The following is a 57671-nucleotide window of genomic DNA, read 5'->3' as shown; positions in this document are numbered from 1 at the left end:
AGGGCGGTGGGAAAGCGCACCCCCTCTTCGTCGGCGAAGGCCAGAACCTCGACCGAGAACGGCAGTTCAATCCCCTCTTCTGCCAGTTTTTCTAGGGCCAGCAGCGGCAGCACCACGCCCATGATGCCGTCAAATGCACCGCCTTGGCGCACCGAGTCCTGATGCGACCCCATCAGAAGCGTAAGCGCCCCCGGCGGCCCCGCACGGCGGCCGATCAGGGTACCGGCATCATCCAGCGTCACCGCAAGGCCCGCCGCCCGCATCCGCGCCTCCAACAGGTCCAGCGCCGCGCGATGCTGCGGCGTGAACGGCAGGCGGGTCACCCCCCGCCCCGGCTCGGAACAGGCGGCAAGATCCGCCAACAGGGCCTCGGCCCGCTTTCCCCAGTCAGTCAAGCACCCGCTCCCTGTCGGTCATAACCGGCACCTGCCGCGCCCAGTCCGCGTATTCGCCGGTGGTGGCCTTGCCATGTAACTCCTGCAAGGCGCCGATCGGATCCTCGGGGTGGTGGTCGATCCGCAGGGTCAGCGGCGGCCTGTCGGGGTGCAGCACGAGAAGCGCGGCAGAGAGCAGGCCACGGAAATCACCACCCGCGTCACGCGCGGCGGACAGGGCGGTCAGCAGACGTTGCGCGAAATCGCGATCCGAACCGGCGAAAGAAGTCGTCATGGCGCCAAGAACGGTTTCGTTTCCAAGCATGTTCCCGGTGGCAATCCCGTCCTCGAAGGTCAGCGCGCCCTTGACGTCCTGGTTGCTGGCGCCAGTGAAGCTGGCGGCGGCGCCGGACAGATCCATCGCGGCAAGTTGTCGATAGGCACGCCCCCGGTCGGGAGCGGTGACCTCGGCCACCGCCCGCTCGGGGCCCGCCCCGTCACGCATGCGCTGCAAGACCTCCTCTCCCCAGAAGGTCGAGGGGGCGGCACCCTGGCTGGCGGACATGCCGGCACGCAGGTCCCCGCGCAGCACCCAGCCGCCGACACAAAGACTTCCGGTTGCGGCGGCGCCTCCGATGGCGCCGGTTGCGGGGTCGCGTGCGAGAATCGAAAACGTCATGCCTCACCTTAATCGGACTTCGTCGAATTATCATGATAAATTGACGATTGCAATTTATCATGATAAATAAGCCCGCAGAATATCAACAGGGAGAACATGAGATGACGCTATTTTCCTGGACCCGCAGGGGCCTGATGGCCGCCGTCGGGGCAGCCCTTGTCGCGGGCGGCCTTGGCGGACCTGCGACCGCGCAGACCCCGCCCGGCGTTCTGATCGTCGGCCAGATCGCAGAGCCGAAGTCGCTGGACCCGGCGGCGGTGACAGCGGTCAACGACTTTCGCATTCTGGTGAATGTTTACGAGGGCTTGACCCGCTACAAGTCTGGTACGCTGGAGGTCGAACCGGCCCTGGCGACCAGTTGGGAGATCAGCGAGGACGGCACCCAATACACCTTTACCCTGCGCGAGGGTGTGACCTTTCACGATGGCACGCCGCTCAACGCCGAGGCGGTGAAGTTCAACTTTGACCGGATGCTGGACGAATCGCACCCCTATCACGACACCGGGCCGTTCCCGCTGTCGTTCTTCTTTGGCGCGGTGACGGCGACCGAGGTTGTCGATGACATGACCGTCAGGTTCACCCTGAACGCGCCTTACGCGCCCTTCCTGTCCAATCTCGCCTATCCCACCGGCCTGATCGTCTCGCCCGCCGCGGTTGCCGCGCATGGCAAGGAGTTCGGCCGCAATCCCTCGGGCACCGGGCCGTTCAAATTCGCCGAATGGCGCTCGAACGAGGCGGTCGTGGTGGAGCGCAATGACGCCTATTGGGGCGATCCGGCAGGCACCCAGGCCGTGGTGTTCCGTCCGATCACCGATGCCAATACCCGCGTGGCCGAGATGCTGGCCGGAGGGATCGACATGATGGTCGAGGTGCCGCCCACCTCGCTGGGCCAGTTCCAGGGCGATGGCTTCAGCGTGGCCGAGCAGGCGGGTCCGCATGTGTGGTTCCTGATCCTGAACGCCAAGGAAGGCCCGTTTGCCGACAAGCGGGTCCGTCAGGCCGCCAATTACGCGATCAACAAGGAAGCGATCGTGAACGACGTGCTCGAAGGCACCGCGACCGTGGCCGCCGGGCCGACGCCGCCCGCCTTTGCCTGGGCCTATAACGAGGCGCTCGACCCCTATCCCTATGACCCGGAAAAGGCCAAGGCGCTGATCGCCGAGGCGGGGGCCGAGGGAGCGGAACTGACCTTCTATGTCACCGAAGGCGGCTCGGGGATGCTTGATCCGGTGCCGATGGGGACCGCCATTCAGGCCGATCTCGAAGCGGTCGGGTTCGACGTCAAGATCGAGACCTACGAGTGGAACACATTCCTGGGCGAAGTAAACCCGGGTCTGGAAGGCAAGGCGGACATGGCCGAAATGGCCTGGATGACCAACGATCCCGACACCCTGCCCTATCTGGCGCTGCGGTCCGAGGCCTGGCCCGACAAGGGCGGCTTCAACTCGGGCTATTACGCCAATCCGAAAGTGGATGAACTGCTGGAAGCGGCGCGCACCGCGACCGATCAGGCAGAGCGCGCCCGGCTCTACCGCGAGATGCAGACCATCGTTCAGGAAGATGCACCCTGGGTCTTTGTCGCCAACTGGAAACAGAACGCGGTGACCAATGACCGGGTCACGAATTTCGGTCTGGAACCGTCCTTCCTGTTGCACCTGCAAGGCGTCGTGAAAAACTGACGCAATCTGCTCCGGGCGCCACGCACGCCCGGAGCGCGCCGCCGGAATTTTGCAAAAATTCCGGCCCGGAAAAATTCAATTTTTCCGATCCGTTTTCCGTGCCGGAAAACGGCATGATGAAAGAGCGGGGACGCGGATGGGCGGCTATATTCTGAAACGACTGATCTCGGCCCTCCCGGTTCTGCTGGGCATTACGATCATCGTGTTTCTGATCATGTCGCTGATCCCCGGCGATCCGGCGACCGCGATCCTGGGCTCTTACGCGACCCCTGAGAATGTCGAAAAGCTGAACCGGGACCTCGGTTTGGACAAGCCCATGGTACAGCGGTATTTCATCTGGCTCGGCAACATGCTGACCGGGGATTTCGGACGCTCCTTCTCGCTCAACCGGCCCGTGCTCGACGAGGTGGTCGAGCGGTTCAATGCCACGCTGATTCTGGCCGGGACCTCGTTTGTCCTGTGCTCGGTCCTGGGCATTCTGGCCGGTGTCGTCTCGGCCGCCCGTCAATACGGGCTGGCCGACAAGGCAATCACCTTCGTGGTTCTGATCGGCATCTCGGTGCCGTCCTTCTTTCTGGGCATGATGATGATCCTTCTCTTCGCGGTAAACCTGCGCTGGCTGCCGGTCAGCGGCATGTACGCGATCTATGGCGGCGGTGACCTGCCCGACCTGGTAAACCACCTGATCATGCCCGCGCTGGCGCTGGCCGCTGTCGCCACCGGTGTGATCGCGCGGTTGTCGCGTTCGGCCATGCTCGAGGTCTTGCGGCAGGATTTCATCCGCACCGCCCGCGCCAAGGGCGTGCCCGAACGGCGGGTGATCATGGGACATGCGCTGCGCGCCGCGATGGTTTCCATCATCCCGGTTCTGGGTATCCAGGCCGGGTTCGTCCTGTCGGGCGCCGTCTATATCGAGATCGTGTTCCAATGGCCCGGTGTGGGTCGCATGCTGGTCGATGCGATCCTCAAGCGCGACCTCTTGCTGGTGCAGGGCGGTGTCGTCTTCGTCGCCGCCTGCTACGTGCTGTTCAACATTGCGGTCGACGTGGCGCAGAGCCTGCTGGACCCGAGGATCAAGACATGAGCGCGTTTCTCAAGCTTCTGTTCCGCAACCGGCTGGCGGCCATGGGTGCGGTGGTGCTGGTGGCGATCTTGTTCCTGGTGCTGATCACGCCGATCCTGCCCTTGCAGGACCCGGATGTGACCGCCACCGCCGACCGGTTCAAACGCCCCTTTACCGACGGCCACCTGCTGGGCACCGACCATCTGGGCCGCGACCTTCTCAGCCGCCTGCTGCATGGCACCCGGCTCAGCCTTGCCGTGGGCATCGCGGCGGCGCTGATCGCGGCCACCATCGGATCGGCCATCGGAATCATCGCGGGCTATTTCGGCGGGCGCACCGACAATATCATCATGCGTGGCGTCGATATGCTGATGGCTTTTCCCTATATCCTGCTGGCGCTTGCCATCGTCGCCGCCCTTGGCCCCGGGCTGATGAACGCGCTGATCGCGGTGGCGGCCGTCAATGTCCCTTTCTTCGCGCGCAACATCCGGGGCATTACCGTGGGCCTCGCAGGTCGCGAGTTCATAGATGCCGCCCGGCTGGCAGGTATGGGCCATGCAAGGATCATACTCACGGAGCTTCTGCCCAATGTCCTGCCGGTCATCATCATCGCCATGTCCACCACCGTGGGCTGGATGATCCTGGAGACCGCCGGGCTCAGCTTTCTCGGGCTGGGTTCGCAACCGCCGCAGGCCGATCTGGGCTCGATGCTGGGCGAGGCGCGCTCGGCGATGATCTCGCATCCGCATACCTCGATCGTGCCGGGAGTGATGATCTTTCTCATCGTCATGTCCGTCAACCTGCTGGGCGACGGGGTGCGCGACGCGCTGGACCCGCGGCTGCGGTCAGGCGCGCTCAGCCGCCCGCGCGCCACCACTCTGGTGGATCGCAAGGGTGACATCCCCGCCGCCACCGACGACCTGCTGGCCATTCAGAACCTGCAAACCGAGTTCCACGTGGGCAAACGCATCTATCGCGCCGTGGGCGGCGTGTCGCTGGCAGTGAAGCCTGGCGAGTGCCTGGGTGTGATCGGCGAAAGTGGTTCGGGCAAGTCGGTTACGGCTTTGTCCGTCATGGGGCTGGTCGCCTCGCCCCCCGGTGTGATCACCGGCGGCGCGGTGCGGTTTCAGGGCGAGGATCTGATTGGCGCGCCCTATGAAGCCCTGAGGCAAAAGCGCGGCGACCGGGTCGCCTATATCTTTCAGGATCCGCTCTCCACCCTGCATCCGCTGTACCGGATCGGACAGCAGCTGGCCGAGGCGATCCAGTCGCATCACCGGATATCGAAGGCCGACGCACGCGCCCGCGCCATCCAGCTCTTGAAGGATGTGCGCATCCCCAATGCCGAGGCGCGGGTGGACAACTACCCGCACGAGATGTCGGGCGGCATGCGCCAGCGGGTAGGGATCGCCATGGCGCTGGCCAACGAACCGGATGTGATCATCGCCGATGAACCCACCACCGCGCTCGATGTGACCGTGCAGGCGCAGATCCTGTCGCTGCTGGATGATCTGCGCCGCGACCGGGGGCTGGCGATCGTGTTCATCACCCATGATTTCGGTGTCGTCGCGCAGCTCTGCGACCGGGTTGCGGTGATGTATGCGGGCCGCATCGTCGAAGAGGGGCCGACCCGGGCCGTGCTCGACGCGCCCGCCCATCCCTATTCGAAGCGGCTGATCGCCTGCGTGCCCGAACTGGGTGGCGGGCGGCGTGAACTGGCGGCCATTCCCGGCCTGCCGCCGGTGGTCGACAACCTGCCGGCCGGCTGCGCCTTTGCCCCGCGCTGTGACAAGGCACAGGACCGCTGCCGCAATGGCGAGATCGCACTTGCCGGCACTGCATCCCGCGCGGTCCGCTGTCTCTATCCAGAGGAGGCGATCTGATGACCGCGTTGAAGGTGCACAATCTGGCCAAGACCTTCCCGCTGGGAAAGCCCCTGTTCCGCCCCGCGCCGCCCGGCGTGCGCGCGGTGCGCCCCATGAGCTTTGAGGTCGCCACCGGCGAAACCCTGGGCGTGGTGGGTGAATCCGGCTGCGGCAAATCCACCCTGGCGCGGATGCTGGTGGGGCTGCTGGACCCCACCGAGGGCCATATCGAGATCGAGGGGCGCGCGCTCGACAATGCGGACCCGGCGGTCTTTGGCAGGCTGATCCAGTATGTGTTTCAGGACCCGCAAAGTTCACTCAACCCGCGCAAGACCATTCGTCAGGTGATGGAAGCGCCTCTCAAGCGGTTGCACCGGATGCCGCGCCTCGAGCGGGACCAACGGATTCGCGAGATCTTTGCCTCGGTCAATCTGCGCGAAGAGTTCCTGGACCGCTACCCGCACGAGTTCTCGGGCGGGCAGGCGCAGCGGATCGGCATCGCGCGGGCGCTGGCCGCCAATCCGCGCATCATCATCCTGGACGAGCCGGTCTCGGCGCTGGATGTGTCGGTACAGGCGCAGGTGCTGAACCTGCTGGCCGAGCTGAAGGCCGAATTCGGATTGACCTATCTCTTCATCACGCATGACCTGGCCGTGGTCGAGGCGGTCAGCGACCGCATCATTGTGTTGTATTTCGGCGCCGTGGTCGAGATCGGCCGAGCCGAGAGCATCTTTGCAAACCCCCGCCATCCTTATACAAAACTGCTGGCGGACAGCGCGCCGGTGGTGGGCAAGCCTCTGAAGGCGCCAGAACAGAAAGGATCGGAACTGCCCGATCCGCTCAATCCACCGCCGGGATGCGCCTTTGCCGGACGTTGTCCGCGCGCCACCGAAACCTGCCGCACGACGGTGCCGGAACTGACAGAAATGGGAGAGGATCAACTTGCCGCCTGCCACCACCCCCTCGAAGGCTGAACCCAGGCTCAGCCGCCCCGTGCAGGTCGCCGAGGCGATCAAGGACTGGGTGGTCGAACAGGGGTTGCAGGCCGGCGACCGGCTGCCGGGCGAGGCCGAGTTGATCGAGCGTTTCGGGATGGCCAAGGGTACCATCCGCGAGGCGATGCGCGTGCTCGAGGCACAGGGGCTGATCAAGACCCGCACCGGGCCCGGCGGCGGCAGTTTCGTGCACGAGGTGAGCCGGCAACGCGCCAAGGCGCTGCTGGGCAATTACTTCTATTTCAAGGACCTGACCATCGGCGACATCTATCAGCTGCGCCTGACGCTGGAGCCCGAGCTTGCCGCCTCGCTGGCGGGCAAGCTGTCCGACGAGGTTCTGGAAATGCTGGAACGCAACATCGCCTCGTATTCGGAACCGGCCACCTCGCTGGACGAGGAACGCCGTCAGCATGTCGCCTCGCTGCGCTTTCACGCCATCCTGGCCGAGCAGGCGGCAAACCCGCTGCTGGGCTTCATCATCGATTTCATGGTCAACCTGCTGAGCGACCTCACGGTCTATCGCCGCCTCTACTCACCGCCCAATATCGAGCTTTGGAAGCAAGGCCGTGATCACCAGCGGCAATTGATCGAGGCATTGCGCAACGGCGAGGCCACACAGGCCAGGTCGATCATGTCGGATCACATGCAGACCGCCTGGACCCTGATGCGCCGGCAAGAGGTCGAGATGGAGAACCGGTTCATCTCGGAATAGGTCGTCCGGCGGGCCTGAACGGGTGGCCAGATGTATCATACCACGCCTTGACCGCCACCGCCGCCAGCGTGATGTCCTCGGCCCCACCCATGCCGCGATCGTCCAGCCCACCGGCCACCACCGTTACCTCGACCGTTCCAAAGGGGAGCGCCGCCGCCACCGCCTCGACATCCACCAGAGCGGGTTCGGCCACGCCGACCGTCACTTCGACCCTCATCCCCGACGGATGACCAAAGGTGTAAAACAGCGTCAGGGAACTGTGCCGGATGGCATCGGAAATGCCGCGCAGCGCCGCCTTGGTATAATCGTGCCCATGCACGTCGGCCCCCATGCCAAGTTCGCAGATCAGCGGTTTCATTGCGCCACCTCGACATCCCAGGACACGGTCACGATGGCATTGGCGATAAGCGTCGTCTGTCCCATCATCTCGACATCCAACCCGCCCTTGACGGCCTCGGCGCTGACACGGCCTACCGGCGCCTCGGCCTTGACGATTTCCAGATCGACCGCTTCAGGGCGGCCCACCCCGACGCGGATATCAACGATCATCTCGTCCAGCGGCAGATCGAACGCCGCGCCGGCGGTCAGAAAGTTGCGGTGCAGGGCATCATGCACCGCGCGGGCGGCGGCCTTGGTGTAATCCTGCCCCTTGAGATCCGTTCCCATGCCCATCTGAACGGCGAACTGGGTCTTTGGCATGATGATCTTCTCCTGTTGTTCCGTCACGATCTCTTGCTCACAACCTTTGTCCGTCGGCACCAAACAGATGCAGGCGGCGCATATCCAGACTGACGGTCTGCAAACTGTCCTCGCGCAGCGTCACCTGCCCCGGCACGCGAAGCTTGACGATCTGCCCCCCTGCCCGTGCGTTTACAATAGTGTAACCCCCCAGCGGCTCGACCGAACTGACGTGCACCTGGAACGAGGGGTTGCCCTCGGTCTCGCCCAGCCAGATATCCTCGGGGCGCACACCCAGGGTACCGGTTCCGCCCATCTGCGTCCGGCCAACGATCGTGACATCGCGCGCCAGAACCTCGCTTTGGAAATGCAGCCCGTCCTCGGAAAATGCGCCATGAAAGAAGTTCATCGGCGGTGACCCGATGACCTCGGCCACGGCAAGCGAACCGGGTTCGTCATAGACTTCGTCCGGGGTGCCGATCTGGGCAATCCTGCCATCAATAATCACCGCCACGCGGTCCGAAATGGCCATCACCTCTTCCTCGTCATGGCTGACATAGACAAAGGTCTGGTTGTTCTCGCGTTGCAGGCGCTTCAGCTCGACGCGCATCTCCTCGCGCAGGCGGGCATCGAGCGCGGCGATGGGTTCATCCAGCAGCATTGCCCGGCTCTGCGCGGCAAAGGCGCGGCCCAGCGCGATGCGCTGGCGTTCGCCCCCCGACATCTGCGCGGGATTCTTGTGCAGGATATGGCTGACGTGAAGAACCTCGGAAACAAGATCGAGCCTTTCCGATATCTCCGCCTCCGAGGCGCCGCGCTCCTTCAGCGGAAAGATGATGTTCTCGCGCCCGGTCATATGCGGGAACAGGGCAAGGTTCTGGAACACCATCGAGATGCCACGTGCGGACACGTCCAGATCCGCCGCGTCGCGCCCGGCAAGCTCGACTCGCCCCTCATCCGGTTTCAAAAGACCCAGCATCAGCTTCAGGATCGAAGTCTTGCCAGTCGATGGCGGCCCGAAAATGCCAAAGAACTCGCCCTGCTCGACCGTCAGGTCGATCGGCCCCAACGTGAATTCGGGATAGCGTTTGACCGCCTCGATTATCTTGATCGCTTCCATTTCAAACCCCTCCCAGCCTACGCCCTGTTTCGATGTCAAAGGCCATGCTCTTGTCAGACGGCAGATAGAACGGCACCTCGTCGCCGACGCTAAGCCGGTCCAGATCGTCAAAGGCGAGGAACATGGTTTCCTGCACCTGAAGGTAGGCCAGCCGCTTGGGCCCTACCCGTTCCAAAACTTCGACCTTGCCATGCATGGGGATGTCGTCGCCGTTGCGTTTCTCGCCGAAATAGATGTCTTGCGGGCGCACCCCGAACGAACCGCCATGCACGCCGGATGCTCCGGTGAAATCGGCCCGCACCTTGCCCGCCAGCGGAATTTCCGCGCCGCCATGCAGCATCAGCCGCAATTGCCCGCGTTCATCGCGCAGTTCGCCATCGACCAGGTTCATCCGGGGGCTGCCGACGAAATTCGCGACAAAGCGGTTCTGCGGATCGTTGTAGATATCCAGCGGCGCGCCGTATTGCATCAGCCTGCCCTGGTCGATGATGGCGATCTTGTCGGCCAGGCTCATCGCCTCGATCTGGTCATGGGTGACATAGATCATCGTCTGGCCGAACTCGTGCTGAAGCACCTTCAGTTCGGCCCGCATATAGGCGCGGAACCCGGCATCGAGATTGGACAGCGGTTCGTCCAGCAGAAAGATCCGCGGCTCGACAATGGCCGAGCGCCCGATCGCCAGTTTCTGCATCTCGTTCACCGAGAGGCTGGAGGCCGGTTGATCCAGCCGGTGCGCGATGCTCATCCGGTCGGCCATGGCCCGGACCCGGCGTTCGATCTCGGGTTTGGCGACCTTCTTGACCTCAAGCCCATAGGACAGGTTCCGGTAGACGCTCAGATGGGTGAAGATCGCGTAGTTCTGAAAAACGAAACCAATGTTGCGGTCCTGAATGCGCAGGCCGGACAGGTCCTGCCCGTCGAACAGGATCTGGCCCTGGCTCGGGTCTTCCAGCCCGGCGATCATGTTCATCGTGGTTGTCTTGCCGCAGCCCGACGGCCCCAACAGGGCCACGAACTCCCCCTCTTCGATGTCGATGGACAGGTCGCGCACCGCGGTGAAATCGCCGAACCGCTTGGTCACGTTTTTGATCTGGATGGATGACATGCCCTTACCCCTGTTTCCTGGCCATGTAGGCAAGACCCTTGGCGGCGATGACCGATAGAACAAACAGGATGGTCAGGCCGATTGCGGCCACGTAGGACCATTCCAGTTCGCCAAAGGTCTGTTTGTAGAGAAAGACCGAGATGGTTTCGGTCTGCACGCCCGGTCCGCCCTTGGTCATGATGAAGACAAGATCGAAGATCTTGAAACATTCGACCGCGCGCAGCACGAGCGCGATGATGATGACGGTTTTCATCCGCGGCAGGATGATCTTGACGAAGTTCTGCCAGTTCGACCCGCCCAGGAGCCGCGCCGCCAGAAGCTGGTCGGACGGTACGCCCAGCATGCCCGCCAAGAGGATCAGGAACATCAGCGGGGTCCATTGCCAGATATCGGCAATGATCACCGAGATCATCGCCCGGTTCACATCCGTCAGCCACGAGAAATCAGCCGGAAGGCCCAGATGGGCGTTGACCGGCCCGGTGCCCTGGAACAGCAGAAAGAACATCAGCCCCACCACCGCCGGGACGATCATCATCGGCGTGAGCAGGATCGAATAGAACAGCTTGCGCCCCGGAAAACTGTCGATGAACAGATAGGCCAGCGCCATACCCAGAAAGAACTGGGCCGGGACCGCGACGATCATGATCAGCGCGGTACGCCAGAGCGCACCCCAGAAGCGCGGGTCAGTGACCAGGAACCAATAGTTTTCGCCCCAGTTGAATATCTCCCAGGCACGGTACCAGGGGATGCCCTCCAGTGGCGTCCACCAGGTGATGCTCAGATACAGCTGCATGAACAGTGGGAAAACCACGATGAACAAGAGCAGCAGGAAAGTGGGCAGGATGAACCAGAAGCCCATCTTGTTGCCGTCGCGCGCCACGTGTTGCCAGTAGCCGCGCCTTTGGGCGGTGTTGGTTTGATCGGTCATTGTTTCAGTGCTCCGAAGGTCAGGCCACGCACCAGGTGTTTCTGGATCATCAGGCCGAATACGACTGGCGGAATGGCGGCGATGACGCCCAGCGCGGCCTTCATCCCGTACATCTGCCCGCCCATCGCCGAGGTCAGCGTGGCCATGTAGACCGGCAGCGTCACCCATTCCTTCTGCGTCAGGAGAAGCGCCAGCAGGTAATCGGACCAGTTCAGGATGAAGACGAAGAGCGCACAGGTCGCCAGACCCGGTTTCACGATCGGCAGGGTGATACGGTAGAACACCCGCCAATAGGAGCAGCCCGACACGCGCGCCGCATCCTCGATTTCAACCGGCACCTCCTCGAAGAAGGTCTTCATCAGCCAGAAGGCAAAGGGCAGTGTCACGATGCCATAGATCAAGGACAGCCCCCACCAGGTGTCGACCGCGCCGATAAAGGCCCACATCACCATGACGGGGATCATGACGGCCAGTGGCGGAAACAGGCGCAGTTGCAGCACCGAAAGCGGCAGCGATTGCGCCAGCCCGAACCGCACCACCGCATAAGAGGACAGCGTCCCGCAGACCACCGCCAGCAATGTGCCGCAGATCGAGGTCACAAGGCTGGCGATCAGCGGTCCGACGATGGTGCGGTCCAGGCTGACGACCAGACCTTCGGCCTCGCCATAGAAGATGAACTCGAAATTCTGCCAGGTCGGCTCTTTGGGCAACCATGTCAGGCCGGCGACGGTGGTCCATTCCGGATAGGGTTTGAAGGCCATCGTGACCATCCAGAGCAGTGGATAGAGCACGACCGCACAGGCCAGCAGGACAAGAAGGTACTTCAGCGCCAGGGCGCCGGGGGACGGTTTCATAGGATTCTCCCAGAATTTGCGCAGGGTGCCGGGGGCAAGACCTGCCGCCCCCGGCACGCCGGCGGATCAGGCCGGATCGACGATGCTGGGCCAGGTGGCCCGGCTGGCCTTGATGGCGTCGACGATACCGTTGCGTTTCTGGCGCTTGATGATCCGTTCCCACTTGGACTGTGCCGCATCCATCGCTTCGCGGGCGGATTTCTGCCCGGTAATGGCGGCCTGGATCTCTTCGTCCAGCGCGTTGTCCAACGCGGTCTGCCCGGCAAAGTTGATCGACGGGACAGAGCGCGCGATGGTCTGCGGGATCGTTTCCATCGCATAGGGGTGATAGGTCGAAGCGACCAGCGGTTCCTTGAAATTGGCCTGCTGCATCGGATCGAAATAGCCGCCCGGATTGCCCGCCATCCAGGTATAGGTGCGGGTCGAGCTGAGCCATTGCAGGAACAGATAGACCGCCTCGGGATGCTGCGACTGCGACGAGATCCAGGCCGTGATGTGGTAATACAGAACCGACCGGCGGTTCAGCTGGTCGCCAAAGCGGCGCCCCACCGGCAAGTGGCTGCCGATCATGCCCGTCGCCTTGGATTTGGCGGTGCCGTCGGCGTTGTACCCGTCACCGAACTTCACCAGGTTGGTGTAGATCGCCGTATGCGGGATCTGCAGGTTCCACATGGTGGCATAGGCCTCGGCCCAGGTGAAGGTCAGCGCATCGGGCGGGCACCATTCGAAAGAGCGCACATGCTCTTCGGCGCACTGGATGCCCAGATCGCTGTTCAGGTTCGGGTTCCCGTCCTCGTCAAAGAAATGGTAGTTCGGGAAATCCATCGAGGCAAAACGCGCATAGAAGGTGGCCAGGCCCCAGAACGGGCTCATCAGGTTGCCGTTGCCATACATCGGACCATTGCCGAAATCCTTGCCGGTGAAGAATTTCGAGATGCGATCCACCTCTTCCCATGTGTCGGGCGTCTTCAGCGCGACGCCGGTTTCGGACAGGAAGGCATCCTGTACACGCGGATCCTCGTACAGCCCTTTCAGGTAGAACCAGGTCTGGAAATCGCCGTCCAGCGAGAAGGAGTAATAGTCGCCCGCATAGGTATAAAGCAGCTTTTCCATTTCCGGCGTCGGTGTACCGCGCTCGGGGTCAGCCCAGTCGGGTTGGTACTTGGCCACGAAGTCCGAGCAGTTCACCGCCCCGCCCGACGACACCAGATCACCGGTCGAATTCCACGGGCCGGTATAGATGTCGAAGGTGCCGCCACCGGTGGTCACATCCTGCATCACCTTCTTGAAGATATCCTCGGCCGGGGCGCCGATGATGTCGATCTCGATCCCGGTCTCGCGCTCCCAGACCTCCTTGGCCGAAGGCGCGCCTTCGGGGAACGGGTTGGTGATCTGGCCGATGGCGCCATCGGTCAACAGCATCGAGATCTTGGTAGGCGCATTGCCCGCAGCCTGAAGCGCCTTGATCCCCTCGATCGCGCGGCCCTCGGACATGGTGTTGTTGTACTGGAACCTCTCCGCCCCGTCGAAACCGGTCGGCCCACCGGTCATGCCCACGGCAAAGCCATTGGCAAAGGACGGCGACGCGATGAACGACCCCAACCCGCCCAAACCTGCCGCAGCCACGGCGGCAGACGAATTTTGCAGGAATGCCCGACGCGTCGGGTGCGTCAGGCTGTGTGAATTGATTTTCATTGTGTCCTCCCTGTTCGGCATTCGGTTATTGCCAAAGGGAGTTAAGCAACGAGCGTGCCAGTTCCTGAAAAAGTCAGAAAACTACGGCACAAGCCATTGTTATTGAGAGATTATCTGCTCAGGAAGATCCTCGGCACCGACCATGCCATCATTGCTCAGCGCCAGACAGAGTTCGAACACGCTGATCATTTCGCGGATGTTTCCGGGCCAGTCATAGCTCATCAGCGCCTCTTCCGCCGCCCTGGAGAAGCGCATCGGCACCCCATCCGAAACCAGTGCGGCGATCTGGCGGATGATCCAGGGCTTGTCGGTCCGGTCCCGCAAGGCCGGAATGCCCAGAACCACGCCGTTCAGCCGATAATAGAGATCCTGCCGGAACTGCCCGGCATCCACCAGGGACTTGAGCTTGCGATGTGAGGCGGAAATCACCCGGATATCCACCGGAACCGGCTTGGTCGCGCCGACGGGCATCACCTCTTTCTCGGCCAGCACCCGCAGCAGACGCGCCTGCAACACCAGCGGCATGTCACCGATCTCGTCCAGAAACAGCGTACCGCCATTGGCCTGTTCGATCAGGCCCTTCTTGCCCTTGGCATGGGCACCGGTAAAGGAATTGGGCGCATAGCCGAACAACTCGCTTTCGATCAGGGCCTCGGGCAAGGCCGCGCAGTTGATCGCGATGAAGGGACCCTTCTTCTTGCGCGAGGCGTGCAGGGCCTTGGCCACGTATTCCTTGCCGACACCGGTCTCGCCCTCAAGGATGATGCTGATTTGCTTGTCGACGATCCTCGCCGCCTTTTCGGCAAGGCCCCGCATGACGCGGTCACCGCCATGGATCGCGGCCAGCGGTTCAGGCAAGGCGGAGCGCGACGGCGCGCGCTCTCGGCGTTGCGGCGCCTGCACATCGGCAAAAATGACCTGGCCGTCAGACAGTTCCAGCGCCTGTTCGCCCGGCGTCTCGGCCCCGATCAGGCAAGGTATATCGTTGAAATCAAATTCAAAAATTTCCTCAAACGGTTTCCCGATGAAACATTGCGGGTTCGGTTTTTCCTGTCCCTGTATCTGGCCGAACAACTTGTGCGCGCCATGGGTCAGGCCCGAAATCGTTCCATCCGGCGCCACCGAAATCGCGCAGCTGGGATCGACGCCCAGGAATTCCGAAGTGCGGTTCAGACGCAGGATCCAGTCCGAGCGGCGCGAACTCATCAGGTTGGCGAGTTCGATGCGGCGCACACAGGATTTGACGACTTCCAAAGTCAGGGCCTGGCTGTACTTCTCGGTGGGCGACATCAGCAAAGACACATCCAGCGCGCCGATCAGCGACCCGTCCGAATGGTAGATCGGCGCGGCGGTACAGCTGAGCGGCGTATGCGCCATGTCGAAATGGTCGGTCTGGTGAATGACGATCGCCTCACCCGATGTCAGGCAGGCGCCGACACCGCAGGTGCCGGCATTCTCCTCGCTCCATTCGGACCCGATGTAGAGGCCCGCGCGTTTCAACTCTCGGTCGACCTTTTCATCGCCGATGAAATCCACCGTCACGCCCTTGGCATTCACCAACAGCAGGACATAGCCCATCGAGTTGACGCGGCGATACAGGTCCTCCATCCCGAACCGCGCGATCGACATCAGATCCTCGGCTTCCTGCTGGTGCTGGCGCAGGACGTTCTCGGGGAGAATGCGCGCCTCGCCCTTGTGTTCAGGGTCGAGATTGTAGTCGTTCAGACAGCGCAGCCAGGATTGCACAACCTCGGGGTCGCGCGAGGTCTGTTTGCCTTCGGCGGCGGAAACGATTTCCTGCACATGGCGCGCAAAAGCGATTGACTGATCCATGACGGCGCCCCTCCCAAAGCGTCGGCTCTGGCACCGGCTTGCGCTGGGGCGCTGCCGGTGACAGGCCCGAAACTATCAATAAACAAAGGGCAAAGCGAGTCTTTTGAGGTCGTAGAACCGATACCGACAGGCCGCCGCCGCAGGGCAGACGGCCCAGTCGGGCGATCACCTCATAGCGCGGCGAGCACGTTGGCCGAACCGCTGACCGTCACCCCGCCCGCGTCGGGTTCGACCGCCATCCAGACCACGTCGCCATCGCGGATCACCGCCGCGTAGCGCTGCGTGCGCAGGCCCAACCCCAGTTCCGTCAGATCAAGGATCTGGCCCAACGCGCGGGTAAAACCCAGACCGCCATCGGCCACGAACTGCACCGCATCGGGCGGCTGCATCCGGTCTGCCCAGGCCTTGACCACAAAAAAGTCGCTGGTGGCAAGAATGATGATCTCGTCGACCCCGGCCGCACCAAAGGCCTGCGCGTCGCGCAGATAGCCCGGCACATGATCGTCCGAACAGGTCGGCGTGAATGCCCCCGGAACCCCAACCAGAACAACGGTTTTCCCCGCCGAGCGGGCAGCGAGATCGATCTGTCTGACCTCTCCGCCCGAAAGCTGCTGCACGGGTATCGATGGCAGTCTCGTTGCTGTTTTCATGTCTTCCTCGGCAAAGGCCAGAATATCGTCAAAGCTGATCAAAGGCGTCCAGGGCCTTTGCCGCGTAGACGGTGCCCGGCCCCCCCGACATCTCGATGGCAACCGCAAGAACCTCGATCAGCGTGTCGCGCTCGGCCCCGTGGGACTTGGCCTCGTTGACATGGTAAAGAATGCAATCCTCGCATCCCCGCGCCGCGGCGACGGCGACCGCGATCATCTCTTTCATCGCGGTCGAAACCTGGCCCTCGCGCACCGCCGTATCGCTGAGGGTCTTGAAGGCCATCATGGTTTTCTGATCGGCCTTGAACAGACCCATCAGCCGTTTGTTGGCATGTGCCAACTTCTCTTTTTGTGCACTCATTCGGAAGCCTTTCGGGAAGATTGGAGGCCCGCCCGGCATAGAGGAGTCCGGGCGGGCACGGGTGGGTCAGAGATGATCGAAGATCAACTCGTTGACCCGGGAGGCGTTTTCCATCTGGACCATGTGGCCCGTGCCCTCGACAACGGTGACGCGGGCACCGGGGATGGAGTTGGCGTGAGATTGCGGGATCACCGCGTCCTCGGCGCCCCAGATCACCTGGACCGGACCGCTGAAACCGGACAGACCCGCGGCGATCCCGGCGGCTTGCCGACCGTCGGCAAACAGGTTGCTTCTGAGCGCCTCGAGGAAGCTTTGCACCCCGTCCAGCCGTTTGTATTTCAGCAGGTCGTCGACCATGGCGCGGCTGACCAGGCTCTGATCGGCAAAGAGGTCCTTCAACACCGGTTTCAGATCGCGACGGCTGGCCGCCCCGACAAAGCCATCGATATAGCCCCTGTTGATCTCATCCCCCAGACCGGCGGAACAGATCAGGCTGAGCGATGCGACACGGCCCGGATAGTCGATCGCCACCTGCCCCGAGACCAGCCCGCCCATCGAATGGCCGACCAGATGGGCGGTTTCGATGTTCAGATGGTCCATCAGTTGCACCACCGCATCGACCATCGTGCCAAGGCCCGGATTGTCCACCGCCTTGACCGACTGTCCATGTCCCGGCAGGTCCAGCGCATGAACCGGCGCCTTTTCGGCCAGCGCGTCGATGTTGAACAGCCAGTTGTCCAGATCGCCGCCAAAGCCGTGGATCAGGATCACCGGCACGCCCTCGCCCTCGCGCGTGGTATAGCGGATGCGCCCGACGGCCAGATCGGCGAATTCATGCGCCGGGCCGGTGTCTTCATCCTCTTCCACGACCGGCATCTCGAAAGCGTCGACATAGGCGTCGACCTCGGCGTCACTGACGCTTTCGGGGGCGAGAACCCCCAATAGCGCGCGCACCGGATAGACCTCGCCCGCCTGACCCACGCGCCGCCGCAGGAGGCCGCCATCGGCGGCCTCCACGACATTTGCGATCTTGTCGGTCTCGACATCCATGATCTCGTCGCCAGGACTGATCTCGGTGCCTTCCTCGACATGCCAGGCCGCAAGGGTGCCTTCCCGCATGGAAAGACCCCATTTGGGCATGAGGATCGGCGTAATCAGATCGCTCATCCCCTCAGGCCCCCATGGTCTTGCGCACCGCCGCCGCGATCCGGTCGGGCGACGGGATGTAGAGGTCTTCGAGCGCGGGCGAAAACGGCACCGGCGCATGCGGCGCGGTGACCATTTCGATCGGAGCCTTCAGGGCCTTGAACGCATCCTGGGCCACGCTGGCCGAGACATCGGTGGCGATGGAACACCGCGGGTTGGCCTCATCTACACAGACCAGACGGCCGGTATTCTCGACGCTTTCGATCACCGTATCCATGTCGATTGGGCTGAGCGTGCGCAGGTCGATCACCTCGACGTCGATGCCTTCCTTCTTCAGCGTCTCGGCGGCGGCCAGCGAATTCGGCACCATCAGACCATAGGTCACGATGGTCACGTCGCTGCCCTCGCGGGCGATATTGGCCTCGCCGAAGGGGATGGCATAGGGCTCTTCGGGAACGTCGCATTCCGACGCGTAAAGGTTCTTGTGCTCAAGGAAGATCACCGGATCGTTGTCGCGGATCGCCTGGATCAAGAGGCCCTTGGTGTCATAGGCGTTCGACGGGCAGACGACCTTGAGACCCGGAATATGGGTGAAGATCGGGGTCAGCATCTGGCTGTGCTGGGCCGCCGCGCGGAACCCCGCACCGCACATCGCACGGATCACCACCGGCGTTTCCGCCTTGCCGCCGAACATGTAGCGGAACTTGGCCGCCTGGTTGTAGATCTGGTCCAGGCAGACGCCCATGAAGTCGATGAACATCAGTTCCGCCACAGGGCGCAGGCCGCAGGTCGCCGCACCGATGGCCGCGCCGACATAGGCACTTTCGGAAAGCGGCGTGTCGATCATCTGCTTGGGATGCTTGTGATACAGCCCCTTGGACACCCCCAGAACGCCGCCCCAGGCGTCATCCTCGCCCGCCGCACCGGCGCCGCCGACGATATCCTCGCCCATCATGATCACCGTGGGATCGCGGGTCATCTCCTGATCCAGCGCCTCGTTGATCGCGTCTTTCATGCTCAATGTACGTGCCATTTCTCTCTCCTTTCTCGTGTCAACGCGTGTCAGTAGGACACGTACACATCGGTGGTCAGTTCGGCGGGGGTGGGCAGCGGGGCGGCCTTGGCCTCGGCCACGGCGTCCTCGATCAGGGTCATGACCTCGGCGTCGATGGCGTCCATCTCGGCATCCGTCAGAACACCGGCCTCGGTCACCTTGGCGCGGAAGATCTTGAGGCAGTCGCGGTTCTTGCGGTTGTCCTCGTTCTCGCCTGGCGCGCGGTAGGTCTGGGCGTCGCCCTCGAAATGGCCGAAGAAACGGATCATCTTGCATTCCAGCAGGGTCGGCCCGCCGCCTTCGCGGGCGCGCTTCACCACCTCGCCCGCCGCTTCGTAGACTGCAAAGAAGTCGGTGCCGTCCACCGTGATGCCTGGCATGCCGAAACCGGTCGCACGGTCGACATAGCTGTCGGAGGCGACCGCATAATCGACCGAGGTTGATTCCGCATAGCCATTGTTCTCCACGACGAAGATCGCGGGCAGGTTCCAGATCGCGGCAAGGTTCATCGATTCCAGCACCGTGCCTTGGTTCGACGCGCCATCGCCGAAAAACGTGATGCCCACGCCGTCATGGCCAAGCTTCTGTGCCGCCAGCGCCGCGCCGCACACGAGCGGCGCACCGGCGCCGAGGATGCCATTCGCACCCATCATGCCCTTGGACAGGTCGGCGATATGCATCGATCCGCCCTTGCCCGCGCAGGACCCGGTCGCCTTGCCATAGATTTCGGCCATCATGCCTTTGACGTCCACGCCCTTGGCGATGCAGTGGCCATGGCCCCGGTGGGTCGAGGCGATCCGATCATGATCCTGCAGATGCATCATGATACCGACGCCTGCGGCCTCTTCGCCCGCGTAAAGGTGGACAAAGCCCGGAATGTCGCCCCGGCCGAAATCGACATGCAGGCGTTCTTCGAATTCGCGGATCGTCTTCATCCGGCGATAGGCTTCAAGAAGCCCGTCTTTTTCCAGTGGGAACGGGTTGCTCATGAGATCCTCCCTTATGGCTGAGCAGTACGCAGCGTCTCGGACGCTGCGCGGGTGAGAAGCCCGTGCCGGGCCGCGTAGGCCATGCAATCGGGCACGTTGACAGTGCGAAAGGCGTCGGTCTGGAGACGGATGCTGACATCGCAAGTCTCGCTGAAGGTCAGTTCGCGTTCGCCATCGAGCGCGAAGGACCCTGCCGACACACTGGGCAGATAGACGGTATCGGGCAGAATGCGTTCGACGCCGCCGATGCCGACCTCTTCGATCAGGCCCGGCGCGATGGGCGCTGTCAGCCGGGTCTTGGCCGTCTCCAGCGGCATCAGGCGCACGCGCCTGCCCTCGGGTGTCTGCCGGTCGAGCGGCGCCAATAGCCCGATGATCGACGACATGCCGATCCCGTCGGGCCGACCGAAGGTGACGAAAAGGTCGCGGAAATTCGCTGTTTTCCAGATTGCCCGCGCCCCGATGAAGCGCTCGGAGACCACGGCCACATCGACCAGTGCGATCTCGCGCTGCTCGTTGACGCGCACCTCCAGTCGCTTGTTATAGGAATAGGCGTATTCGCAAGGCACCTGCCCGGTGACCGCCAGCCCTACCGCCAGGCCGGTGATCGTTGGTTCGCGCAGCTCGGGGAAGGCATTGTTGGTGCCGGTCGACACCCCGGCCACCGGCGTGTTGCCACAGCGCGAGACAACGACACGGTTGGTGCCGTCGCCCCCCAGCACGACAATCGCACCAACCCCCTGATCATGCATCTGCCGCGCCGCCTCGGCGCTGTCGTCAGAGGTGCAGGTCACCGGCATGTCCAGATAGCTGACACGCGGAAACCGCAGATGCCCCAGCCGCGCTTCACGATCGATGGTCCGCATCAACTGGGTGCGGATGCCGCCGTTCTCGGGCATGATCACGACCTCTTCGACGCCGGTGGCCATAAGCCCGGTCAGCATGCGAAGCACGATATTGGCCCGGTCGTTGATCGGCAGATTGCCCGCATGGCTGACGATCCGCCGGATGTCGCGGGCCGAAACGGGGTTGGCGATGATGCCGACTTTGGTCATGGGGGCGGTCTCCTTTCGCTACTCACAAGCAACGATCGTGCCAAACCGGGCAAACAGGCTTTGACTAAGCGGGGTGAGCGGGCCAAGCTGCCCCGATCCCTTGCATCCGGAACGGAATGGCGCACGCGATGCGGCAACTGCAACGCCAGACACAGACCCAGAAACTCGCCCTGACCCAGGCGATGCGCGGTTCGCTGGCCTTGCTGGCAATGGATGCCGAAGAGGTTCTGGACACCATCCGGCGCGAGCAGAGCCGCAACGGTTTTCTGCGGGCCTCTTTGCCGACCCTGTCGACCGGCGGCGTCGGCGCGGTGCGCCCCGATATCGCCCAGCGCGACAGCGCAACCGACGATCTGCTGCGGCAGGTGTCGCTTGTTCGCCTGTCGCCCCGGCAGACCCTGTTGGCGCAGGAACTGGTGCACAGCCTCGACGATCGCGGGTTCCTGCCCGACAGCCCCGCCGAGACCGCCGGATACCTGCGGTGCAGCCTGGCCGAGCTGGACGCGCTGGTGCCGGTCCTTCAGGCGGCGGTTGAGCCTGCCGGTGTCTTTGCCTGGTCGCTTGCCGACAGCTTTCGGCTGCAACTGCTGGCCCGGAACCGGTTCGACCCGCTGATCGAACGGTTACTCGACAGGCTCGACCTGATCGCGCGTCAGGATATCGACGCCATCTGCATCGCCTGCGATGTCGATCGCGAGGACGCCATCGACATGCTCGATGACATTCGCGCCCTGAACCCGGCGCCGCTGGCCCGGCAACCCGATACCCTGCCCGCGCCGGGCGAAGCCGAGCTGATCTTTACCTGCGATAGCGACGGCCAGTGCACGGCGGCGCTGAACGAGGCGGCCCTGCCGCAGCTTCTGACCGATGACGCCCTGTTCTCAGCCACGATGGCGGTGGAAACCGATGCCGGCGCGCAAAGCTATTACCGCGACTGCTATCGCGGTGCGGCCAACATGGTGCAGGCGATGCAGAAACGGGCCAATACCCTGCTGGCCGCGGGGCAGAGCATTGCCGCGCGTCAGACCAAGTTCATCCGGACCGGACGGACGCGCGACCGGTTGCCGCTGACCATGGCCCGGCTTGCCGAAGAGGTTGGCGTCAACAAGAGCACGATCAGCCGGGCATTGGCCAATTGCGGTATCCGGACCGATCTGGGCGTGTTTCCCGCGGCGCATTTCCTCGCGCGCCCGGTCAGTGAGGACGCCCCCGACCGGACTCGCGAACAGGTTCTGCAACGGCTTCAGATTCTGATCCGGTCCGAGGACCATCGCTCGCCGCTGTCAGACGAGGAACTGGCCCGTCAACTGAGCCGGGCGCGACTGGTGGTTTCACGTAGGACCGTTGCCAAATACCGGAAAATGCTCGATATCCCCGGCGCCTATGCACGCAGGCGGGGGGCCCCGTCATGAGCGTGACTGGCCGCGCAATCTGAGCTCATGCGCAGGCAGCCAACCCATGCGCCGCCTGCCCGGCCCATCGCGCCAAAGCGCCGGGTTCGGGTGGCAACCGGGTGGCAAGCCCCCCGGCGAAATCCTCGAACGCGGCCCGGTTCAGATCGTTCAGCCCGACAAGAACCGGGATGTCCAGCGCCAGCGCCTCGGCGATCACCGCGCGAAACCCGCGCCCCTCGGCCTCGTGCTTGCCGAACTTGTTGACGATCACAAGGTCGGTCGCGGGGGTCAGCCGGGCAGTCACCCACCCCACCGCGGTTTCGAGCGCCTCGGGATCGAGCCGGCAGCCGCGCGCCGCCGCCCCGAGGTTCTGGCTGATCCGGAGCACCGGGCCATCCGGCAGGACCTTCACATCCATGTCGCAGGGCCCCGCGTCGGGCCGGTCGGTGTTGATCTGCACGGTGCCGGCCAGCCGCAGGCCCCGGCCGATCAGATCACTGGCCAGCCGGTCGAGGATCAGGTCGGTATCGCCGCGTCCCGGCGCCATCGTATAGGCGAGTTTCATGTCTCGAACCTCAGATATCACTAAACGGAAGGAATTCGACCAGCGCCCCGGCGGGCAGCCGGTCGCAATCGGCGGGCAGGAAGATCAGGCCATCGCAGGCCGGCAGGTCGCCGACGCGCCCCGAATGGGTGGCGCTGCCGAACCCGGCGACCTCGCGCCCCCCGGAATCGAACCCGGTCAGGGTGGCGGGCCGCAGCTCGCACCGGCCCGGCTTGCGACGGATGGGGTCGGCGGTGACCACGTGGCGCCGCGTGTCGCGCGCGGCACTCTCCCCGATCAGGCGACGGATCAGCGCGACGCCAAACACCTGCCATGTGACCAGCGCCGACAGCGGATTGCCCGGCAGGCCCAGCCACTTACAAGGACCAAGGCTGCCGAAAGAGACCGGCTTGCCGGGCTTGATCGCCACCCCGCTGAAATGCAGTTCGGCACCAAGCGCGTCGAGTGCAGGTTTCACGTGGTCCTCTTCGCCGACCGAGATACCCCCGGTGGTCACGATCAGATCGACCTCGGCCGCCATCGCGGCCAGACGATGCGCCAGCGCCGCACGCTGGTCGGGCGCCCGCTCGACATGGACAAGCGCGACGCCCGCGCGACCCAGTGCCGCGCCGAGCATCGGTGTATTCACGTCCCAGATCGCCGCTGCGTCGCGCGCCGCGCCGGCGTCTCTGACCTCGTCGCCAGTTACCAACAGCGCCACGCGCAGGGCGCGGCGCAATGTGACCTGACCGGCCCCGGCGGCGGCGCAGGCCGCGATCTCGCGCGGGCCCAGCCTGGTTCCTGCCCGAACGGCGATCTGGCCCGGCACCATGTCGTCACCCGCGCGGCGGATGTTGAGACCGGGGTCGGGGCGCCTCTGAAAGGTGACGGTGTCGCCGCTCAGGCACGCGTCTTCCTGACGGATCACCGCATCGGCCCCATCCGGGACCGGCGCCCCGGTAAAGATCCGCGCGGCCCCCGCCCCCCCGACCGGGGCCGGAACGGCCCCCGCCGGGATCCGGTCGCTCACCGGAAAGGTCCACGGCCCCTGCCCCGTGAAGACCCGCGTCTGCACCGCATAGCCGTCCATCGCCGAATTGTCGAAAGGCGGGGTCTGCACAGAGGCGACGACCGGTTCCGCCAGCACCCGGCCAGCGGCCCGCATCAGCGGCGCCGTTTCCGTATCCGCGACCGGGGCCGCGTGTTCCGCAATCCGTTCCAGCGCCGCGTCGATGCTGATCAGAGACGCCAGATGCCCGGGCGCGTCACAACCGCAGCCCTGTGTTTCGATCTTTCCCAAAACGGTCATTCTGCGACCTGCCTTTCAAAATGGCCCGGCCCGATCGAGCAATCGAGATTGCGCAATCGCCCGTCCTTGAGCCCATAGATCAGCCCGTGCACGCGGATACTCTCCCTGCGCCCCCAGGCTCTCTGCATGATCGGTGTTTCGGACACCCGCCGGACACCTTCGATGACGTTCAATTCGGCCAGCTTGTCCCGGCGCGCGTCGATATCGTCGCAGCGCGCCAGATCGACCGCATAGGCCCGGGCCAGCCGCCGGATCGGTTCCAGCCAGTGTTCGGCCAGCCCCTGCGCCATGTCCTCGGTCGCGGCCTTGACCCCGCCACAGCCATAGTGCCCGCACACGATGATCTCGCGCACCTTCAAGGCCTCGACCGCGAACTCCAGCGCCGAAAGCAGGTTCATGTCGCTGGAATGGACCACATTCGCGACATTGCGGTGCACGAATACCTCTCCGGGATCGAGCCCCGCGACCACATTGGCGGGAACGCGGCTGTCCGAACAGCCGATCCAGAAGAATTCCGGGGCCTGCTGCGCGGCCAGCCGGGCGAAATAGCCCGGATCCTCGGCATCTCGCGCCTGTGCCCACAGGCTGTTGCGGTCGATGAGGTCATTCAGCATCGGTTTTGTCCTTCAAACGATCGAGACCGCGTCGCTGCATCATCCGCAGCCTGAGTGTCTCGATATCGCGGGCCGTCAGGCGCAGCCGGGCAAAGGGCAGGATGATCGCGTTTTCCAGGATCAGGTGCCGGCGGGCATGGGCGGCAAACCGTGCGAACCCGCTGCGCGTTTCCTCAGAAAGCGCGCTTTCGCCCGCGCTCAATTGCTCCAGATCGGCGATCACGCACGGGGTGTCGTCATCGGCATGGCGATGGTCCGAGGTAAGCCGCGCGATTGCCCTGTCGATCTCGTCCTCGGGCTGGCAGCGGCGGAGAAGCAAGGGAAAGAGGTCCTCTTCCTCGTCCGCCAGATGCAGCGGCAGCTCGTCGCGCAGAAACTCCAGAATGGTCTCTGCCGTGCCCCTATCCGGGGCCTGAGCCCCGGCGAGTGCGTCGAGCTGCGCGCAGATCTCCCTTTCGCGCAAGTGCTCCTCGTGGATGAAATCCAGCGGGTCTTCGAGAAGCGCCGGATTGATCGGAGCGAGGCAGTTGCCTCTTTTCAACTCGCGCGAAGGGGTCTTCATTGGCCCGCCCTCCCGGCGGCTAGACCGGTCGGATATCCGCGCCGGAGATCTCGGCGGACGCGACCAGTCGGTTGACGAAAGCACGGGCCTCGCAGGCCCAGGACGCCTTCTCCATGGCGTCCGAAATCTTCTGGCGCACCGCGTCGAAGGGCAGAACGGCCCCCTCGGCCACCGCATCCATCCGGACGATGTGCCAGCCATGGCGGGTCAGCACCGGGGCACTGGTGATCTCGCCTTCGGCCAGTTTGCGCAGCACCGCCTCGAACTCCGGCACCGTGTCACCCGGACCCAATTGTCCCAGCGCACCGCCCGAGCTTCTGGAGCCGCAATCGCTGTGTTCGGCGGCAAGCTTGGCAAAGCCGCGCGGGTTGCCCGACACCTGTTCGGTCAACGCGACCGCCCGCGCCTGCGCCTGCTCGCGCGCCGCCTTGTCCTGCGGGTCGCAGGCACACAGGATATGCGACACCTCCCACAGCGGCGGGGCGCGAAAGCGCGACGGGTCACGCGCCCATTCGGCGCGCAGATCGTCCTCGGAGGGCGGCGCCACCTCCACCACGGTTTCGAGAAGGCCCCGGATCAGGGCCTCCTCGTCGGTCTCGAAACGCCCCGGCCCCACTTCGGCAGGCTCGGCCCGCAGGCCACGGCGCCGCGCCTCCTGCAACAGCAGCGTGCGCATCGCGACCGCATTCGCGGCCTTGCGCCAGGCGATGCCGGGCTTGCCCTTGGGAGCGTCGTGGTTCTGAGTCTCGGCGGCGACGGCCGCGTGTGGCACGGTCTCGCCGTTGACGACCAGATCGGGGAACAATGCGTGAGCCATCTGCCTACTCCGCCGGACGGCGCACCGAGGCACCGGCGGCTCCGGGCGCGACGACCCGGCGCGCGGGGCTTGCCGGACCGTTGCGTTCCGGCAAGGGCGCGCTGCGACGCGACCGGACGATCTGATAGCCCGGACGTTTCAGCAGATAGCGGAACGGTGCGGCAAAGCCCGAAACGATATGCACGAGGCGGGTGAAGGGGAACACCATGATGATCAGCAGCCCCAGGAACAGATGCAGCTTGAACACCAGCGCCACGCCCGCGATATAGCCCGCCGCGCCGCTGTCAAAGGTGAAGATCCCCTGCGCCCAGGACATGAACTTGACCATCTCGTGACCGTCCAGATGCCCGAGCGAGACAAAGATGGTGCCAAGCCCCAGCACCAGCTGCGCCAGCAGCATGGCCAGGATCGCGATGTCCCAGTTGCTCGAGGTCTGGCGGATGCGCGGATCGGTCCAGCGGCGGTGGAACAGCATCCCGCCACCGGCAAGCGCCATCACGCCAGCGATGCCACCGGCAACCACGGCCAGCGTCTGCTTGGCCCCGTGGCTGATCCCGAGGATGTCGAATACCCAGATCGGGGTGAGCAGGCCGACCAGGTGACCGAAGAAGATCACCAGCACGCCGACATGAAAGAGGACCGATCCGATCACCAGCTGCTTGCGGCGCAAGAGCTGCGAGGAAGAGGATTTCCAGGTGAAGGGGTCGCGCTCATAACGGGCAATGGTGCCCATGATCCCGACGCCCAGGGCGATGTAGGGAAAAATCCCGAAGAGGAAGTTGTGCATCTGTCATGCCTCCCTTATTCCGCCGCCACGTCGGGCGCGGGTGTGATCGGTTGGTCCATCCGCGCAAGAATGTCGCGCGAGATCGGGCAGCCGGCGTTCGGGTCGGGGCCAAAGCGAACCTCGCTTTCCTCCCAGACCTCGTCGAGCGCCTCCAGGTCGTTGGGGTCCACCTCGGGCTGGTCGAGAAGCTCGGCCACCGCCTCGCGGTCGGCTTTCACACCCGAGAGCTGCAAAAGAGCGGCGAACGCGGGCGCATAGGGGCTTTCCCGCCGGACAAGCCGGGCAGACAAGGCCTCGAATATGTGCGCCGCGTCCGCCAAGGTTTCCTGTACTTCTGCAAAGGGACGCATCGACAGGAATTCCAGCAGCACCGGCAGGTGATCCGGCAGTTCCGAGGTAACTGGGTCAAAGCCCCCTGCCCGGTAGGTTTCCAGCAGCGACACCATCGCGCCGCCCCGGTCCCGGCTTTCGCCATGGACATGTTCGAACAGGTTCAGCGACAGGGTACGCGACCGGTCGAAGAGCATCACATACTGCTCTTCGAGATCGTAGATGTCGCGCCCGCCCAGCGCCTCGACCAGCGGGCGAAGGTCGCGGCGGGCGGCGGCGGTCAGCCGGCTGTCGGCGGCAAGAACGCCTCCGATTTCGGGCATCGCCGTCTGCAATTCGCGTGTCGGATAGCTGAGTATCAGCGACAGCGCCTTCAACGTGCGGTCCATCACATCACCTCCGTGGGCATTTTAAGGGGTTTCTTCGACCCGCCGAACAGCGAGCCCTTGGAGACGCCGGTCGAGCATCCGTTGCCGTCGGTAAAGCCGCAGCCGCCGCGCAGATCATAGGCCTCTTCGACCTGTTCGCGATGCGTCGTCGGGATGACAAAGCGGTCCTCGTAATCGGCAAGCGCCATGATCTTGTACATGTCCTCGATCACCCGGCCCGACAGGCCGACCCGCGCGGCGATGGCCTCGTCGCGCACGCCGTCGATGGTCTTGGCGCGCATATAGGCGCGCATGGCCAGCATCCGTTCCAGCGCCTGGGCCACGGGGGCCTCGTCGCCGGCGGTCAGCATGTTGGCGAGGTATCGCAGCGGGATGCGCAGATTCTTCACATCCGGCATCGCGCCATCCATGCCGATGGCCCCGGCCTCGGCCGCGTTCTGGATCGGGCTGAGCGGCGGGATGTACCACACCATCGGCAGCGTCCGGTATTCGGGATGCAGGGGGAAGGCCACTTTCCACTCCATCGCCATTTTCCAGATCGGGCTTTCCTGCGCGGCCTTGATCCAGTCCTCGGGGATACCGTCGGCGCGGGCGGTCTCGATCACCACCGGATCGTTGGGGTCGAGGAACACGCCCAGCTGCGCATCATAGAGGTCCTGCTTGTCCGGCGCATTCGCCGCCTCTTCGATCTTGTCCGCATCGTAGAGCATCACGCCGATATAACGGATGCGCCCAACACAGGTTTCCGAACAGACGGTCGGGTTGCCGCTTTCGATCCGGGGATAGCACAGGGTGCATTTCTCGGATTTGCCGGTCGACCAGTTGTAATAGACCTTCTTGTAGGGGCAGCCCGAGACGCACATCCGCCAGCCCCGGCATTTCTCCTGGTCGATCAGGACGATGCCGTCCTCTTCGCGCTTGTAGATCGCGCCCGACGGGCACGACGCGGCACAGGCCGGGTTCAGGCAGTGTTCGCAGAGACGCGGGAGATACATCATGAATGTATTCTCGTATTCCCCGTAGATCTGCTTCTGGATACCCTCGAAGTTGTAGTCCTGGCTCCGCTTCGAGAATTCGCCACCCAGGATCTCTTCCCAGTTCGGGCCCTTCTCGATCTTCTCGATCCGCTCGCCGGTGATCTTGGAACGGGGGCGCGCCGTCGGGAACGCCTCCATCTCGGGGGCGGATTTCAGGTGGTCATAGTCGAAATCGAACGGTTCATAGTAGTCGTCGATTTCGGGCAGGTCCGGGTTGGCAAAGATATTCGCCAGGATGCGCCATTTGCCGCCCTGTTTGGGTTGCAGCTTGCCGGATTTGGTCCGCTCCCAGCCGCCGTTCCAGCGCGCCTGGTTTTCCCAGTCGGTCGGATAGCCGGTACCGGGTTTGGTCTCGACGTTGTTGAACCAAGCGTATTCGACACCGTCGCGGCTGGTCCACACGTTCTTGCAGGTGACGGAACAGGTGTGGCACCCGATACATTTGTCGAGGTTCAGCACCATGCCGATTTGCGCACGAATTCTCATTCCGCTGCCTCCTTCTGGGTGGCTTCCCGGTCGAGCCAGTCGACCTTTTTCATCTTTCTGACGACGACAAACTCGTCCCGGTTCGCCCCTACGGTGCCGTAATAGTTGAAGCCGTAGGATTGCTGGGCGTAGCCGCCGATCATGTGAGTGGGCTTGGGCACCGCGCGGGTGACCGAGTTGTGGATGCCGCCCCGTTTGCCGGTTTTCTCAGAACCAGGGGTGTTCACGATCTTTTCCTGGGCATGATACATGAAGGTCGTTCCGTCCTTCATGCGCTGGCTCACCACCGCGCGGGCCGTCAGCGCCCCGTTGGTGTTGTAAAGCTCGACCCAGTCGTTATCGACGATCCCGGCCTTCTTGGCGTCGTTCTCGGAAATCCAGATCACCGGTCCGCCCCTGTTCAGCGTCAGCATCAGCAGGTTGTCGGAATAGGTCGAGTGGATGCCCCATTTCTGGTGCGGCGTGATGAAGTTCAGCACCAGGCTGTCGCCCGCATCCTGCACGTCCTTGGTGATCGTCTTCAGATCAACCGGAGGCCGGTAGGACAGGAACCCTTCGCCAAAGGCGCGCATCCAAAGGTGATCCTGATAAAGCTGCTGGCGCCCGGTCAGGGTCCGCCACGGGATCAGCTCGTGCACGTTGGTATAGCCCGCGTTATAGCAGACCTTTTCGCTTTCCAGCCCCGACCATGTCGGCGACGAGATGATCTTGCGCGGTTGCGCGGCGATGTCGCGGAACCGGATCTTCTCGTCCTCCTTGGGCAGTGCCAGATGGGTGTGATCGCGCCCGGTGGCCTTCGACAGCGCCTCCCAGGCCTTGACCGCAACCTCGCCATTGGTTTCCGGTGCCAGCATCAGCACGACCTCGGTCGCGTCGATATCGGTGACGATCTTGGCGCAGCCCTTGGCCGGACCCTCCTCCCACACGCCGTTCAGGTCGCGCAGGTGCTGGACCTCGTGATCGGTCTTCCACGAGATGCCCTTGCCGCCATTGCCAAGTTTGTCCATCAGTGGCCCAAGCGCGGTGAACCGGTCGCCGATCGCGGTATAGTCCCGCTCGACCGCGATATAGTTCGGTGCGGTCTTGCCGGGGATCAGATCGCATTCGCCCTTTTTCCAGTCCTTGACCTGGTCCTGCGCAAGCTCGCCGGGCGTATCATGCAGGATCGGCAAGGCGACAATATCGGTCTCCTTGCCAAGGATCTCGGGCGCGACCTCCTGCACCTTGTAGGCAATGGCCTTGAAGATCTCCCAATCCGACTTGCTTTCATAAGCCGGGTCCACCGCCGCTTGCAGCGGGTGGATGAACGGGTGCATGTCCGAGGTGTTGAGGTCGTTCTTCTCGTACCAGCTGGCCGTTGGCAGCACGATGTCGGAATAGACCGCCGTCGTGCTCATGCGAAAGTCGATGGTCACCAGCAGGTCAAGCTTGCCGCGCGGACCGTCCTTGCGCCATTTGGCCTCTTTCGGCAGTTGCCGGCCCTCCTCGCCCAGATCCTTGCCCAGAACACCGTGATCGGTGCCCAGAAGGTGCTTGAGGAAATACTCGTGCCCCTTACCCGAGGAGCCCAGCAGGTTCGAGCGCCAGACGAACAGATTGCGCGGCCAGTTCTCGGGCGCGTCCGGGTCCTCGCAGGACATTTCCAGCGCGCCGGACTTGAGCTGCTCGGCCACATAGGCCGGGATCTCCTTGCCCGCCGACTTGGCAGCCTTGGCTACCTCGAGCGGGTTGGTCTTGAGCTGCGGCGCCGAGGGCAGCCAGCCCATGCGTTCGGCCCGGATATTGTAGTCGATCAGGCTGATGTCCCAATCGCCCTCGGGGGCGGTGGGCGACAGGATTTCACCCGCCGTCAGCGTCTCGTAGCGCCATTGATCGGTATGGGCATACCAGGCGCTGGTCGAGTTCATGTGGCGCGGCGGGCGGCCCCAGTCGAGCGCAAAGGCCAACGGCTGCCAGCCGGTTTGCGGACGCAGCTTCTCCTGGCCGACATAGTGCGCCCAGCCACCGCCGGACTGACCCACGCAGCCGCACATCACCAGCATGTTGATGACGCCGCGATAGTTCATGTCCATGTGGTACCAGTGGTTCATCGCGGCCCCGATGATGATCATCGACTTGCCACCCGTCTTTTCGGCTGTCTGCGCGAATTCGCGGGCGACGTGGATGATCTTGTCGGCCTTCACGCCGGTGATCTTCTCGGCCCATTTCGGGGTGCCGGGGACGTCCTCGTTGAAGTCGCTGGTCACCCATTCGCCGCCAAGACCACGATCCAGCCCGTAATTGGCGCAGAAGAGGTCAAAGACGGTGGCCACGGCCACGTCGCCCTCGGCGGTCTTGATGCGCTTGACGGGGATGTTCCTGGTCAACACGTTCGGGCGCTTGTCGCCGGTGGTAAAGGCCTCGGTCGCGTCGGCCCCGAAATAGGGGAAATCCACGCCGACCACTTCGTCATGATCCTCGTCGAGGATCAGCGACATCCGCAGCCTTGTATCGGCGCCCGCCGCCTTCTCCTCGAGGTTCCATTCGCCGTCCTCGCCCCAGCGGTAGCCGATCGAGCCGTTCGGCGCGACCAGCGCGCCCGAGGTCTCGTCAAGGGCCACGGTCTTCCACTCGGGATTGTTTTGCTCGCCCAGCTTGCCGTCCAGATCGTCGGCACGCAGGAAACGGCCCGGGATCATCCTGCCGTCCTTCTCCTCGATCTTCACCAGCATCGGGAAGTCGGAATACTTGCGGCAATATTCCTCGAAATACTCGGCCTGACGGTCGAGGTGGAATTCACGCAGGATGACATGGCCAAAGGCCATCGCCAGCGCCGCATCGGTGCCCTGTTTAACGTTCAGCCAGACATCACCGAACTTGGCGGCCTCGGAATAGTCGGGACAGATGACCGCCGACTTGGTGCCGCGATAGCGGGCCTCGGTATAGAAATGCGCGTCCGGCGTCCGGGTCTGCGGCACGTTCGAGCCCCAGAGCAGCAGGTAACCGGCATTGTACCAATCGGCCGATTCCGGCACGTCGGTCTGTTCACCCCAGGTCATGGGCGAGGCCGGCGGCAGGTCGCAATACCAGTCGTAGAAGGACATGCAGACACCGCCCATCAGCGACAGATAGCGCGAGCCGGCAGCGTAAGAGATCATCGACATGGCCGGAATGGGCGAGAAGCCGAAGATGCGGTCCGGGCCATAGGTCTTGGCGGTATAGGCATTCGCCGCCGCGGTGATCTCGGTCGCCTCGTCCCAGCTGGCGCGCACAAAGCCGCCCTTGCCGCGCGTCTCGACATACGAGGCGCGCAGCACCGGATCGTTCTGCAACCGGGTCCAGGCCTCGACCGGCGTCATCGTCTCGCGCATCTTGCGCCAGACCTTCAACAGCCGACCGCGCACCAGCGGGTTCTTTACCCTGTTGGCGCTGTAGAGATACCAGCTGTAGGACGCGCCCCGCGCACAGCCGCGCGGTTCATGGTTGGGCAGGTCGGGACGGGTGCGCGGGTAATCGGTCTGCTGGGTTTCCCAGGTCACGATCCCCGACTTGACGTAGATCTTCCACGAACACGATCCGGTGCAGTTCACCCCATGGGTGGAACGCACGACCTTGTCATGCCGCCAGCGGTTTCTGTAGGTGTCCTCCCAGTCGCGGTTTTCGCGCGTGACCTGGCCGTGGCCGTTCGAGAACTGTTCCAGTTCGTTGGACTGGAGGAAGTTCAATCTGTCGAGCAGATGGCTCATCTGTGTTATCTCCTGAGGCTGGCCGGGCGCGCGATGGCGCGCACCCGGTGGCGTTACTGGCTCAGCACGGAACCGGTGCGTTCTTGCGGCTATAGAAGATCCAGGTGATCGCGACGCAGATCACGTAGAAGATCAGGAAACCCCAGAGCGCGCCGTTGGGGGCTCCGGTCATGCTGATCGAGGTGCCGTAGAACTTGGGGATGAAGAAGGCGCCATAGGCCGCAATCGCCGAGGTGAAGGCGATGATCGCGGCACTTTCGCGCTCGGCCTGTTTCAGCGTCGCGGCCTCGTCCAGCTGCGGCATCAGGCGCGGTACTTCCTGGCGCATGATCGAGGGGATCATCTGGAAGGTCGAGGCGTTGCCGACACCGGTCAGGAAGAACAGCGCCATGAAGCAGGCGAAGAAGCCCCAGAAATTGCCGGCCGGGTTGGCCTCGGACGGCAGGAACTGAAGCACGCCCCAGACCGCCACGATCATGCCGAGGAAGGTCCAGAAGGTCACGCGGCCACCACCGAACTTGTCCGAGACCCAACCGGTCGCGGCGCGGCTGAGCGCACCGACAAGCGGGCCGAGAAAGGCGTATTGCAGCACGTTCACATCGGGGAACTGGGTCTTCATCAGCAGCGGGAAACCGGCGGCATAGCCGATGAAGCTGCCAAAGGTGCCGGTGTAGAGGATGCACATGATCCAGTTGTGCTTGCGCGAGAAGATGATCGACTGTTCCGAGAACGAGGCCTTGGCATCGGCGATGTCATTCATGCCGAACCAGGCGGCAATGGCGCTGAGGGCGATGAAGGGCACCCAGATGAAGCCCGCGTTCTGGATCCAGAGTTGGCTGCCATCGCCCAGCGTGACCGGCTCACCGCCGATTGCGCCGAACACGCCCGCCGTGATCACCATCGGCACCACGAATTGCATGACCGACACGCCCAGATTGCCCAGACCCGCATTCAGCGCCAGCGCGTTGCCCTTGGTTTTCTTGGGGTAGAAATAGGCGATATTGGCCATCGACGAGGCAAAGTTGCCGCCGCCAAAACCGCACATCAGGGCCAGCACCAGAAACATCACGTAAGGCGTTTCGGGGTTCTGCACCGCAAAGCCGATACCCAGTGCCGGCAGCAGCAGCGAGGCGGTTGAAATGGCGGTCCATTTCCGCCCGCCGAAGATCGGGATCATGAAGCTGTAGAAGATCCGCAGCGTTGCGCCGGACAGGCCCGGCAGCGCCGCCAGCCAGAACAGCTGGCCGGTGGAATAGTCGAACCCGATGGCGGGCAGTTTGGCCACGACGACCGACCAGACCATCCAGACCGAAAAGGCCAAAAGCAGGTTGGGGATCGAAATCCAGAGGTTGCGCGTTGCGACCGCATGGCCGCGGTCCTTCCAGAACTGCGGGTCTTCGGGGCGCCAGTCGATCAGGGTGTGGCCCTGCTGGGCGGCCTGTGCTGTTGTGGTTGCCATGGGTGGTTCCTCCGCTATGGCGTGTCTGTGTTTGGCCGCCCGCACCCCGTGCGGGCGGCGCTGTTTCATTGGGCCGGCTGGACGCCGCCGTTCTTGCGTGCAATCGCGGCAAGACCCTCTTCGAGCTCCGCATTGGCCTTTTCGGCGCGGCGGCGCAGGTTCTCGATATTGGCGGCGGCGAAATTGGCGCGCTCTTCATCTTCCTGCCTGGTCGAGAAGCGGACGAAGAAGGCCAGGAACGAGGCGCAGCTCACCACGATGCCGAGGATCAGGAAGGCTTCGGACCAGTCCACCATGTTCTTGAACAGGAAGCCCGCCAGAACCGCACCGGCATTGCCGCCCGCGCCCACCACACCGGCCACCGCGCCCAGCGCCTTCTTGTTGACGAAGGGGACCACGGAATAGGTCGCGCCCTCGGCCATCTGCGTGAACAGCGAGAAGACGATCAACGCCGGAAGGGCCAGGAACAGGACCTGCATCTGGCTGAAGATCATCAGCGCGATGCCTTCGAACAGGATGCAGACGAACAGCCAGAAGGCCCGGCCCTTGAGGCCCCAGAGCGATCCGAAGTTGTCGCCGAACAGGCCGCCCAGCGTACGGGCAAAGATGTTCATCAGGCCGAACGAGGCGGCGACGAAACCGGCGGTCACAAGGCTCAGGTCGAAATAGTCGAAGAAATAGAGCGCGGCGACGTTATTGACCGTCAGCTCGATCCCGAAACAGGCCCCATAGATGACGAACAGCACCCAGACACGCGGGTCCTTCAGCGCCTGCATGTAGTTGCCGGTGACATTCTTCTTCTCTTCCATCCGGCCCTGCGCGCGCAGGTCGTCGAAATTGCCGTCGGGCGCGTCCTGGGTCAGGAAGTAATAAGCGATCCCCACGAGGAAGATGATGACACCCACCACGACCATGGCCAGCCGCCAGCCCATCGCCTCGGAAAAGCCGAAGCCCACGACGAAGACCGAGAACAGCAGCGGCATGACAAACTGCGTGACACCGCCACCCAGGTTGCCCCAGCCCGCCGAGGTCGCATTGGCCTGCCCCACCACGTTCGGGGCGAACATCACCGTCGTATGGTATTGCGTGATGACAAAAGCCGCCCCGATGCCGCCGATCATGACCCGGAACAGCAGGAAGGATTCAAAGTTCCAGCTGAGCCCGATCCCCATCACCGGAAAGGCGCCAAGCAGCAGCAGCCAGGTATAGGCCTTGCGCGGCCCGATGCGGTCACAGAGCCAGCCGATGAAGAACCGGGCAAACACCGTGATCGCGACCGAACCAATGATCGCCCAACCGATCTGGTCCTTGGTCAGTTGCAGTTCGTCGCGCACCACGCTCATCAGCGGCGCGATGCCGAACCATGCGAAGAAGCAGGAAAAGAATGCGAACCACGTCATGTGGAACGTTCTGATCTGCACCATCTTCACGTTGAAGAAATTCGACCACAGCGCTGTGGCCTTGTTCTGTAGCTCCATCGGCTGTCCCTCCAGTCTCTGACAGTCTGCGCATGGCGGACTGCTTTGGCTGGGGGCAGAGGGCGCCTCTTTGTGGTCAGATTGCTTGATTCAGATCAAGTGTTCCAAAAAATGCTGCAAAATAAATGGCTTGAAGAAATTTGTCATGCTACGACATACGAGGTATCAAGGGGTAAGGGGACGTGGATCAATCAAATGATTGATTCTTATCAATCGAGATATTGATATTTATCAAGAGGTGGATGCAGATGCGCCTAGGTATGCCCGAGTCGGATTACCCGGACATCCGGGGACTTCACCTGTTCGAGGACATGTCGGATGAGCATTTCCTGTCGCTCATGCGCGGCGCCTATGTGCAGAATTTCCCGCCTCAGATCGAATTGATCACCGAGGGCGAGCCCAGCGATTTCCTGCATATCGTGCTGTCCGGCTCGGTCGATCTGTTTTCGGGCTGGAACAACCGCGAGAGCAGCCTGGCGACGGTGCGACCGATCTCGACCTTCATCCTTGCGGCCACGGTGCGGGACGCCCCCTACCTGATGTCGGCGCGCACACTGGAAAAAAGCCGGATCGCCCTGATCCCCAGCCAGGATGTGCGTAACGTCTTTGACACCGATCCCGCGTTTGCCCGCGCCATCGTCCGGGAACTGGCCCAGGCCTATCGTCGCAAGGTCAAGACGATGAAGGATCTCAAGCTCAGATCCTCGCTGGAACGGCTGGCCAATTACCTGTTGCGTCAGCAAGGCCGCTGCGACGGGGCGACCCAATTCGACCTCCCCTTCGAAAAATGGCGTTTGGCCTCGCTTCTGGGCATGACCCCCGAGAACCTGAGCCGGTCATTCAAGAGCCTTCAGCCCTATGGCGTGCTGGTCGAGGGCAACCGGATCACCATCACCGATCAGGCGCAGCTCGAACGCTTTGCCAGACCCAGCCCGCTGATCGACGACGACAGGACCTGAGCGGCGGGGATGGCGGCAGGCGCCGCCGTGCCGCTACCAGATCTGTTTGAAGGTCGCCGGCGTGCCGGGCTGAGCTGCCCGGGGCAAGCCCGAGGCCTGCACGGACAGGCCCGCCGCAAGATCGCGCACTAGCGCCAGCGCCGCGGTCAGTTGGCCGTTGGAAAAGGCCGACAGGACCGCGATCGCCTCGGCCCGATGACCGGCGTCGAGCGCGGCCCCGGCCACACGCAAATGCGCCTGAGTCAACTCGGACAGCCGCGCCTCGCGCCGGTCAAAGGCCTGATGCACCGGCGCAAGCGCGGCCTCGCCCAGCAACTGCATCAGATACATCAGGCGCTTGCAGTCCTGAAAGGCGCCCACGCTGGTCTCGTTGAACTGCGGCACCAGCGACACGGTATCGTGGCCGCCGCTGACCGCCTTGCGCAAATCCAGGAACCGGTGCGACTCGCCGGTGGTCAGATAGCGGTGCGGCCCGTATTCCGGCGGGATCTCCTCCTGCCCCAGAAAGACCGGAGAGAACGGTGCCGACAGTGCCCCGCAGGCCGCATGCCACATGCAGGTCAGCGCCGGGTCCGCGACGCGCCGCAGTGGCACGACCTGGCCATACCCCGCCGTGTCGCCGGTCAGCTTCTCGGTGCGCACGGCCCAGATCATGTCCTCCAGACCGATCTTGCCGGGCCGGGCGGCGCGGGCCTGCATCTCATCCTCGATCCAGCGGATCCCGTCCCAGCGCCCCTTGCCGTCGCCATAGACCGCGTTGGCGTCGAAGGGCCCGGCCTCGTACCAGCCGCGTTCACGTGCAAAGCTGACGAAATTCGGCGACCACAGGAAATCGGGGTGACCGGGTTCGTCCACCGGTACCTCGAGCACATAGCCGGGGCGCGAGGCACGGATGCTGTCGGGGCCAAGCCGTTCGGCCACCCACAGCCCCTGCCCGCCGGCGAACTGGATCATCACCCAGGCCTCGTCCGCATCGGCGAAGATATGGGAATTGCCGCCATAGGTCGCCTCGCCATGGTCCGCGATCAACGCGGCGCAGAGCGTGACCGCGTCCCGCGCACTGGTGGCGCGCTCCAGTACGGTGCGGGCCAGGTCGCTATAGGTGAAGCCGGCCTGATCATTGGGGGTCATGTCCCGCAGTTCCTGCCGCGAGGTAGACCAGACGTCGCGCACCGCCACACCGGCGGCATTCACACCGCCATTGGTGATCGGCGCGGGCACGCCCAGATAATAGGAATAGCTGACCCGCATGTGTGCTTGCGTCCGGGGCACCTGTGGCACCGTGATCCTGCGGCCCGGCATGTCGGCTTCGGGGCCGACGCCCACTTCGATGGTGGCGCCCTCGGGGTGCTCCGCCGCTGCCACGATCTCGAGCCAGTGGGACGAAGGTTCATCTCCGTATCCCGCCAGCCAGGCATGGCCGGTCCGGCTGTGGGACTTACCGACATAGATTGCATAGCTCATGCGTGATGGTCTCCGGTTGCGGCAGCGCTGCGGCGGGAACGCCGGATCTGCCGCCAGGTTTCGCGCGCCGCGCTGGCCCCGCTCGTTTCGGAACCGCCCGACCGGTTGTCGCTCAGATTGGCCGGGGCGGCAAGGCTGTGCCCCCGCCCGCAGAGGGGATGGCAGTCATCCGGGACCCGTCTGCTGTGCCCATGCACCGGGGAAATGACAGCGATGAGCCGCGCTTGCGCCCTCCTGCCAGGCCGGGACCTCGGTCGCGCAGCGCGATTGGACAAAGGGACAGCGGGTATGGAACTCGCACCCGGCGGGCCGCCGCAGGATACTGGGCGGCTCTCCCAGCAACGCGATGCGCATCAGCTGCGCATCGGGATCGGGTTCGGGATTCGCGGCCAGCAGCGCCAGCGTATAGGGGTGCTGCGGCGCCGAGAACACCGCCTCGGTCTCGCCCTCCTCGACCAGCTTGCCCAGATACATGATGCCTACCCTGTCGGTGATGTGGCGGACCACGTTCAGGTTGTGGGTGATGATCATGATCGCCAGGCCCAACTCGTCCTGAAGCCGGGCCAGCAGGTTCAGCATCTCGCCCTGGATCGACACATCGAGCCCTGCCGTCGGTTCATCCGCGATCAGCAGTTTCGGGTTCAGCGCCAGCGCCCGCGCCACGCCCACCCGCCGCGCCTGACCGCCGGAAATCTGATAGGGATAGCGCGCCGCGAATTCCGGCGGCAGGCCGACCATGGCCAACAGACGCCTTGCCTCGGCATCCAGATCACGATCCGTCATGCCCTGAATACGGAACGGCTCGGTAATCAGCGACTTGATCGACAGGCGCGGAGACAGCGAGCCGATCGGGTCCTGGAACATCATCACGATCTCGCGGCGCAGCTTGCGGAACTGCGCCTCGGGCAGGTCGCGCAGCTCTTGCCCGCGATAAAGGATCGAGCCCCCCGAGGCGTGGTGCAGCCCCGCCACGGCGCGCGCCAGCGTGGTCTTGCCCGAACCGCTTTCGCCGACGATGCCATAGGTGCGGCCCTCTTCGATCTTCAGACTGACGCCCGAGACCGCCTCGATACTGCCAGCGCTGCGGAAGAGGCCTCCGCGCAGGCCGAACCGGACCACGACGTCGTTGAGTTCCAGAAGCGCATTCATGCGGTCACCCCCGCCCCGACAAGATGACAGGCCGCCCGATGCCCGCCCGTGACATCCGCCATCGCGGGCCGCGCCGCACAGGCAGCGTGTCGCTGCGAACAGCGCTCGGCAAAGATGCAACCGCCAGGCAATTGCACCAGATCGGGGATGGTGCCCGGAATCGTCGGCAGGTTGCGGGTCTTGATCTTGATATGGCCGGGGTCGCATTCCAGCAAAGCGCGGGTATAGGGATGGGCCGGCTGGTGAAACACATCGCGCACCGATCCGGTCTCGACCACCTCGCCCGCATACATCACCACCACCTCGTCACAAAGCTCGGCGATCACGCCGAGGTGGTGCGAGATGAACAGCACGCCGCAACCGATCTCGTCCTGCAAGTCCCGCAGCCGCTCGATGATCTGCACCTCCAGCGTGGCGTCCAGCGCGGTGGTCGGCTCGTCCGCAATCAGAAGCGACGGCTTGGCCATCAGCGCCATCGCGATGGCGATACGCTGACGCATTCCGCCGGAAAATTCGAACGGGTACTGGTTCAGCCGCGCCTGCGCGTCCGGGATACCCACGAGCGCCAGCATCTCGGCGGCGCGCTTACGCTTGTCCGCCTTCGACAGGCGGTCGCGATACTGGATATCCATCATCTGACGCCCGACGGTCAGCACCGGGTTATGGGTCTGCATCGGATCCTGAAACACCATCGAGATCTCGGTGCCGCGCAGCGCACGCATCTGCGCTTCGGTCTCGGCCAGCAGGTCACGCCCCTGAAACCGCACCTCGCCCGTGCCGACCCGCGCGTTGGGTGCCATCAGCCGGATGATCGCGGAAATGAGCGTGGACTTGCCGCAGCCGGACTCTCCGACGATGCCGACGATCTTGCCCTCGGGCACGGTCATCGAAACGTCCCTCAGCGCCTTCAACTCGCCGCGCGGGGTCGCATAGCCGACCGACAGGTTGCGAATATCGAGAACAGCCATCACTTACCCCCCTTGCCGCGCAGTTTCGGATCGACCACGTCCCGCAGCGCCTCGCCCAGAAAGGTAAAGCCGATGGTGGTCAGGATCAGCGGAATGCCCCCCGCGATGATCAGCCAGGGTGTGTTGCGGATCAGGTTATAGCCGTCATTGAGCAGCGAGCCCCAGGACGGCGTCGGCGGTTTCACTCCCATGCCCAGAAAGGAGAGGCCCGCCTCCAGCCCAACCACCGTCGGGATATCCATCGCCGCAAGTACCGCCAGCGGCCCCAGCACGTTGGGCAGGATATGCACCGCCATGATCCGGGGCGTCGAGGCACCCAGCGATTTCTCGGCGGTGATGAATTCGGCTTCTTTCAGCGACTGGGTCAGGGTGCGCACCACCCGCCCATAGGTGGGGATCGAGGTCACCATGATCACAACGATCACCGTGTTCAGGCTTGGCCCCACCAGCGCCACCACCGCCAGCGCGAACATCACGGTCGGAAACGACCGGATGGTGTCGAACAAGAGCACGATCAGGTTGTCGAGCCATTTCGGTCCATAGCCCGCGATCATCCCCAGCAGCAGGCCGAAGAAAATCGCCCCGCCAATGGTCGGCAGTGCCACCTGCAAGGCCACGCGCCCGCCCCAGATCACCCGGGAAAACGTGTCGCGCCCCAACTGGTCGGTGCCCATCAGATGCGCCGCGCTCGGCCCCTGCAACCGGTCCGGCACATTGAGCGCAATCGGGTCATAGGGTGCGATCCAGGGTGCAAAGATGGCCGAAGCGAGGATCAGCACCACGATCACCAGCCCGGTCAGCCCCAGCGGGTCGCGCACAAGGTGGTAGAGGATTTCACCCAGTTCGGACCGGGGCTTTGGCATCGTTGTATCGGTCATGTCCCTGCCCTCATTTCCCGGCCCGGATCCGCGGATCCAGAATGGCGTTGACGATGTCGGCCAGCGTGGTCGAGGCGACAAAGATCAGGGTGGAAAACAGGACCGAGCCCATCACCACAGGGTAGTTGCGGGTGGTGATACTGTCGATCACCAGCTTGCCCAGGCCGGGGCGCGAGAACACGATCTCGGTAAACACCGCCGCCGACAGCAAAAACCCCATGCCGACCCCGATCACCGTGACCGTGGGCAGGATGGCCAGCCGCAGCGCATAGCCGAACACGATCCGCCGCTCGGGCAGGCCAAAGGCGCGCGCGGTGCGGATATGGCCTTCGCCCATCACCTCCAGCATCGAGGCCCGCACCAGGCGTGCGATATAGCCCACCCAGCTGAGGCCGATGGCCAGGCTCGGCAACACCAGATGGTGCAGCTGATCGCCCCAATCCCCCGCATCCCCGGCCCCGATGGCCGGGAACCATTGCAGTTTCACCGCGAAGATCAGCAGGGAATAGAGCGCCACCACAAAAGCAGGCACCGCGATCACCGAAACCGACAGGATACCGGTCAGCCGGTCGCCCAGCGAATTGCGGTTCACCGCCGAATAACAGCCAAGCGCGATCCCCAGAACCGCGGACCAGCCGATCGAGAACAGGATCAAAGTCAGCGTAAAAGGTACCTGCCCCAGCACGATCTCTGTGACGGGCCGGTTGGAAAACACATCCATCCCCAGATCGCCGCGCAGCATGTTGGCAAAGAACAGACCGATCTGGACGATCAGCGGCCGGTCCAGCCCCATCCGTGCCTCAAGTGCCTCCCACATCTCGGGCGTGGCGCGCGGCCCCAGCATGGTGGACACCGGATCGCCGGGGATCATGTGCACGATCAGGAACAGCGAGGACACGGCCAGAACCGTGATCACCGCCGCCAGCCCGATCCGTTTGAAGATGAAGGACAGCATTGGGTACCCCGTCTTTCAGGGAAAAGAAGGGGGCACAGCTCTGCCTGCGCCCCCAACGGCCTCAGGGAGAGGTCTCAGGCCGTGCCGAAATAGCGGTACAGAGGCAGCCCATCGGGACGCAGCGCCGGGGTGACAGTGTCGCGATGGATCACCGGCGTCGCCTCGTGGGTCAGGAACTTGTAGGCGCCGCTTTCCTCCATCAGGTCCTGTGCGCGGGCATACATCGCCGCGCGCGCGGCCGGGTCGCCCTCGGACTGCGCCGCCAGATGCAGCTTGTCGAACTCTTCCGACCGGAACCGCTCCCAGTTCCACACGCCCGCCTGCTCGGTAATGAACCAAGAGGTTGCGTAGTATGGGTCCGGTGTCATCGAATAACGGTTCAGCACCAGTTCCAGATCCTCGTTCGACCCCAGCTCCCAGAAGGTCGCGCCCTCGTGCAGACGGATTTCCAGCGTTACGCCGATGGCCGCCAGATTGGCCTGGATGATCTGCGCCGCCGTCACGTTTGCCGATTTGTTCAGCACGTCGATGGCCAGCGAAACCCCGGCCTCGCCGGACTCGGCCATCAGCGCCTGCGCCTTGTCCAGATCCGCCGCCACACCGGTCAGCGGCGCGTCGCGATGTCCGGCCAGGCCCGGCGCGATGATCCCGGTCGACGGTTCCGCCGCTCCGAAATAGGCTGCCGCCATGATCGTCGGCACGTCAATCGCATGCTGGATCGCCTGCCGCAGTTTCAGATTGCCCAGCTTCGGATTGTCCAGATTCATCCCCACCCAGACATAGTAGAGCGACGGGAATTCCTCCAGCGTCGCCCCCGCGATCGGGTTCGACTTCAGCCGCTCGACACTGTCCAGGCTGACGCGGGTAAAGTCGATCTCGCCCGCCTCGAACGCGATCTCGGCGGCCTTCTCATCGTCGATGTGGTAGATCTGGATCTCGTCGAACGCGGCCGGGTCGCCCTTCCAGTCGGGGTTGCGGCGAAGGGTAGTTTTCTGCTTCGGCTCCCAGCCCGCATGCAGATAGGGGCCCGAGGTCGCCACTGGCTGGGTGTCGATCTTGCCGCCGACGCTGTCAAACGCGGCCTTGGACACGATATTGCCCGCGATATACGGCAGCGTGATCGACCACAGCGGCTGGAACGCGTTCTTCAGCACGATGGTGCCGGTCCGCTCGCCCGTCACCTCGACATGGCTGAGCGGCCCCCAGTCGGGCTTGTTGGTCGATTCCAGTGTATCGTCGATGATCCGCTCGAACGAGAACTTGACGTCCTCGGCGGTCATCGCGCCGAACCCGCCGGTGAACCCGATATCGTCGCGCAGGGCAAAGTTGATATGGGTGTCGTCTGCCTGCTCGATCATCGCGGCGGCGTCCAGTTGCCAGCCCCATTCCCGGCCCGGCTTGTACTGGATCAGCTTGTTGTAGATCGCGGCGTGGATCTCCTCGTCCACCACGCCCTGGCTAAATGCCGGGTCCATCGAACGGATATCGGCATAGGTGCGGGTTCTGAGCACCCCGCCCGATGCATGCGCCGGACGCGCCGGCAACAGCCCCGCCGCCGCCAGACCGCCCAGCGCGCTTGCCCCTTTCAGAAAGGACCGGCGGGGCAACCCGACACGTGTCCAGGAAATGTTGGCTCCGTTCATCTCTTGTCTCCCTGTCAAGATATCGCGCCGGTTCTGCGGCGGAGTCGGAGCGATTGAGACGCCAAGCCGGAATTTCGCGCAATTGAGCGGGCAGACGCGATCTGACGCGACTTTATGCTGTTCAGCATACAAATCGCTCAATAAACTGGCCTAAAACCCGAAGGGAGTTCGCGGGAATGGAGACCGACAGCTTTGCGACCAATCTCAGACTGTTGTGCTCGACCGAATCTTCGGTTTCCGAGCTTTGCCGCCGGATCGGGGTGAATCGCCAGCAATTCAGTAAATACCTAAGCGGCGCGGCGCGGCCATCGCCCGCCAACATGCGCAAGATCGCCGTGCATTTCGGGGTCAGACAGGCAGAGTTCCTGCTGCCGACCGAGGAATTTGAGGCGCATCCGTCAGTCGCTGGCAAGCTGGCCGGCCCGCAGATGCAGCGTCCGGACGGGGGCGGCTTCTTTTCCGCCTTTCGCGGTCAGACCCTGCCGCTGCGCCGGTATCTGGGCTATTACCTCAGCTATTTCCTGACCCAGACCTGGGAAAACTCGATCGTCTGCGCACTTGTGTGTCTGGACGAACACGAGGGGCTGGTGCGCAGCCGCTCGCTGGAACGTTCGATCGACCCCGACGACGGCAGCCTGTACCTGTCGAAATATGACGGGCGCGTGGCGATGCTGGGCAATCGCATCTTCGTGATGGAATATCAACGGTTAGCGCGGGATGCCCTGGTCGAAACGGTGCTCCATCCCGTCGGGCGGGGGCAGCTGCAATATCTGCGCGGCACGACATTCGGAATCAGCAGCCGGCAGAGACTGCCCTTCACCTCTCCGGTGGTGTGGCGCTATCTGAACGATTTCACCTCGTTGCGCGACGCAATGCGCCAGGTCGGGCGATATGACATCAACTCGGCCAAACTCGACCAGCGTGCCCGGTCGATCCTGCTGGGGGCCCGCGAGGCAAATGCCGAGGGGTTTGTGATGCCGGGGCGGCCCGGATAGCCGCACAACCGACAGCCCGCCCCGAGGGTGGCGCGCTTACCCCGACCCCATCAGCGGCCTCAAGCTTAGCGTCGCCGGTATCCGGCGCCCTTCGACCAGAACCGAACAGGCCCGCTGTTCGAGATCGCGGCGCCCGCCGCCCTCGGGCGGCGAGACCATGGCCAACCCGATGGCGGTGCCGGTCTGGGCACTGAAGGCGGCACTGGTGACAAACCCCGCAACGGTATCGCCCATCAGGACCGGCTCGTTGTGGTGCAGCAGCGCGTCGCCCTCGGCCAGCCGGACCGAACAGAGGAACGGACCCGCGCCCCCGGCCTTGCGCTCAAGACAGGCATCGCGCCCGACAAAGGGGACCGCCTTGTCCGGTTTGCAGACAAAGCCCAGCCCGACCTGATGCGGCGCCTCGGTATAGGCCATATCATGGCCCCAATGGACAAAACCCGCCTCGATCCGCAGCGCGTTCAGGGCCTCGCCCCCCACCAGACGCAAGCCAAGGGGGGTGCCGGCCTCCATCAGCGTCTCGAACACATGTTCGGAGAAATCGGGGGTAACGAAGATCTCCCAGCCCAGATCGCCGGTATAGGACAGCCGCTGGGCAAAGACCGGGGCATGGCCGATGTGGAAATGGGCAAGACTGTTGAACGGGAAAGCCGCGTCCGACAGGTCGGCATCCGCAACAGTGGTCAGAATCTCGCGCGATTTCGGACCGCAGAGCGAGAGCACCCCAAAGGACGGGGTGACATCGCGCAGGCGCACATCCTCACCCGGCTGGATCAGTCCGCGCAGGTGGTCGCGGTCGCGCCGGGTATGCGAGATCGCGCTCATCACCATGAAACTGTCGGGACCATGGCGGGCAACGGTCACGTCGCTTTCGATGCCGCCGCGCGCGTTCAGCATCAGCGTATAGGCCACCCGCCCCACCGGCAGGGACATGTCGTTGGTGCAGGCGCGTTGCAGAAACGTCTCGGCGTCGCGCCCCTCGACCATCAGCTTGCCCAGCATGGAATAGTCGATAAGGCCCGCCGCGCCGCGCACCGCGCGCTGTTCGGCCTGTGCATGGTCGAACCAGCCGGGGCGAAAGAAGGAATGGTGATAGATCGGCGCGACGCCAGCGGGGGCGAACCAGCCCGGACGCTCCCAGCCCTGCACCTCGGCATAGGCGGCGCCTTGGGCCTTCATCACGTGGTAAAAGGGCGTGCGTCGCAGGCCCCGCGCGGATTGCCGCTGCCGTCCGGGCCAGTGCATCGCATAGGTCAGCACCAGCGTTTCCGGGCAGCGTTCCCGCAGATAAGGGTCGCGCGCCTGCCAGTCCTCGATCCGGGCCGGGTCCATCTCGGACAGGTCCATGGTGGGATGGCCCGCCATGATCCAGTCGGCCACCGCCCGGCCCGCGCCCGACCCTGACTGGATGCCGGTCGAGTTGACCCCGGCCAGCACGAAATACCCCTTCAGATCGGGGGCTTCGCCCAGGGTGAAGCGGCCATCATGGGAATAGCTTTCAGGGCCGTTGAAGAAGGTGCGAATACCCGTCTCTTGCAGGATGGGCACCCGGTTCATGGCAAGTTCCAGCACCTCCATCACGTTATCCTCGACGAAGGGGAGACTGTCGAACTCGAAACTCTCGGGGATGCCGCCGGTGGCCCAGGGTTTGGCCTGGAAATGCGCGAAACCAAACAGCAGCTTGCCTGCGTCCTCTTTCCAATAGGTGCCGTCGCAGTAAGAGCGCAGCACTGGCAGGTCGGCAGGCAGGTCAGGGATCGGCTCGGTGACCAGATAATAGTGCTCGCAGGCATGGAGCGGCACGCCGACACCGTTCTGGCGGCCCAGATCACGCGCCCACATGCCGCCACAGTTGACCACGAAATCGGCGGTGATGGTGCCGTGATCCGTGCGCACGCCGGTCACGCGGCCATTGGCGGTCAGCACCTCCTCGACCTTCACATTCTCGCGGATCGTGGCGCCGTATTTGCGCGCGCCACGCGCCAGAGCCTGGGTCAGGTCGACCGGGTTGGCCGACCCGTCCGAAGGCATGTGGATGCCGCCCAGCACGCCATCGGAGTTCATCAACGGCCAGCGCTCGGCGATCTCTGCCGTCTGCATGTAATGCGCCTCTACCCCGAAAAGGCGCGCGAAATCGGCCTTTCGCTTCAGCTCGGCCATGCGCTCGTCATTCAGCGCGATGGATATCGAACCCGATTGGCGGAAACCGGGGTTCTGTCCGGTTTCCGCCTCGATCTCTTGCAACAATTCAACGCCATAGCTGGCAAAGGCGGTGGTGGCATGGCTGCCCTGCAATTGCCCGACCAGCCCCGCCGCGTGCCAGGTGGTGCCGCTGGTCAGGGTCTTGCGTTCCAGCAGCACGACATCGCTCCAACCGTTCTTGGCCAGGTGATAGGCCACCGAGCAGCCCATGATGCCGCCGCCGATGATGACAACGCGGGCCTTGTCGGGAAGCGGAGTGGTCATTTGCTTGATCCTGTCTTGAATTCGGGGATTGGGTGCGGTGGGTCAGCCGGTCGCGAACAGGCGACCGGCGCCCTCTGGCGCGCCGTCAAGCCCCGCCAGCCGCATCAGGTGCCAGGCCAGAACCTGGTTCGAGGCGATCACCGGTTTGCCAATCCGCGCCTCGGCCTCGGCGATCACGTCGAGAGCGCGCAGGCTGGTGCAGGAGACGAACACACCCTCCACCTCGTCACGCGCGCCGATGGTCGCGACGGCATCAAGAATGCTCTGCGCCGAGATCCGGGCCACGGTGAAATCGTCGGACTGGTTGAACGAGGCAACCGCCACGGTTTCGAACCCCGAGGCGCGCAGATTGGCCTGCATTTCCAGCGTCACCTCGGGCGGATAGGGCGTCAGCAGCGCGATCCGGCTCAGGCCCAGCGCAGAGAGCGCCGCCTTGCAGGCGGTGAGCGGGTTCGAGGTGCCGGCGCCGGGATGTACCGCGCGGATCATCTCGTCCACGCGGGCCTCGCCGATCATCGTGGCGCCCGAAGTACAGGCATAGCCGATGGCGTCAAATCCAAACGAGGCAGGCAACAGCTCGGCCGTGCGCGGCAGATCGACCTGCATCTGGCGCAGGGTCTCGGGCGAGACCTCCATCGCGTTGGGAATGCGGGCATGATAGAGCGCAACGCCCTCCCCCCCGAACAGGTGGGCGAACTCGTGCTCGATGGTCTGATCGGTCTGCAACACGATCAGACCGATCCGGGCCCGCTGGCCAAGCCCGGCATCGGTTTCGAACGCAAGCGTTTCAATGACCGTCGGGGGGGAGGACGCTGCGTTTTGCATGGCTACATCATCGCCCCGGCGCCGGCACCATCCGACCCCTCTTGTTGCGCAAAGAAGGACGTCCCCTTGGGCACCGCCGGAAGCTCCATCTGATAGGCGGTGCAGCGCACCCGACCCGAGGCCTCGCCGCGCACCAGTTCATGGGTGAACCGGCTGGGCAGGTGGTTGGGGCTCAGCTCGATCGCGTCCTCGGCGTAATAGGTAGTGATGTAGAGCGTGCGCGGCTGGTCCGACAGGTTCGGCGCCGAGCCATGCAGCAGGCTGGCATGCATCAGGCAGACCGACCCCGCCTTGCCGGTGCATTTGACGATCCTGTCACGCTGGGCCTCGACGATCTCGTCATCCACCGCGCCGGTGAACACACCGTTGTGCCAATGGGAATGGATCGGCCCCTTGTGGCTGCCCGGGATCACCTCGAGCGGGCCGTTTTCCAGCGTCACGTCGTCGATGAACAGAAGGCAGGTGATCATGTCATCATTGGTCATCGGCTCGAACGGGAAATCCTGGTGCCATTTCACCTGGGTCGCCGATCCGGGCAGTTTCGAGTTCACCTTGCCATGATGAAAGCGCACGCCGGGTCCGATCAGCTCGGCGCAGTAATCCACCGTGCGCGCCTTGCGCATGGTGTCGGCGTAGACCTCCGAGACCTCTTCGGGCGACTGGATGCGGCGCAGGGCGGGCTTGTCGGCGCTGTGGCCCGGTTGCAGGTCGAACCGCGCGCGACCGTCCAGCGTTTCGCCATAATCATCGGCATGGGCGCGGCTTTCCTCGACCCAACCCGCAAACTCGGCCCTGAGCGCGGCCAGTTCACCGGGCGAAACGGCATCTTCGACAACCAGTACGCCGTCGCGCCAGAACGCGTCCTTCTGTTCCTGTGACAACAGTCCCATCCACTTTCCTCCCTTGTTGGCCCGACCGCGCCGGGGTTGATCTTGTCGGCAATATTTCGGTGCCAGGTGTCCGAAGGCCTGACCCGGGACGCATCCAGTTCCCGTTCAATCGGCCCTACTTGGTATATACCAGATTAATGTGATGTAACGGCGAGTCTGCCTGCTCAGTCAAGTGAAAAAATTTTCCTTGCTCGATCTGGTATATACCAATTAACCTTGATGAAAATCGTGGGAATCAGATGAACGACGCAACACCCGATCAGCTCCGAACAGGATCATCGCGCGAAACCCCGCGCTTTCAGCAGATTGTTCAGGACATCAAGCGGCGGATCGCCGATGGCAGCTTGTCGGAACATGCCGCCCTGCCCTCGGAACGGCGCATCGCCGAAGAGACCGGCATCAGCCGGATGACCGCGCGGCGCGCGCTTGATGCGCTCGAGGCCGAGGGGCTGGTTTACAGCGCGGACCGGCGCGGGCGCTTCGTCTCGCCCAAGCGGGTCAGCTATGACGTCTCGAACATGGTCAGCTTTGTCGCCAATGCCGAAAGCCGGGGTACCGCGCTGGGAATCGAAGTGATCCGGGCGCAGGAGGGCCAGGCCGACGCCGCACTGGCCGCACGGCTGGAGCTGGAACCGGGTGCCGCGATCCATGAATACACCCGCCTGTTCCGCCAGGACGGGCACGCGATCTTTGTCGAGACGGAATATGTGGATGCCGGACGGTGCCCCGATTTCCTGTCCCACGACCTGCATCAATCCACCACCCGCCTGCTCGAGTCGCGATACGATCTGGTGGCACATACCGGGGATATCATGATCCGGATGCGCGGCGCCCAGCCCGAAGAGACCCGGTTGCTGGGACTGGCGCAAAGTCAGTCGGGGATCGAACTGACCCAAGTGATCCGGGACGCATCCGGGCGCCCATTCTGTTTCGGTCGCCAGTTCTGGCGCGGAGAACTGGCGGAGTTTTCGGCCCGAGCCATTGTCGGAGGTTTTACCCATGGCTGACAGTCCAATGCGTGGTTTCACCCCCGCAGAATTCGAGGCCCGCACGGCGCGGGCGCAAGAGAAGATGGCGGCGCAGGGACTGGACGGTCTGCTGCTGATGACCGAACCCGAGTTGCGCTATTTCAGCGGGTTCCACAGCCTGTTCTGGCAGAGCCCGACGCGGCCCTGGTTCCTGTTCGTACCCGCCAGCGGCAAACCGGTCGCGGTGATCCCCGAGATCGGCGCCGAGTTGATGCGGCGCGGCTGGCTGGACGATGTGCGCACCTGGCCCGCGCCGCAGCCGCAGGATGACGGGATCAGCCTGTTGACCGAGCTGTTGTCGCCGCTGGCCGCGCGTGGCGCGCGTTTGGGCGTGATGAAAGGGCACGAGACGCTGCTCAGAATGCCGCTGGGCGACTGGGAGCGCCTGCGGGCCGCCCTGCCCGGCCTCGAGATTGCTGATGCCACTGGCCTGGTGCAGGGGCTGCGCATGGTCAAGACCCCCGCCGAGATCGAGAAGCTGGCGCATATTTGCGCCATCGGCTCGGCCACGTTCGGCGCGGTGCCGGATTTCGTGTCCGAGGGGATGCCGCTGGACGCCGTGTTTCGCGAGTTCCGCCGCACCGCCATCGGGCTGGGTGCGGATGACGCGCCCTATGTGGTGGGCGCCGCCGAGCAGGGCGGCTATGCGGATGTGATCTCGCCCCCGACGCAGCAGCCGCTGCGGGCGGGCGATGTGCTGATGCTGGACACAGGCTGCACCTGGGACGGGTATTTCTGCGATTTCGACCGCAACTGGGCGATTGGGCGGGCCGATGATGCGGCGCGGCGGGCCTATGACGTGCTGTGGCGCGCAACTCAGGCCGGGATCGACGCCGCCCGCCCCGGCGCCACCTGCCGCGACCTGTTCCAGGCCATGTCCGCGGTCATTGCCGAGCTGGATGACAGCGGTGGCGATATCGGACGGCTGGGGCACGGGCTGGGCATGCAACTGACCGAACAACCCTCGCACGCGGCTTTCGACACCACCGTGTTGCAAGAGAACATGGTCCTGACCATCGAACCCTCGCTCAGCTACGGCAATGGGCTGATGATGGTGCATGAAGAGAACATCGTAGTGACCGACGGGCCCGCCCGATTGCTGAGCACCCGCGCGGCGACCGAGTTGGTGATCTTGCGGTGAGCGGTACGTTTGCCCCTGACCCACAAGTCGCCACCCATTGCGTATACGGGGGTGCGGGGCGGAGAAGGTACTTCAGAAAATCTGTAACTTCTTTCAGTTGTTTCAAATTGCCTTGAGGTTCTCCACTCACTAGCCTCGATGCGGGTGTAAACGTCCCGAAACCCGCACTTAGACAAGGCCAGGGACGGCAAAAAACAAATCACCAACAGGAGAAGACCATGAACAATCCCTTCACTCTGGCCAGAAGCGTCATCGCTGTCGCGGCGATGACCTCTGCTTCGGCGGCTTGGGCCGAATGCGGCGAGGTCTCGCTGACCGAGATGAACTGGCCCTCGTCCCAGATCATCACCCATACAGCCAAGTTCCTGATGGAACAGGGCTATGGCTGCACCGTCGAACTGGTGCCCTCGGCCACCGTGACCTCGGTCGCCTCGCTTGCCGAGAACGGCGAGCCCGACATCGTGACCGAGCTTTGGCTGAACTCGGCCGGCGAGCCTTATCTCAAGCTCGAGGCCGAAGGCAAAGTCGAGCGTCTGGCCGAGGTGTTCAATCCCGGTGGCCTCGAAGGCTGGTGGATCCCCTCGTATCTGGCCGAGGCGCATCCCGAGCTGAAGACAGTGGCCGACATCCTGGCCAACCCCGATCTGGTCGGCGGCCGGTTCAACAACTGCCCGGTGGGCTGGGGCTGCCGGATTGTCAACGACAACCTGATCACCGCGCTGGGCATGCGCGACAAGATGGAAATCTTCGACCACGGCTCGGGTGAGACGCTGGCCACCTCGATCGCGGCTGCCTACGAGGACAAGACCCCGTGGTTCGGCTATTACTGGGCGCCGACCGCGGTTCTGGGCAAATACCCGATGACCCAGATCTCGATCGGCGATATCGACGCGGATGTACACCTGGCCAACCAGTCGGCCGAGAATGCCAATCCGGGCGTGTCCGACTTTCCGCCGGCGCCGGTGCTGACCGTCGCGACCTCGGCCCTGACCGAACGGGCGCCCGACGTGGCCGAACTGATGCGCAATCTCAGCTTTGACATCGACGTCATGAATGCCGTGCTGGCCTGGAAAGACGACAATGGCGCCTCGGCCGAAGAGGCGGCGGTCTATTTCCTGAGCAACAACTCGGACATCTGGGCAGGCTGGGTCAATGACGCCGCCCGCGAGAAGCTGGCCGCCCTGATCAAGTAACCCGCACCTGCCGCCGGGCTGCCCATACGGCCCGGCGGTTCAGACACCGGCAGACGCGCACCCGACACCATGCGGGATATGTCCGAGACAACCGTGAAAGGGGCTCGTTCTCATGGCCACCTATGACTTTCTGTTCAACAGCCTTGGCTTGCGCGAGTGGTGCGATGCCGGCAAATCCGGCGAAGCCACGCTGTCGATGGCCGATCTGCTGGCAAAGGCCGGCGGCAAGACCGAGACAAGCCTGTTCAACCTGCCCTTTCCCTCGCTTGATGAGCTGAACAGGGCCTGCGCCGCCTTTGCCAAGTCGCGCGATGTGACCAAGGGAGTGGAGGACGGCTTTCTGGCCGCCAAAGGCGCGCTGCGCTTTGTGCTGGACCCACTGACCCAACCGCTGAGCTGGATGCTGGAATTTGCGCTTGCCACATTCGAGGCGACGCCATGGTGGATCATGATGCCATTGCTGGCGCTGGTGGTCTATTTCGCCTCACGCTCGATGCGCCTGGTCGGGTTCGTCATGGCCTGCCTGATGTTCCTGGCCTTTGTCGACCACTATGACCACGCCATGCAGACGCTGGCGATCATCTTTGTCTGCGCCTTTCTCTGCGTGCTGTTCGGGGTGCCCATCGGCATCGCCATGTCGCGCAATGACCGGCTGCAACGCATGACCATCCCGGTGCTGGACATGCTCCAGACGCTCCCCTCGTTCGTCTATCTGATCCCGCTGATCTTTCTCTTTTCGGTGACCGAGCCCAAGCTCTACGGCATCGCGATCATCCTTTACGCCATCGTTCCCGTCATCCGCCTGACCGATCTGGGGATCCGGCTGGTGGACAAGGACGTGATCGAGGCCGCCGACAGTTTCGGCATGACCGACCGGCAGAAACTGTTCGGTGTGCAGATCCCGCTGGCCCTGCCCAACATCATGGCCGGGGTGAACCAGACCATCATGATGAGCCTTGCCATGGTCGTCATCGCCTCGCTGGTCTCGGCGCCGGGCCTGGGGGTTCTGGTCCTGCGCGGCATCCGCAACCTTGAACTGGGTGTCGGCCTTGTGTCGGGCCTGGGCATCGTGCTGCTGGCGGTGATCCTCGACCGGGTCACCAAGGCCGCGCTCAACCGCGTCAACGCCGCGCAACAGCACTGAGGGACACGGGAATGAGCGACAATATCAAGGTTTCGATCCGCAACCTTTACAAGATTTTCGGGGCCGATCCGAAAGCGGCGCTGAAACATGTGCTGGACGGCATGTCCAAGGCCGATCTGCTGAAACAGCACCGCCATGTTCTGGGGCTGCGCGACATCAATGTCGACATGCGCGAGGGCGAGATCACCGTGATCATGGGCCTGTCCGGGTCGGGCAAGTCGACGCTGATCCGCCACCTCAACCGCCTGATCGAGCCGACCTCGGGCGAGGTGCGGGTCGATGGCGAGGATGTGCTGGCCTATGACGAGGAACAGCTGCGCAACCTGCGCCGCGAGGTCATGTCGATGGTGTTCCAGAAATTCGCCCTGCTGCCGCACAAGACCGTGGCCGAGAACGCGGGCACTACGTTGAAGGTGCGCGGCGTTGCCAAGCGGGACTATCTGGTCGAGGCCGACAAATGGCTGGATCGGGTCGGGCTGCATGGCTATGGCAATCACTATCCGCACCAGCTGTCGGGCGGCATGCAGCAGCGGGTCGGGATCGCGCGCGCGCTGACCTCGAACTCGCCCATCATGCTGATGGACGAGGCGTTCTCGGCGCTCGATCCACTGATCCGCACCGACATGCAGGACCTGCTGCTGGAATTGCAGACCGAACTGCACAAGACCATCGTCTTTATCACCCATGACCTGGACGAGGCGCTGAAACTGGCCGATCACCTGGTCATTCTCAAGGACGGCTATATCGTCCAGCAGGGCGAGCCGCAGCATATCCTGCTCAACCCCAACGACCCGTATATCGAGGACTTCGTCAGCGACATCAACCGGGCCCGGGTGCTGCGAGTCCGCTCGATCATGACCCCGCTCGACGGGCAGCCGGTGCCGCCCGACGCCCATGGCGAGGTGGGCTATGACGATACGCTGGAAAGCATGATTGCCCGGTCCGGTGGCGACACCTCGCATCGCTATGTGGTGATGCGCGATGGTGCCCCGGTGGGCACGCTCGACATGACCCATCTGGTCAAGGCGCTGGTACCGCGCGTGGCCTCGGACGCAAGCGCACGCAAACACTGACGGGTCGGGTCTGGTGGCCGCCGCGGCAGGACGCGGCAGCCCCCTGCCCGGTTACGCGGTCAGGCCTCGCGCCGATAGGTGACGGCGCCGTCCATGATCGTAACCATGGCAGCGGCCTGTGTGATTTCGTCAGGGGCCAGCTGTGTCAGATCGTGGCTCAGCACGGCGATATCGGCCACCATGCCCGCTTGCAGCCTGCCCTTGCTGGCCTCGTTGAACTCGACCCAGGCATTGTCGCGTGTGTAGCTGGCCAGCGTGTCCATCAGCGACTGACTCTGGTCCGGCCAATCCGGGCCGAGATCGAGCGGCGCAATGGCGGCGCGGATGCTGGGCATCACATCGACCGGGATCACCGGCCAGTCGGTGGAGAACACGACCCGCGCGCCCGTTTCGCGGATGGTTTGCCAGGCATAGGCCCCCGCGATCTGGTCGGGATGCAGGTACTGCCCCACCGCGCCGGGCGGGAAGATATGGCCGCGCGGCGCATGGCCCGGTTGCAGCGAGGCGACGATATCCAGTTCCGCCAGCCGGGGGATTTCGTCGGGATGGATCACCTCGATATGTTCGATCCGGTGGCGGCTGTCGCGCGTACCATTGGCGCGCCGGGCCGCTTCGAGCGCATCAATCGTGCGCCGCACCCCGGCATCGCCGATGGCATGCACCGCGATCTGGAAGCCCAGCCGGTCAGCCTCGACACAACAGGCGGTGAAATGCTCCTGGGTAAAGACCTCGTCGCCGGTATTGCCATTGGCGCCCAGCTCGCCCGGATAGGGCCGCAGCATCAGCGCGGTGCCACTTTCGACCACGCCGTCGATGAACATTTTCAGGTGATTGCAACGCACCTTGTCGCCGCGATAGGCGGCGCGCATCGCTGGCGCCTCGGTCGTCATCCTCTCCAGCGGGTCGGTGCCCTTCATGTGGAACGGCACCTCGCAGCGGCAGAGCAATCGCCCCTCGGCCTCGAGCTCGGTCAGCAGTTCGAGCTGATAGCGGTTGCCATCCATCAGGTGCAGCCCGGTGATGCCCTGCGCCGCGCAATGGGCCAGCCCGCGCGCGATCACGTCCTTGTCGCGGGCGCGCTGGTCGGGGGTGGCGGGCGGCTCGGGGTCCTTGCCGGTGGTCAGGCCCAGCATCTCGCGCCCACCATGGCGGGTCAGGCTCAGGACCGGGCCATAAGCGCCGGGCTCTAGCAGTTCGCCATTGGCCAGACCGTCCTCGCCCATCACGATGAGCGAGCCCGCATCGACCTCGCCGCCCTGCAACAGCCCTGTCGCCTCGAGCGCGGCGGTATTGGCCCAGACGGTGTGGTGATCGGGGGCGAACATGGCCAGCGGGCGATCGGCCAGAATACTGTCCAGATCATGGCGTGTCAGGGTGTGGCCGGTGCCGAGGATGCCGTAGTCGGCCATCACGCAAAAGACGAGCGCGTCATCAGGGTTGGCCTGCGCATAGGGTAGGATCGCCTCCCGCATCGCGTCCAGCCCCCTGACCCCGTAAAGGCTGAGGCAGTCGAGTTCGACCGAGCCGCCAAAGAGATGCACGTGGCTGTCGATAAAGCCGGGCAGCACGGTGCCGCCCCGCGCGTCGATCAGCCGTGTCTCTGGCCCTGCCAGCACCAGGATCTCAGCATCGCTGCCGACGGCGGCGATCACGCCGCCCTGGATCGCCAGCGCCTGTGCTTGCGGCTGGGCCTCGTCAAAGGTGATCAGCGAGCCGTTGTGAATGATGATATCGGCGGGCATGGGCGGGCTCCGGTCAAAAAAGAGCGGCCCCGTCCGAGGACGGAGCCGCAGGGTGGTTACTTTTGCAGTTCGGTCCAGATCGCCGTATACAGCTTGGTCGCCTCGGGCGGGCAGGTCTTGGACACGAAGGCCGCGCCTTTCAGCTCGTCAGGCACGACCACTTCGGGGGCGGTTTTCATGTCCTCGGGCATATAGGCCTCGGACCCCTTGATGCCGTTGGCATAGCGGGCAAAGGCCGACAGCATGGCGGCGTTTTCCGGATCCATGATGAAGTTGAGGAAGATCTTGGCCTCTTCCACGTTCTTGGCATCGCTCAGGATCGCGGCATTGTCCATCCAGACCGGGAAACCCTCTTGCGGATAGCCAAAGGCGATATCGGGGTTCTGGTTGCGGGCCCGGAACGAGGCGCCGTTCCAGTTCACGCCAGCGGCCAGGTCGCCCTTGGCGTATTTCTCGATATTGCCGTAATCCATCGACAGCCAGTGCGGCTTGGCCGCCTGCAGGATGTCGCGCGCCTTTTTCAGGATTTCCTTGTCGGCAGTGCACTGCTCGCCGCCCGCATAGCGGATCGCCAGGCCCATGACATCGTTCATCTCGGGCACCACGTTGATCTTGCCCTTCAGCTCTTCGGGCGGATCAAAGATCAGCGCGGCGGTGTTGATGTCACCGCCATAGACCGAGGTGTTGACGGTGATCCCGACCGTGCCCCATTGCCATGGCACGGTGTAGTTGCGGCCCGGATCGAATTCCACATCGACCCATTGCGGGTCCATATGCTTGAAATTCTCCATCTGGTTGGGCTTGCTTTCCATCAGCAGCCCCTCGCCCACGAAGATCGGGATATAGGTCCCCGAGGGCACCACGATGTCGAACCCGTGCCCGCCCGCCTTGATCTTGGCCAGCGCGGTGTCGTTGCTGTCGTAGTCGGTGATCGTGACCTTGATGCCGGTCTCGGCCTCGAATTTGGCGATCATCTCGGGCGAGGTATAGTTTCCCCAGTTGAAGATGTTCAACTCTCCCTCAGCCAGCGCGGGGCCGGCCAGAACGAGGGTCAGTGCCGTCAGTGCCTTTTTCATCAGTACTCTCCCTTTGTTGTATTACTTTCTGAATTTGCTCAGCAGCGTGTAGGCGATCACCATGGTGATCGAGATGCCCAGAAGGGCGGTGGAAATGGCGTTGATCTCGGGCGTCACCACGCGGCGCAGCTGGCCCAACATATAGGTGGGCAGCGTGTCTTGACCGGCGGATTTCACGAATTCGGTGATCACCACGTCATCCAGCGAGATGACAAAGGCCAGCATCGCACCCGCCAGGATACCCGGCCACAGCTGCGGCAGGGTCACCCGGCGGAACACCTGAAACGGGGTCGCATAGAGATCGGCGGCGGCCTGT

At 63.9% G+C, this 57671-nt stretch carries 52 protein-coding genes (2 of these 52 only partly in view); 13 read left to right on the top strand and 39 right to left on the bottom strand.

The features are described 5' to 3' along the window. Together AC2FNA_RS14750 and AC2FNA_RS14745 are read right to left on the bottom strand one after the other, a co-directional pair. Positions 1-395 carry the start of a M20 family metallo-hydrolase gene (locus AC2FNA_RS14750; RefSeq protein ID WP_496827765.1) on the bottom strand. 817 nt of this gene lie to the left of the window's left edge, so 395 of the gene's 1212 nt are visible here — the first part of the coding sequence; the start codon lies at positions 393-395; the stop codon falls past the left edge of the window. Next, positions 388-1053, bottom strand: coding sequence for a DUF1028 domain-containing protein (locus AC2FNA_RS14745; RefSeq protein WP_496827763.1), 666 nt, complete (start codon positions 1051-1053; stop codon positions 388-390). Before AC2FNA_RS14745 ends, AC2FNA_RS14750 begins: the two co-directional genes overlap by 8 nt. A gap of 101 nt (positions 1054-1154) precedes the next feature. Here AC2FNA_RS14745 and AC2FNA_RS14740 point away from each other — a divergent pair, with 101 nt between their 5' ends. The 5 genes from AC2FNA_RS14740 (at position 1155) to AC2FNA_RS14720 (ending at position 7367) form a co-directional block, all read left to right on the top strand. After that, entirely contained in the window at positions 1155-2732 is a 1578-nt protein-coding gene (locus tag AC2FNA_RS14740) for an ABC transporter substrate-binding protein (protein ID WP_496827761.1), read from the top strand. Positions 2733-2868: 136 nt separating this feature from the next. Further along, positions 2869-3816 carry an ABC transporter permease gene (locus AC2FNA_RS14735; RefSeq protein ID WP_496827759.1) on the top strand — a complete coding sequence of 316 codons (948 nt, stop codon included), beginning with the start codon at positions 2869-2871 and terminating at the stop codon, positions 3814-3816. Next, positions 3813-5678: a dipeptide/oligopeptide/nickel ABC transporter permease/ATP-binding protein gene (locus AC2FNA_RS14730; RefSeq protein WP_496827757.1), complete on the top strand. Its 1866-nt coding sequence runs from the start codon at positions 3813-3815 to the stop codon at positions 5676-5678. Before AC2FNA_RS14735 ends, AC2FNA_RS14730 begins: the two co-directional genes overlap by 4 nt. Next, positions 5675-6634: an ABC transporter ATP-binding protein gene (locus AC2FNA_RS14725; RefSeq protein WP_496827806.1), complete on the top strand. Its 960-nt coding sequence runs from the start codon at positions 5675-5677 to the stop codon at positions 6632-6634. Before AC2FNA_RS14730 ends, AC2FNA_RS14725 begins: the two co-directional genes overlap by 4 nt. Beyond that, positions 6603-7367 (top strand): FadR/GntR family transcriptional regulator, encoded by a 765-nt coding sequence (locus AC2FNA_RS14720; RefSeq protein WP_496827755.1) that lies wholly within the window; start codon positions 6603-6605, stop codon positions 7365-7367. Before AC2FNA_RS14725 ends, AC2FNA_RS14720 begins: the two co-directional genes overlap by 32 nt. Here the strand turns inward: AC2FNA_RS14720 and AC2FNA_RS14715 are convergent. The 14 genes from AC2FNA_RS14715 to AC2FNA_RS14650 all read right to left on the bottom strand — a co-directional run bounded on the left by AC2FNA_RS14715 (position 7354) and on the right by AC2FNA_RS14650 (position 20835). Continuing rightward, the gene (locus AC2FNA_RS14715; protein ID WP_496827753.1) at positions 7354-7725 is read right to left on the bottom strand and encodes a Lin0512 family protein; all 372 of its coding nucleotides are present in this window, start codon (positions 7723-7725) and stop codon (positions 7354-7356) included. The two genes, AC2FNA_RS14720 and AC2FNA_RS14715, sit on opposite strands and share 14 nt — an antisense overlap. Further along, positions 7722-8066, bottom strand: a complete 345-nt coding sequence (locus tag AC2FNA_RS14710) for a Lin0512 family protein (protein ID WP_496827751.1) — start codon at positions 8064-8066, stop codon at positions 7722-7724. The genes AC2FNA_RS14715 and AC2FNA_RS14710 overlap by 4 nt, the downstream gene beginning before the upstream one ends. 37 nt (positions 8067-8103) lie before the next feature. Next, on the bottom strand, positions 8104-9165 hold the full coding sequence (locus tag AC2FNA_RS14705; RefSeq protein ID WP_496827749.1) for an ABC transporter ATP-binding protein: 1062 nt from the start codon (positions 9163-9165) through the stop codon (positions 8104-8106). A 1-nt stretch (position 9166) separates the two neighbouring features. Beyond that, the gene (locus tag AC2FNA_RS14700; RefSeq protein ID WP_496827747.1) at positions 9167-10270 is read right to left on the bottom strand and encodes an ABC transporter ATP-binding protein; all 1104 of its coding nucleotides are present in this window, start codon (positions 10268-10270) and stop codon (positions 9167-9169) included. A 4-nt stretch (positions 10271-10274) separates the two neighbouring features. Beyond that, the gene (locus AC2FNA_RS14695) at positions 10275-11198 is read right to left on the bottom strand and encodes a carbohydrate ABC transporter permease (RefSeq protein ID WP_496827745.1); all 924 of its coding nucleotides are present in this window, start codon (positions 11196-11198) and stop codon (positions 10275-10277) included. Further along, entirely contained in the window at positions 11195-12052 is an 858-nt protein-coding gene (locus AC2FNA_RS14690) for a carbohydrate ABC transporter permease (protein WP_496827743.1), read from the bottom strand. Before AC2FNA_RS14690 ends, AC2FNA_RS14695 begins: the two co-directional genes overlap by 4 nt. Before the next feature lie 66 nt (positions 12053-12118). After that, complete coding sequence (locus tag AC2FNA_RS14685) at positions 12119-13747, bottom strand: ABC transporter substrate-binding protein (RefSeq protein WP_496827741.1); 1629 nt, start codon at positions 13745-13747, stop codon at positions 12119-12121. A gap of 99 nt (positions 13748-13846) precedes the next feature. After that, complete coding sequence (locus AC2FNA_RS14680; RefSeq protein WP_496827739.1) at positions 13847-15580, bottom strand: sigma-54-dependent Fis family transcriptional regulator; 1734 nt, start codon at positions 15578-15580, stop codon at positions 13847-13849. A 170-nt stretch (positions 15581-15750) separates the two neighbouring features. After that, positions 15751-16197 (bottom strand): peroxiredoxin family protein, encoded by a 447-nt coding sequence (locus tag AC2FNA_RS14675; RefSeq protein ID WP_496827737.1) that lies wholly within the window; start codon positions 16195-16197, stop codon positions 15751-15753. Positions 16198-16258: 61 nt separating this feature from the next. Further along, the gene (locus AC2FNA_RS14670) at positions 16259-16591 is read right to left on the bottom strand and encodes a carboxymuconolactone decarboxylase family protein (RefSeq protein WP_234145506.1); all 333 of its coding nucleotides are present in this window, start codon (positions 16589-16591) and stop codon (positions 16259-16261) included. Positions 16592-16657: 66 nt separating this feature from the next. Further along, a complete protein-coding gene (locus AC2FNA_RS14665; RefSeq protein ID WP_496827735.1) occupies positions 16658-17758 on the bottom strand; it encodes an acetoin dehydrogenase dihydrolipoyllysine-residue acetyltransferase subunit in 1101 nt (366 codons plus the stop codon). Between the two features lie 4 nt (positions 17759-17762). Continuing rightward, complete coding sequence (locus tag AC2FNA_RS14660) at positions 17763-18770, bottom strand: alpha-ketoacid dehydrogenase subunit beta (protein WP_496827733.1); 1008 nt, start codon at positions 18768-18770, stop codon at positions 17763-17765. A 29-nt stretch (positions 18771-18799) separates the two neighbouring features. Beyond that, positions 18800-19780: a thiamine pyrophosphate-dependent dehydrogenase E1 component subunit alpha gene (locus tag AC2FNA_RS14655; RefSeq protein WP_234145503.1), complete on the bottom strand. Its 981-nt coding sequence runs from the start codon at positions 19778-19780 to the stop codon at positions 18800-18802. Between the two features lie 11 nt (positions 19781-19791). Then, a complete protein-coding gene (locus AC2FNA_RS14650; protein ID WP_496827731.1) occupies positions 19792-20835 on the bottom strand; it encodes an ATP-NAD kinase family protein in 1044 nt (347 codons plus the stop codon). Between the two features lie 116 nt (positions 20836-20951). On the opposite strand from AC2FNA_RS14650, the gene AC2FNA_RS14645 reads away from it, so the two are divergent. Next, complete coding sequence (locus AC2FNA_RS14645; protein ID WP_496827729.1) at positions 20952-22247, top strand: RNA polymerase factor sigma-54; 1296 nt, start codon at positions 20952-20954, stop codon at positions 22245-22247. A 25-nt stretch (positions 22248-22272) separates the two neighbouring features. Here AC2FNA_RS14645 and AC2FNA_RS14640 read toward each other — a convergent pair whose 3' ends face one another. From AC2FNA_RS14640 to AC2FNA_RS14590, 11 genes are all read right to left on the bottom strand, one after another. Beyond that, complete coding sequence (locus AC2FNA_RS14640) at positions 22273-22794, bottom strand: DUF2478 domain-containing protein (protein ID WP_496827727.1); 522 nt, start codon at positions 22792-22794, stop codon at positions 22273-22275. 10 nt (positions 22795-22804) lie between these two features. Then, a complete protein-coding gene (locus tag AC2FNA_RS14635; protein ID WP_496827725.1) occupies positions 22805-24082 on the bottom strand; it encodes a molybdopterin molybdotransferase MoeA in 1278 nt (425 codons plus the stop codon). Beyond that, positions 24079-24696, bottom strand: coding sequence for a carbonic anhydrase (locus tag AC2FNA_RS14630; RefSeq protein WP_496827723.1), 618 nt, complete (start codon positions 24694-24696; stop codon positions 24079-24081). Before AC2FNA_RS14630 ends, AC2FNA_RS14635 begins: the two co-directional genes overlap by 4 nt. Beyond that, positions 24686-25258 (bottom strand): hemerythrin domain-containing protein, encoded by a 573-nt coding sequence (locus AC2FNA_RS14625; protein WP_496827721.1) that lies wholly within the window; start codon positions 25256-25258, stop codon positions 24686-24688. The genes AC2FNA_RS14630 and AC2FNA_RS14625 overlap by 11 nt, the downstream gene beginning before the upstream one ends. A gap of 19 nt (positions 25259-25277) precedes the next feature. After that, positions 25278-26075, bottom strand: coding sequence for a peptidylprolyl isomerase (locus tag AC2FNA_RS14620; RefSeq protein ID WP_496827719.1), 798 nt, complete (start codon positions 26073-26075; stop codon positions 25278-25280). A gap of 4 nt (positions 26076-26079) precedes the next feature. Beyond that, complete coding sequence (gene narI, locus AC2FNA_RS14615; protein WP_496827717.1) at positions 26080-26862, bottom strand: respiratory nitrate reductase subunit gamma; 783 nt, start codon at positions 26860-26862, stop codon at positions 26080-26082. A 14-nt stretch (positions 26863-26876) separates the two neighbouring features. Then, on the bottom strand, positions 26877-27581 hold the full coding sequence (gene narJ / locus AC2FNA_RS14610; RefSeq protein WP_496827715.1) for a nitrate reductase molybdenum cofactor assembly chaperone: 705 nt from the start codon (positions 27579-27581) through the stop codon (positions 26877-26879). Further along, positions 27581-29104 carry a nitrate reductase subunit beta gene (narH, locus tag AC2FNA_RS14605; RefSeq protein ID WP_234145493.1) on the bottom strand — a complete coding sequence of 508 codons (1524 nt, stop codon included), beginning with the start codon at positions 29102-29104 and terminating at the stop codon, positions 27581-27583. The genes narJ and narH overlap by 1 nt, the downstream gene beginning before the upstream one ends. Then, a complete protein-coding gene (locus AC2FNA_RS14600) occupies positions 29101-32829 on the bottom strand; it encodes a nitrate reductase subunit alpha (protein WP_496827713.1) in 3729 nt (1242 codons plus the stop codon). The genes narH and AC2FNA_RS14600 overlap by 4 nt, the downstream gene beginning before the upstream one ends. A 61-nt stretch (positions 32830-32890) precedes the next feature. Then, complete coding sequence (locus AC2FNA_RS14595) at positions 32891-34288, bottom strand: NarK family nitrate/nitrite MFS transporter (protein ID WP_234145491.1); 1398 nt, start codon at positions 34286-34288, stop codon at positions 32891-32893. A 65-nt stretch (positions 34289-34353) separates the two neighbouring features. Then, positions 34354-35766, bottom strand: a complete 1413-nt coding sequence (locus AC2FNA_RS14590) for an MFS transporter (RefSeq protein ID WP_496827711.1) — start codon at positions 35764-35766, stop codon at positions 34354-34356. A 248-nt stretch (positions 35767-36014) separates the two neighbouring features. Here AC2FNA_RS14590 and AC2FNA_RS14585 point away from each other — a divergent pair, with 248 nt between their 5' ends. Continuing rightward, positions 36015-36725, top strand: coding sequence for a helix-turn-helix domain-containing protein (locus AC2FNA_RS14585; protein WP_496827709.1), 711 nt, complete (start codon positions 36015-36017; stop codon positions 36723-36725). 33 nt (positions 36726-36758) lie between these two features. Here AC2FNA_RS14585 and AC2FNA_RS14580 read toward each other — a convergent pair whose 3' ends face one another. From AC2FNA_RS14580 to AC2FNA_RS14555, 6 genes are all read right to left on the bottom strand, one after another. Further along, positions 36759-38189: a C69 family dipeptidase gene (locus AC2FNA_RS14580; protein WP_496827707.1), complete on the bottom strand. Its 1431-nt coding sequence runs from the start codon at positions 38187-38189 to the stop codon at positions 36759-36761. A 165-nt stretch (positions 38190-38354) separates the two neighbouring features. Continuing rightward, on the bottom strand, positions 38355-39338 hold the full coding sequence (locus AC2FNA_RS14575) for an ABC transporter ATP-binding protein (RefSeq protein WP_496827705.1): 984 nt from the start codon (positions 39336-39338) through the stop codon (positions 38355-38357). Further along, positions 39335-40306, bottom strand: coding sequence for an ABC transporter ATP-binding protein (locus AC2FNA_RS14570; RefSeq protein WP_496827703.1), 972 nt, complete (start codon positions 40304-40306; stop codon positions 39335-39337). The genes AC2FNA_RS14575 and AC2FNA_RS14570 overlap by 4 nt, the downstream gene beginning before the upstream one ends. Next, the gene (locus AC2FNA_RS14565; protein WP_496827701.1) at positions 40306-41184 is read right to left on the bottom strand and encodes an ABC transporter permease; all 879 of its coding nucleotides are present in this window, start codon (positions 41182-41184) and stop codon (positions 40306-40308) included. Before AC2FNA_RS14565 ends, AC2FNA_RS14570 begins: the two co-directional genes overlap by 1 nt. A 10-nt stretch (positions 41185-41194) precedes the next feature. Next, entirely contained in the window at positions 41195-42139 is a 945-nt protein-coding gene (locus AC2FNA_RS14560; protein WP_496827699.1) for an ABC transporter permease, read from the bottom strand. A gap of 74 nt (positions 42140-42213) precedes the next feature. After that, a complete protein-coding gene (locus AC2FNA_RS14555) occupies positions 42214-43782 on the bottom strand; it encodes an ABC transporter substrate-binding protein (protein ID WP_496827697.1) in 1569 nt (522 codons plus the stop codon). Positions 43783-43958: 176 nt separating this feature from the next. Here AC2FNA_RS14555 and AC2FNA_RS14550 point away from each other — a divergent pair, with 176 nt between their 5' ends. Then, positions 43959-44777: a helix-turn-helix domain-containing protein gene (locus tag AC2FNA_RS14550; RefSeq protein ID WP_496827695.1), complete on the top strand. Its 819-nt coding sequence runs from the start codon at positions 43959-43961 to the stop codon at positions 44775-44777. A gap of 36 nt (positions 44778-44813) precedes the next feature. Here the strand turns inward: AC2FNA_RS14550 and AC2FNA_RS14545 are convergent, their stop codons facing one another. Genes AC2FNA_RS14545 through AC2FNA_RS14535 form a run of 3 tightly spaced genes read right to left on the bottom strand, consistent with a single transcriptional unit; the run spans position 44814 to position 48958 of the window. Then, positions 44814-47243 (bottom strand): GcvT family protein, encoded by a 2430-nt coding sequence (locus AC2FNA_RS14545; RefSeq protein ID WP_496827693.1) that lies wholly within the window; start codon positions 47241-47243, stop codon positions 44814-44816. 42 nt (positions 47244-47285) lie between these two features. Next, positions 47286-48068, bottom strand: coding sequence for a maleate cis-trans isomerase family protein (locus AC2FNA_RS14540; protein WP_496827691.1), 783 nt, complete (start codon positions 48066-48068; stop codon positions 47286-47288). A gap of 2 nt (positions 48069-48070) precedes the next feature. Beyond that, on the bottom strand, positions 48071-48958 hold the full coding sequence (locus AC2FNA_RS14535; RefSeq protein ID WP_496827689.1) for a phytanoyl-CoA dioxygenase family protein: 888 nt from the start codon (positions 48956-48958) through the stop codon (positions 48071-48073). 239 nt (positions 48959-49197) lie between these two features. On the opposite strand from AC2FNA_RS14535, the gene AC2FNA_RS14530 reads away from it, so the two are divergent. The 5 genes from AC2FNA_RS14530 (at position 49198) to AC2FNA_RS14510 (ending at position 54537) form a co-directional block, all read left to right on the top strand. Then, entirely contained in the window at positions 49198-49965 is a 768-nt protein-coding gene (locus AC2FNA_RS14530; RefSeq protein ID WP_496827687.1) for a GntR family transcriptional regulator, read from the top strand. Then, positions 49958-51127: a M24 family metallopeptidase gene (locus AC2FNA_RS14525; RefSeq protein ID WP_496827685.1), complete on the top strand. Its 1170-nt coding sequence runs from the start codon at positions 49958-49960 to the stop codon at positions 51125-51127. Before AC2FNA_RS14530 ends, AC2FNA_RS14525 begins: the two co-directional genes overlap by 8 nt. 218 nt (positions 51128-51345) lie before the next feature. After that, positions 51346-52320 (top strand): ABC transporter substrate-binding protein, encoded by a 975-nt coding sequence (locus AC2FNA_RS14520; protein ID WP_496827683.1) that lies wholly within the window; start codon positions 51346-51348, stop codon positions 52318-52320. 112 nt (positions 52321-52432) lie between these two features. Beyond that, on the top strand, positions 52433-53464 hold the full coding sequence (locus AC2FNA_RS14515) for an ABC transporter permease (RefSeq protein ID WP_496827681.1): 1032 nt from the start codon (positions 52433-52435) through the stop codon (positions 53462-53464). 11 nt (positions 53465-53475) lie between these two features. Then, complete coding sequence (locus tag AC2FNA_RS14510) at positions 53476-54537, top strand: quaternary amine ABC transporter ATP-binding protein (RefSeq protein WP_496827679.1); 1062 nt, start codon at positions 53476-53478, stop codon at positions 54535-54537. 59 nt (positions 54538-54596) lie between these two features. Here AC2FNA_RS14510 and AC2FNA_RS14505 read toward each other — a convergent pair whose 3' ends face one another. The 3 genes in view from AC2FNA_RS14505 to AC2FNA_RS14495 are tightly spaced (at most 56 nt apart) and all read right to left on the bottom strand, a layout consistent with a single transcriptional unit that may run on beyond the window. Then, entirely contained in the window at positions 54597-56279 is a 1683-nt protein-coding gene (locus AC2FNA_RS14505) for an amidohydrolase (protein ID WP_496827677.1), read from the bottom strand. A gap of 56 nt (positions 56280-56335) precedes the next feature. Continuing rightward, positions 56336-57355 (bottom strand): ABC transporter substrate-binding protein, encoded by a 1020-nt coding sequence (locus tag AC2FNA_RS14500; RefSeq protein ID WP_496827675.1) that lies wholly within the window; start codon positions 57353-57355, stop codon positions 56336-56338. A 21-nt stretch (positions 57356-57376) separates the two neighbouring features. After that, positions 57377-57671: the final stretch of an ABC transporter permease gene (locus AC2FNA_RS14495; RefSeq protein ID WP_496827673.1), read on the bottom strand. The gene runs 509 nt beyond the window's last position; 295 of the gene's 804 nt are visible here — the last part of the coding sequence; its start codon lies off the right edge, out of view; it ends in the stop codon at positions 57377-57379.

Source organism: Ruegeria sp. YKSD163, from assembly GCF_059612905.1.
This window is presented reverse-complemented; position numbering and strand designations above follow the sequence as displayed.

Coding starts and splice junctions, on each gene's coding strand:
- AC2FNA_RS14680 (WP_496827739.1), bottom strand. CDS start 15,580: ATGGATCAGTCAATCGCTTTTGCGCGCCATGTGCAGGAAATCGTTTCC.
- narJ (WP_496827715.1), bottom strand. CDS start 27,581: ATGGACCGCACGTTGAAGGCGCTGTCGCTGATACTCAGCTATCCGACA.
- AC2FNA_RS14715 (WP_496827753.1), bottom strand. CDS start 7,725: ATGAAACCGCTGATCTGCGAACTTGGCATGGGGGCCGACGTGCATGGG.
- AC2FNA_RS14625 (WP_496827721.1), bottom strand. CDS start 25,258: ATGAAGACCCCTTCGCGCGAGTTGAAAAGAGGCAACTGCCTCGCTCCG.
- AC2FNA_RS14635 (WP_496827725.1), bottom strand. CDS start 24,082: ATGACCGTTTTGGGAAAGATCGAAACACAGGGCTGCGGTTGTGACGCG.
- narH (WP_234145493.1), bottom strand. CDS start 29,104: ATGAGAATTCGTGCGCAAATCGGCATGGTGCTGAACCTCGACAAATGT.
- AC2FNA_RS14600 (WP_496827713.1), bottom strand. CDS start 32,829: ATGAGCCATCTGCTCGACAGATTGAACTTCCTCCAGTCCAACGAACTG.
- AC2FNA_RS14620 (WP_496827719.1), bottom strand. CDS start 26,075: ATGGCTCACGCATTGTTCCCCGATCTGGTCGTCAACGGCGAGACCGTG.
- AC2FNA_RS14550 (WP_496827695.1), top strand. CDS start 43,959: ATGGAGACCGACAGCTTTGCGACCAATCTCAGACTGTTGTGCTCGACC.
- AC2FNA_RS14515 (WP_496827681.1), top strand. CDS start 52,433: ATGGCCACCTATGACTTTCTGTTCAACAGCCTTGGCTTGCGCGAGTGG.
- AC2FNA_RS14575 (WP_496827705.1), bottom strand. CDS start 39,338: ATGAATGCGCTTCTGGAACTCAACGACGTCGTGGTCCGGTTCGGCCTG.
- AC2FNA_RS14580 (WP_496827707.1), bottom strand. CDS start 38,189: ATGAGCTATGCAATCTATGTCGGTAAGTCCCACAGCCGGACCGGCCAT.
- AC2FNA_RS14740 (WP_496827761.1), top strand. CDS start 1,155: ATGACGCTATTTTCCTGGACCCGCAGGGGCCTGATGGCCGCCGTCGGG.
- AC2FNA_RS14595 (WP_234145491.1), bottom strand. CDS start 34,288: ATGGCAACCACAACAGCACAGGCCGCCCAGCAGGGCCACACCCTGATC.
- AC2FNA_RS14645 (WP_496827729.1), top strand. CDS start 20,952: ATGGCGCACGCGATGCGGCAACTGCAACGCCAGACACAGACCCAGAAA.
- AC2FNA_RS14700 (WP_496827747.1), bottom strand. CDS start 10,270: ATGTCATCCATCCAGATCAAAAACGTGACCAAGCGGTTCGGCGATTTC.
- narI (WP_496827717.1), bottom strand. CDS start 26,862: ATGCACAACTTCCTCTTCGGGATTTTTCCCTACATCGCCCTGGGCGTC.
- AC2FNA_RS14730 (WP_496827757.1), top strand. CDS start 3,813: ATGAGCGCGTTTCTCAAGCTTCTGTTCCGCAACCGGCTGGCGGCCATG.
- AC2FNA_RS14500 (WP_496827675.1), bottom strand. CDS start 57,355: ATGAAAAAGGCACTGACGGCACTGACCCTCGTTCTGGCCGGCCCCGCG.
- AC2FNA_RS14650 (WP_496827731.1), bottom strand. CDS start 20,835: ATGACCAAAGTCGGCATCATCGCCAACCCCGTTTCGGCCCGCGACATC.
- AC2FNA_RS14525 (WP_496827685.1), top strand. CDS start 49,958: ATGGCTGACAGTCCAATGCGTGGTTTCACCCCCGCAGAATTCGAGGCC.
- AC2FNA_RS14655 (WP_234145503.1), bottom strand. CDS start 19,780: ATGAGCAACCCGTTCCCACTGGAAAAAGACGGGCTTCTTGAAGCCTAT.
- AC2FNA_RS14705 (WP_496827749.1), bottom strand. CDS start 9,165: ATGGAAGCGATCAAGATAATCGAGGCGGTCAAACGCTATCCCGAATTC.
- AC2FNA_RS14660 (WP_496827733.1), bottom strand. CDS start 18,770: ATGGCACGTACATTGAGCATGAAAGACGCGATCAACGAGGCGCTGGAT.
- AC2FNA_RS14745 (WP_496827763.1), bottom strand. CDS start 1,053: ATGACGTTTTCGATTCTCGCACGCGACCCCGCAACCGGCGCCATCGGA.
- AC2FNA_RS14510 (WP_496827679.1), top strand. CDS start 53,476: ATGAGCGACAATATCAAGGTTTCGATCCGCAACCTTTACAAGATTTTC.
- AC2FNA_RS14505 (WP_496827677.1), bottom strand. CDS start 56,279: ATGCCCGCCGATATCATCATTCACAACGGCTCGCTGATCACCTTTGAC.
- AC2FNA_RS14555 (WP_496827697.1), bottom strand. CDS start 43,782: ATGAACGGAGCCAACATTTCCTGGACACGTGTCGGGTTGCCCCGCCGG.
- AC2FNA_RS14640 (WP_496827727.1), bottom strand. CDS start 22,794: ATGAAACTCGCCTATACGATGGCGCCGGGACGCGGCGATACCGACCTG.
- AC2FNA_RS14590 (WP_496827711.1), bottom strand. CDS start 35,766: ATGGAGCTACAGAACAAGGCCACAGCGCTGTGGTCGAATTTCTTCAAC.
- AC2FNA_RS14530 (WP_496827687.1), top strand. CDS start 49,198: ATGAACGACGCAACACCCGATCAGCTCCGAACAGGATCATCGCGCGAA.
- AC2FNA_RS14535 (WP_496827689.1), bottom strand. CDS start 48,958: ATGGGACTGTTGTCACAGGAACAGAAGGACGCGTTCTGGCGCGACGGC.
- AC2FNA_RS14670 (WP_234145506.1), bottom strand. CDS start 16,591: ATGAGTGCACAAAAAGAGAAGTTGGCACATGCCAACAAACGGCTGATG.
- AC2FNA_RS14570 (WP_496827703.1), bottom strand. CDS start 40,306: ATGGCTGTTCTCGATATTCGCAACCTGTCGGTCGGCTATGCGACCCCG.
- AC2FNA_RS14630 (WP_496827723.1), bottom strand. CDS start 24,696: ATGCTGAATGACCTCATCGACCGCAACAGCCTGTGGGCACAGGCGCGA.
- AC2FNA_RS14735 (WP_496827759.1), top strand. CDS start 2,869: ATGGGCGGCTATATTCTGAAACGACTGATCTCGGCCCTCCCGGTTCTG.
- AC2FNA_RS14560 (WP_496827699.1), bottom strand. CDS start 42,139: ATGCTGTCCTTCATCTTCAAACGGATCGGGCTGGCGGCGGTGATCACG.
- AC2FNA_RS14690 (WP_496827743.1), bottom strand. CDS start 12,052: ATGAAACCGTCCCCCGGCGCCCTGGCGCTGAAGTACCTTCTTGTCCTG.
- AC2FNA_RS14520 (WP_496827683.1), top strand. CDS start 51,346: ATGAACAATCCCTTCACTCTGGCCAGAAGCGTCATCGCTGTCGCGGCG.
- AC2FNA_RS14585 (WP_496827709.1), top strand. CDS start 36,015: ATGCGCCTAGGTATGCCCGAGTCGGATTACCCGGACATCCGGGGACTT.
- AC2FNA_RS14710 (WP_496827751.1), bottom strand. CDS start 8,066: ATGCCAAAGACCCAGTTCGCCGTTCAGATGGGCATGGGAACGGATCTC.
- AC2FNA_RS14540 (WP_496827691.1), bottom strand. CDS start 48,068: ATGCAAAACGCAGCGTCCTCCCCCCCGACGGTCATTGAAACGCTTGCG.
- AC2FNA_RS14665 (WP_496827735.1), bottom strand. CDS start 17,758: ATGAGCGATCTGATTACGCCGATCCTCATGCCCAAATGGGGTCTTTCC.
- AC2FNA_RS14685 (WP_496827741.1), bottom strand. CDS start 13,747: ATGAAAATCAATTCACACAGCCTGACGCACCCGACGCGTCGGGCATTC.
- AC2FNA_RS14695 (WP_496827745.1), bottom strand. CDS start 11,198: ATGACCGATCAAACCAACACCGCCCAAAGGCGCGGCTACTGGCAACAC.
- AC2FNA_RS14565 (WP_496827701.1), bottom strand. CDS start 41,184: ATGACCGATACAACGATGCCAAAGCCCCGGTCCGAACTGGGTGAAATC.
- AC2FNA_RS14545 (WP_496827693.1), bottom strand. CDS start 47,243: ATGACCACTCCGCTTCCCGACAAGGCCCGCGTTGTCATCATCGGCGGC.